Below are 57,671 nucleotides of genomic sequence, written 5' to 3'. Positions count from 1 at the left end.
CTGCGAGAGCGCAATTCAGCCAGTGCCGGCTTCTGCAAATCGATGGTGGCCTGCAGTTCGGCCAGTTGTGCCTCGTAGGCAATCTGCTCTTCCTCGGCGACAGCTCTGGCTGCGGCGAGCTCTTCCTCCAGTGCACTGTTGCGCTCGCGCAATTCGGCAATCACCGGCTTCTGTACATCGACGGTCGCCTGCAATTCGCCCACTTCGGCTTCCAGCGCAATCAAGGATTCGGCGGCTGTTGTCTGTTCGGCTTCCAGGCTGGCCTGCGCGGTGACCAGTGCCTCCTTGTCCGCTTGCAGCGCCGTCATCGCAGCCTGCATGCTGTCACGCTCGCTGGCCAGGGAGTCACGCTCGCCACGAAGTGCATCGACACTCGATTGAAGCTCTGCGACCTGATTTTCCAGGCTCTGCTCCTGTTCACTGACAGTGGCCTGCAAACTCTGGATTTCTGCGGTTCGGGTTTCGATTTCCGACTGACTTTGCGTGCGGACCTGCTCCAGCTCGTTCTGCAAACCACCCAGAGCGACCTGAAGCTCTCCCTTCTCGCTGCGCAGGGCCTGCCCCTGGGCAGTCAGATCCTCGACTTCAAGCTGCAAGGCCTGTTTCTGTGCTTCCAGCTCACCGATTTCGACATTGAGTGCCACGACCTCGGAATCGAACTGTCCCTGCAGTACCTGATAGCTCTCCTGTGAGGCTTCCAGCTCGGCGTCCAGATTACCGGATGACGAGAGCAGCGACTGCACCCGGTAATTGAGTTCGCCCACATTGGACTCACGCTCGGCGATGGCAGCTTGTGCCGTTTGAAAACGTTGCTCCAGCGCGGCGTACTCCTCTTGCAGATCACTCAACTGCGCCACCTTGTGATCGATCTCGGCCTGCAGATCACTTTCGCTGGCAGCCAGGTTCGCCTGAACAACCGACAACTCCTCGGTACGTGCACCCAGTTCCTGCTCTGCCGCGCTCAATGATTCACGCGCATCGGCCAATTGTGTTTCCGTATCCGACAATGCCGTCTGCGTTTCGCTCAGCGTGGATTCGGTCTGCGCAAGGCGGTCCTGCGTCACACTCAGTTCACCCTCGACACCGGCGAGATGACCCTGCAGGTTTTGCATGTCGACCTCGAGAGCAGCCTTGCGGGCCTCGAGATCACCGATTTCCGCGTTCAGCTCTGCAACGTCGGTATCGTAGACAGACAGCAGCGAGTTGTAGCTGGCCTCGGCATTGCGCAATTCGTTGCCGGAAAAGCTGGCCGCGGATTGCAGGGATTGCAGCTCTGACTGGGCAAAGCCGAGAATGGCTTCCTGCTCACCCACGGATGCCTGCTGCTGCAGGATCCGGACTTCCTGGTCGCGGATCAACGCCACCTGTTCTTCGATCTGCCCTTCGCGCTCGGCTATCTTCTGGTGCAGCGAGGCGATTTCCTCGTTGAGTTCGACCAGTCTGGCGTCACTGTCGGACGCATCCTGACCGGACGCCTCGAGCTGAGTCTGCAGGCTTGCGATGCGTTCGTTCAGTTCTGCTACCTGCGCGTCACGGACTTCGACCTGCTGCCCCGATTCCTCGATCAGAGTCTGGAGACGGGCAACTTCGTCATTCAGCTCACTGATCTGCCTGTCACGACCGTCCAGAGCATCGCTCGAGGCTGCCAGCTCGCTGCGCAGATCGACGATTCGTGAGTCGGCTTCGAGATCGATGGCGGCGACAACGCTTTCCAACTGGATGGCGGCCGCCTGACGCTCGGCATCGAGCTCGCTCATGCGCGCCTGGGCGGTCTCCAGCTCAGCGGTCAGCGCGGCGACCTGCTCTTCCAGCTCGCTCTTCGACTGCCCGGCATCAGCCAGCAATCCCTGTGTTTCATCGCGTTCGGCTCCCAATGTCTGCAACTGCTCGCGCAAACCGGCCAGTTCGCTCTCTCCACTGGCAATGGCCTCCTTCAGGGCGCTCTGTTCGTTTTCCAGATCCGCAATGGTCTGCTCGGCGCTTTCCAGCTCCGCACCACGCTCGTCGAGCAGCGCAGTGACCTGGTCGCGTTCCAATTGCGTGCTCTTGAGATCATGCACCGTATTGGAGCGCGACACCCATGCTGCCACCAACGCGATCAACGCCAGGGCTGCCAAGACGAATTTCAATTGATATGAAGACCTGCTGGGGGCTTTCTCAAACTCTCTGAACATGAAGTCGTTTCCGGTGACAGGGGTCAAACAGCATATGTGCCAAGCGCAGCAGACATCCTAGCGAAAACAGGTTGTCGCCACAATCTTGTCACGCAGTAAATCACGTATTTCGATATGTCTTTAAGTAAACTATACATTCCACCACAGACAGTGATTGCAAAGCATTACAGTGAGCGCCAGAGGCAATCACCGTAATCCTCGATCCTCATCACTGCCGAACGAATCGAGGCCCTCATACGTGCGTATTCATCTCAGTGCTCTCGGCTGCCGCCTGAACGAAGCGGAGCTGGAACAATGGGCCACGGCCTTCACCGGTGCCGGCGATCAGATCGCCAATGATCCTTCCGAAGCCGATGTCATGGTGCTCAACACCTGCGCGGTGACACGTGAGGCCGTGCGCAAGTCGCGGCAGAAGCTGCAGCGACTGCAACGTGCCAATCCGCGTGCGAAGCTGGTGGTCAGCGGCTGCTACAGCGAACTGGAGCCGGACAGTGCACTGGCCGAACTGGGGGTCGACCTGATCATCCCCAACACCCGCAAGGACGAACTGGTGCCGCTGACCCGTCGCGCCTTCACCGAAGTGGCGATGCCGCAAGCCGCCACGCTGCCTGCCAATGCTGCCTTGTTCACTCGCAATCGTCATCGGGCCTTCATCAAGATCCAGGATGGTTGCCGGTATCGTTGTACCTTCTGCATCGTGACCGTGGCGCGCGGTGCCGAACGCAGCCGTACCATCGACGATATCGTCGAAGAGGTTCGACAACTGCAGCAGGAAGACGTCAGAGAAGTCGTACTCACCGGGGTTCATGTCGGCGGTTACGGCTCCGATCTTGATACCGATCTGGAACACCTTGTTCAGGCTCTGCTCGACGATACCGATATTCCCCGCATTCGCTTCGCGTCGGTAGAACCATGGGATCTCTCACCGGGATTCCTGACACTGTTCGACAATGCCCGTGTGCAACCCCATATGCACCTGCCCCTGCAAAGCGGATCCGATACCGTGCTGCGACGCATGGCAAGGCGCTGCAAGACTGCAGACTTCAATGCGCTGACCAGTGAATTGCGCAAGGCTGTGCCCAACTTCAACATCACGACGGATATCATCGCCGGATTTCCGGGTGAGACCGAGCAGGAGTGGCAGGACTCACTCGACTTCATTGCCACTCAGGGCTTCGGACATATCCATGCCTTTACCTATTCCGAGCGTGACGGTACTCGGGCTGCCGGATTACCCGACTCGGTCCCCATGGAGATTCGTCAGCACCGCAGCCGTCAGTTGCACGAGCTGGGCGAACGCCTGAAGAGCGAGCAGCTGCAACGTTCGGTCGGTACGGTTGCCGAGGTACTCTGGGAGCGCGGTCGGGAATCTGTCGATGAGCACGGCCAGACGCTCTGGACCCATCAGGGCTATACACCCAACTATCAGCGGGTCAGAGTCAGCAGTGCGGAGAATCTCGCCAACTGCATATTACCGGTACAACTGACCGGCGTGGAAAACGGCAAACTGATCGGTACCCTGCAGGAATCCCCGGCTATCGCTGTCGGATGAAGAACACGTAACCGATTCCCGAAAATTTTTTTCCCGCCGAAAGCGCATCTTTCTGCTGCAGACCGGCAGCGAAAATGCCATCGCAATAGTCGTCTGCAGAGCACTCGCCTGCTGCGACGCAAGAATGCCCATGGTCAAGTCCGCGTGCTACTGCTGGCGTGGTGGCCTATGCCTCTGCCAGCGTAAGCCGCGCTGATACCGCTTCACGCCGGCTGGGTAATGCCGCACTGCGCCACGATCGGGACTGGCCGTGCAGGGCAATTCGAGACGAGGGAGAAAGCGCTGGCAAATGGCGCAGCATCAGCGTTGTGCCGGTTCGAGCGCCTGCCAGCCGTGGATTGAAACGCGTACTATAAGCCACTGCGAAGACAACCACGGGACACCAGACGCATACATGACCACCAACCCGATGCTTGACGCTGACGAAATCGAAACGCAGGAATGGCTGGATGCGCTCGACGCCGTCATTGAACACGAAGGACCCGAGCGCGCCCACTATCTGCTGGAAAGGCTCATCGACAAGGCTCGACGCTCGGGTGCCAATCTTCCCTACGATGCCAGTACGGCCTACGTCAATACCATCCCGGTTCACCTGGAACAGAAGAGTCCCGGTGATCATGAACTGGAACATCGCCTGCGCTCCATGATTCGCTGGAATGCCACGGTCATGGTACTGCGCGCCCAGAGAAACGATTCCGGCCTCGGCGGACACTTGTCCAGCTTTGCCTCCGCTGCCACCTTGTATGACGTGGGCTTCAACCACTTCTTTCATGCACCCACCCCTGAACACGGCGGAGACGTCGTGATGATGCAGGGGCATTCGGCACCCGGCATCTATGCTCGCTCGTTTCTGGAGGGCCGCCTGACGGTCGAGGAACTGGACAATTTTCGCCGAGAGGTCGATGGCAATGGCCTGTCATCCTACCCCCATCCCTGGCTGATGCCCGAATACTGGCAATTCCCGACCGTGTCGATGGGCTGGTGTTCGCTGACGTCGATCTACCAGGCGCGTTTCATGAAATACCTGCACGACCGCAGCCTGGCACGCACCGACAATCGGCAGATCTGGGCATTCCTGGGCGATGGTGAAATGGACGAACCGGAATCACTGGGTGCCATCTCGCTGGCCGGTCGTGAAAAGCTCGACAACCTGAACTTCGTCATCAACTGCAATCTGCAACGGCTCGATGGACCGGTACGTGGCAACAGCAAGATCATTCAGGAGCTGGAAGGTGTCTTCCGAGGCGCCGGCTGGAATGTCATCAAGGTGATCTGGGGCTCGTACTGGGATCCCCTGTTTGCCAAGGACAAGTCCGGCAAGCTGATGCAACTGATGATGGAAACCGTCGATGGCGAGTATCAGAATTGCAAGGCCAAGGGCGGTGCCTACACCCGAGAACATTTCTTCGGCAAGTATCCCGAGACACGAGCCCTGGTCGCCAACCTCACCGATGAAGACATCTGGCGGCTCAATCGAGGGGGCCACGATCCGCACAAGCTGTTTGCCGCCTACAAGCAGGCGGTTGATCACAAGGGGCAACCGACTGTCATTCTGGCCAAGACGGTCAAGGGTTACGGTCTCGGTGAATCCGGCGAAGGTACCAATGCCACTCACCAGCAGAAGAAAATGGATCTGGAATCGCTGCTGAAGATGCGTGATCGGTTCGGCCTGACACTCACCGACGAACAGGTCAAGAACTACGAGTACATTCTGCCGGATCCGGAGAGTGCCGAAATCAAGTATCTGCAGGAGCGACGCAAGGCGCTTGGCGGCTACCTGCCCCAGCGCAAGAAGTTTGCCGAACCGCTGGAAGTGCCGCCTCTGGAAGCCTTCAAACCACTGCTGGAAGGTTCCGGCGATCGCGAAATCTCCACCACCATGGCTTTCGTGCGATTGTTGACCATCCTCACCCGAGACAAGAAGATCGGCAAGAATATCGTGCCCATCGTACCGGATGAGGCTCGCACCTTCGGCATGGACGGCATGTTCCGGCAACTGGGTATCTATTCATCCGTCGGCCAGCTGTACGAGCCGCAGGATCGGGACCAGATCATGTACTACAAGGAGGACAAGACCGGCCAGATACTCGAAGAAGGCATCACCGAGGCCGGTGCCATGGCCAGCTGGCTGGCTGCCGCCACGTCCTACTCCACGCATGGCGTGAACATGCTGCCGTTCTACATCTACTATTCGATGTTCGGCTTTCAGCGCATTGGTGATCTGGCCTGGCTGGCCGGTGACATGCGTGCCTGCGGTTTCATGATCGGTGGTACGGCAGGTCGCACCACACTCAATGGCGAAGGTCTGCAGCATGAGGACGGCCATTCACTGGTACTGGCCAACACCATCCCCAACTGCATCAGCTACGACCCCTGCTTCAGCTACGAGATGTCCGTGATCATTCATCACGGCATGACCCGCATGCTGACCAATCGGGAAAGCGTGTACTTCTACATCACGGCGATGAACGAGAACTACCTGCACCCTGCCATGCCCGAAGGTGCCGAAGAAGGCATCATCAAGGGCATCTATCAGCTACGCGCAATTGCTGATGGTGACGAGAAGAAGGCCGCGAAGTTCGACACTCACGTGCGATTGCTGGGAAGCGGCACCATTCTGCGCGAGGTCATGGCCGCCGCCGACATGCTGGAAAACGAATGGAATATCGGTGCCGAAGTCTACAGCGTCACCAGTTTCAACGAGCTGGCTCGCGACGGTCTGGAGGTGGAACGCTGGAACATGCTGCATCCGAACGACGACCCACGTGTCCCCTACATCACCCAGATACTGGGCACGGGTGATGCACCCGTGGTGAGTTCCACCGACTACATGAAGACACACTCCGATCAGGTGCGTGAGTTCGTACCCGCCACCTTCACGACATTGGGCACCGATGGTTTCGGCCGTTCCGATACACGCGAGAAGTTGCGTGAATTCTTCGAGGTCGACAAGCGCTATGTGACGATAGCGGCACTGCACTCACTGGCAATGGATGGCAAGCTGGACAAGGTCACCGTTGCCAAGGCGGTACAACAGTACGGTATCGATCCTGACAAACCCAATCCGGCAACTGCTTGAGGGAGGCGATCATGAGTGAATCAGACAACGTGAAAGACATCGTCATCCCCGATATCGGTGATTCGGAAAACGTCGAGATCATCGAGATCCTGGTGTCGCCTGGCGACCAGATCAGTGTGGATGATTCTCTGCTGACTCTGGAGAGCGACAAGGCGAGCATGGAAGTGCCTGCCACGGAGGCAGGTGTCATCGAGTCACTGAGCATCTCGGTCGGAGATACGGTCAACGCCGGTGATGTGATCGGCACGATGAGCACGATGGATGGCGGCAGCGCCGACGAAAAAGCGTCCTCATCCAAAGACTCATCGAAAGACTCATCGTCGGAAGGCTCGACAGACTCGTCAAGGGAATCGTCGGAAGATGACGCCGCACCCACGGCGGCAGACGACGCGCCTCGAGAGAGCGACTCCTCTGCATCCGCTGCCGAGGAGTCGAAGGCGGCGGCAAGCAAGGCTGCCGACAAGAGCAGCAGTACCTCCAGCTCTCCGACGGCACACATCAGTGATGACAGGATACGCAAGGCCCATGCAAGCCCCGGCGTCCGCCGTTATGCACGAGAGCATGGAGCAGATCTGTCGCTGATCAGCGGCACCGGCCCCAAGGGCCGAATCAGCAAGGATGATGTGCGCGCCTTCATCAAACAGGCGATGGAAGGCGTCAGTGCCAACTACGGCAGCCATGCCGGCGGTGTGGCTGGCAGTGGCGCCGGCATTCCTGCCATACCGGAAGTCGACTTCACCAAATTCGGCGATGTCGAGCGCGTCCCATTGGGCCGTATCAACAAGCTCAGTGCTGCCAACCTGCACCGGGCCTGGCTCAATCTGCCCATGGTGACGCATCACGAGCTGGCCGACGTCACGGAAATGGAGTCGTTCAGAAAGCAATTGAAGAACGAGGCCCGTGAAGGCGATCCCAAGGTGACCGGTCTGGCCTTTCACATGAAGGCACTGGTGAAAACCCTGCAGGCCTTTCCCCGCCTGAACAGCTCCCTGTCGGCCGATGGCGAAGCCCTGTTCTACAAGAACTATTACCACATCGGCATCGCCGTCGATACACCCAACGGCCTGGTAGTGCCGGTGTTCCGGGATGTCGACAAGAAGAGCATCAACCAGCTTGCCGAAGAGATGTCCGACGTCAGTTCCAGGGCCCGCAACAAGAAGCTCAAACCGGACGAAATGCAGGGTGCCAGCATGACCATCTCCAGTCTTGGAGGGATTGGCGGTACCTCTTTCACCCCCATCGTCAACCCGCCCGAGGTTGCCATTCTGGGTATAACCCGGGCCACCATGCAACCGGTCTGGAATGGCAGTGAATTCGTGCCTCGTCTCATGTGTCCGCTGGATCTTACCTATGATCACCGAGTCGTCGATGGTGCGGATGCGGCTCGCTTCATGGCGCACTATGTCCGCCAGATCAGCGATATACGCAGACTCACGCTCTAGTCCGGATTGTCACCAACAAACCGGGCTCGCAGATTGATGCCGTATCGGAAAACCCTTCACAGGCAGCTGCACCCGAAAGCACTCTGCACAGTGCAGCTGCCGGCCCCGGAGAACAAGATCCAATGAGTGAGCTGGAAACAGTCAAGATTCCCGACATCGGTGACGCAAGCGATGTCGAAGTCATCGAAGTCCTGGTATCCGTCGGCGATACCATTGCGAAGGAGGACTCGCTGATTACCGTCGAGAGCGACAAGGCGAGTATGGAAATACCATCGCCGGCGGCCGGCGTCATCACATCGCTGCTGGTCAATACCGGTGACAGAGTCTCGGAAGGCAGCGATATCCTGGTGATGGATGTTGCTGCCGCCGGAGGTTCAGGGAACAGCGACAACGCGACCGAATCGGACAAGACAGCCACCCCGAACGACGGCGGCACAGAGAACGATACATCACCCTCCCCGGATGCTGACAAGGCTTCCGGAGAAACAGAAACACGGGACACACCGACCGACAGCCAGCGCCCCTCTCCCGGCTCGGCAGACAGCAACAGCGTGGCTTCCGAGCAGGACAGGCAGGCGGCTGAAGAACACTACGAACTGGTCGTGCTGGGAGCGGGCCCCGGTGGCTATACAGCCGCCTTCCGGGCTGCCGATCTCGGCCTCAAGGTACTGTTGATAGAGCGTTATCCGGACCTGGGCGGCGTGTGCCTGAACGTAGGCTGCATTCCTTCCAAGGCACTGCTGCACACTGCCGCGATCATCCAGGAAACCCGTGGCATGGCCGCTCATGGGGTCACTTTTGCCGAACCGGAGATCGACATCGACAAGCTGCGGGCGTTCAAGGAGGATGTCATCGGCAAGTTGACGGGCGGGCTCGCAGGGTTGGCCAAACAGCGCAAGGTCAGCGTCATGCAGGGCTTCGGTCGCTTCCAGAGCAGTCACGTGATGGCCGTCAGCGCCTCGATGCCGGACAATGAGAACGACGAGTCACCGCGCCTCGTCAGTTTCGACAAGGCCATCATCGCCGCCGGTTCGCGCAGTATCCGTATCCCCGACTTTCCGTATGACGACGAGCGCCTGATGGACTCCACCGGCGCACTGCAGCTGGCCGATATTCCCAAGCGTCTGCTGGTCATCGGCGGCGGCATCATCGGCCTGGAAATGGGTTGTGTGTACGCCGGTCTGGGCAGCCAGGTGACCGTGGTGGAACTCTCGGACGGTCTGATGCCCGGTTGCGATCGAGATCTGGTACGACCATTGGAAAAGCGGCTGAAAAAGGACTTCGAGAATATCCTGGTCGGATCCCGGGTCACCGGCATGGAATCCGGCGAGGCAGGTCTGACGGTGAGCTTCGAAGGCGGCAAGGCTCCGGCCAGCGATACCTTCGACCGCGTCCTGCTGGCAGTCGGACGCAGTCCCAATGGCCATGCTGTGGATGCCGACAAGGCCGGAGTCAAGGTGGATGATCGTGGTTTCATCAAGGTGGACTCCCAGCAGAGAACCAACGTCGATCACATCTTTGCCATCGGCGACCTCGTCGGGCAACCGATGCTGGCGCACAAGGCCACCCACGAAGGCAAGGTCGCCGCCGAAGTGGCCGCAGGTCAGAAGAGTCATTTCGATGCCAGGACCATACCTTCAGTCGCCTATACCGACCCGGAAGTCTCCTGGATGGGATTGACCGAGACGACGGCCAAGGAGCAGGGAATCGCCTTCGAAAAAGGTGTCTTCCCCTGGGCCGCCAGTGGTCGTGCACTGAGCATGGCACGCAGTGAAGGTCTGACAAAGGTTCTTTACGATCCGGAGAGCAAGCGCATTCTGGGTGCCGGCATGGTGGGACCCAATGCGGGCGAACTGATCGCCGAGGCCGTGCTGGCCTTGGAGATGGGCGCGGACATCGAGGATATCGCACTCACCGTACACCCTCACCCGACCCTGTCGGAAACCTTCAATTTTGCAGCTGAAGTTGCTGAAGGCACCGTCACCGATATCTACGTGCCGAAGCGCTGATGGATCCGAGCCGGCAGCTGCCTGTCTGACAGGCAGCTGCCGCAAGCCGATGCAGCAGCAGACTCCGGCCGGCTCTGGACCAGACAGTCATCATCGAGGCGAATGTTCTCAGCGAGTATCCGCCCTCTGTTGCATGCGGCGTACTACAGAGCGTCGATGTGCTTGCGAATGCTTTCGAACTTGGCAGCGATGGCCGCAGCTTCTGCATCCGACGCCTTGACCATGCTCTCCAGCTCGTTGAGCTCGGTCAGTACATCGGCTGCCAGTTCCGTATTGCTCGACTTGGAAGAATCATGCTTGTTGATATCAACCAGCTTGTCGAGTTCAGCCACAGCCTTGAGCAGGAAAGGGGATATCTCGTAGCTGTGCTCCATGCGTGCAGTTCCGCCATCGGCGACAACCGTTTTCAGAGAACGACCAAACTTGTACTTTCGGCTGTAAGGCAGAAACGACCCCTTGGCCCGCTTGTAGATGATTCGCAGTACGTCCTTGTCCAGGCCATCCTGACGCAGGCTGTAGTGTGAAATTTCATGGAATCGAACAATGCCCATTTCGGCAAGAGTCGGATAACTGGCATTTTCTGACATTAAGATCTCCGTGGTACGTAGTTTGCAAGATGCTGCAGTAACGGCGCCTGTTGGCGTTGCATGGCGCGAATATGGTTGCAGACCCCTACCCTACAACATCTTTCAAGGGAACAAGTCCTGACACCTGTGTGACGCAATGACTTGCCGCAAGCATTATCGGTACCGGCGGCAACCGCAACGGCAATCACCTTTCATGCCAGTCCTGCCGGACGACCCACGGCCACGGCGCTGATACGACTTTCCAGGAAGGTACGCTGACCATCCCTGGTAACCATGTTGTCATGGCGCTCTACCGTGATGATGAACTCGGCTCCACCAGCCTGCTGCAGTTTCTCGGCGGCCAGCTGACTGCAGATCCGCGCCGCCGCCACCGCAGCCTCTTCCAGCGTTTCATGCACTTCCGGCCCCGAAGACAGGAGTATCTGGACACGTTCACCGCCAGCCGGTGTCAAGAGAATATGCTGCTCCTGACGAACCGAGCCAACCACCGCCCCCAGCGCATTGGCCACCTGAGCGTGCTCGCACACTACAAGCCGAGTATCCAGTAACTCCGCTGTCGCCGGGTAGTAACTGCGGGCCGGCGCACCCAACGCAACCACAGGTAGATTCACGCTGGCACGAACACGCAGCAGTTGTCCATCGGATTCCGCGAAACCTGCCTGCAGCAATGTCTTCTGTGATTCCGACAGAGCCCTGCCACCCTTCTGGCTCGCTGCCGCAGCATCCAGCAGCATCAATGCCGTGGCACTCGACACCTTGCCGGCCAGAGCCGTGCAGAATGCGTCCTCATCACCGTAGATGGGGCCATGATTGTCTTTGGCATAGCGCATCAGCAATTGCGCACCCAGACAGGCAGCATGGCGGTTCCAATCTGTCTGGCGACCCAGCACATGCGCAGCGTCGCTGGGCGTGAAACCGGCGCGCAGCACCAGGCCACGCTGCTCCAGTCTGCTCAAGGCACGTTCCATTGTCTGATCACTGAAAAGGCTCTGTACGGCAATCGGTTTCTCGACGATCCGCTCATGCAACTCCCGTTGCTGCGCGGACAGCCCGGTCAGATTGACCTGCGGTCCATGGGCAAGAACAAACTGCGCGCTGTGCGTTGTACTGAAAGGCAATCGCAGCTGTGCTTCAAGCACTTCTTCCAGCTCGGGCCGCTGATGGACCAGCAGGCTCAGCGGCAGGACGCGTTGCGTCTGTAGGTCGAACTGCCGTTGTTCACGGTTGTACCATATGCCACTGTCCCCTCCCAGACCATGGGTCTGCACATCGATGGCCTGAACCATGGTTCGCCAGCCCCCCACGATGGCTCCCTCGGGGTTCAATCGCGGTCGCCCATCGCGGATCAGCGCGATATCGGTTGTGGTCCCCCCCATGTCCGATACCAGAAGATTCTCTTCACGGCAAAGAAAGCGAGCACCTACCACACTGGCAGCAGGCCCGCTGAGAATCGTTTCCACCGGTCGGCTCAATGCCATTGCATCACTGATCAGGGACCCGTCACCCTTTACCACCATCAACGGTGCCCGGATGCCACGTTGCTGCAGCATTGCCCGAGTCGCCTGCAGCAGCGCCTCGATCATGGGAATCAGCCGGGCATTGAGCAAGGCCGTCAATGCACGACGGGGCGCATCGAGCCCGGAAGTCAACTGGTGACCACAACTCAGCGGCTTGCCCGTCATCGAGGCTATCAGCGTCTGCACCTCATTCTCGTGAGACGGATTTCGCACGGCAAACATGGAGGACACAGCATAGGCTTCCACCCGATCATCGATCTCTTCCACGAAACTGCGCAAGCTGGTGGTATCCAGTGCGGCCACGGCATGCCCGCTCGCATCGTGCCCTCCCTGCAGAAAGATCACCGGGTCGCCCGCCAGGGCCTGCTGCAGATTGGCACGCTGCATCTGCCCGGGTGTGAATCCGACCAGAATCAGTGCCACGGGCCGACCACGCCCCTCCACCAGAGCGTTGGTCGCCAGTGTCGTGGACAAGGAGACCAGTTCGATCCCGGATGCGACATCGGCATCGACGATCCTGTCGACAGCCGATTGCAAGCCCTCTACCAGATTCGCATGGGTTGTCAGCGATTTGGCACTGGATACCACTCGTTGCTCATCGTCGACCAGAACCGCGTCCGTGTAGGTACCACCCGTATCCAGTCCCAGTTGAAATCCCACGTTACCTGCCTTCCACTCAACGTTGTCCCGACTATCAATCAAGGCCTGTCGCTTGTAAACCACTCACACTGCAAAAAACCGGAATGTTGCCGCTAGCAGTACACATCTGGGTGTCGAAGAAGAAACAATTGATGAAACAGAGTCCCGACAGTCACTCGGTTCGGGGGTTTACCTTGATGGAGTTGCTGATCACTCTGGCGGTGGCCGGCATTCTGCTGGGTATAGCCGTGCCAAGCTTCAAGGAGACCCTGCAGCAGTCCCGCCAGGACAGTCGCGTCATGGACCTCACCGGAGCACTGACTTTCGCCCGTTCGGAAGCCATCAAGCAGTCGTCCCGCGTCAGCGTATGCGCACGTAACAGTGATACGAGTTGCGGTACCAACTGGAACCAGGGCTGGATTGTCTTCGTGGACAATGCTGCAACCGCCGGCATCATCGATGCAAGCGAAACCGTCCTGAAGGTCGCCAGCCCTCTACCCACGGGTTTTACCCTGGCGAACAGTGCCATTACCCAGGGCGTGGCGGACGCCACTCAACGCTCGTATGTAAGGTTCGGCCCTCGTGGACTGAGCAACTGGCGCGGTTCTGGCACATTCACTTTCTGTGATGACAGAGGCAGTCGTGCGGCGCGCGCGGTCAATGTGTCCATGAGTGGTGATGTGCGACAGGCGCGCAGCACCGGTGACGGCACACTGTACGACACCTTCGGGCAGGCGATCACTTGCGATGACAGCCCATAGGTATCAGCAAGGAAAATGCATAGATCAGACATGCGATGAACAAGCGATCGAACGTCAGCGAGGCAATACCTGTACACGCAAACCGACGGCAATCGACTCCAGCGACGGCGCCACACCTTCGCCGGCAATCCGGCATCGGATTGCTCGAGGTTCTGGTGGCCGTGATTCTGCTATCCGTCGGCTTCCTGGCAGCCGCTCGAATGCAGGTTCAGGGCATGCGCTACAGCCAGGACGCCTATACGCTTTCACAGGCGAAATTCATGATTCTGGACATGACGGAGCGCATGCGGGTCAACCGTGAGGCTCTCAAGGGAGATGCCTACAAGTCCATGACGACCCACTCGGGTACATCCAACCCGGCTTGCATCACCAACGAAACTCCCTGCACACCGGCTGATATCGCAACCGCGGACCTGCACGCCTGGAGTCAGAACCTGCACGCACCTGATGATATTTCGGATTTCACGCCACTACTGCCCGGTTCGGCAACCGTCCCTGCCAGGGGAACGATCACCTTCGATGCGGCAGCAGGTGCCTATAGCGTCGGCGTTCAGTGGAGTGAGAATGTCGACGGCGTCGACACACCGAGAACCCTGTCAGTCAAGGTCTTCCCGTAATGGCTCTTCGTGTTCGACCGGCAACATTACCCGCGCTACCACCAGCACGGACACCGGCGAGGCGCGCCATTTCTCGACGGCAATCCGGCCTGTCGCTGGTGGAACTGATGATCGCCATGGTAGTCGGCCTGCTCCTGATCAGCGGCATGATCACCGTGTTTGCCGGAACCAAACGCAGTTCCCAGCTGAATTCCAATATGGCCATGTTGCAGGAGAACGGCCGATTCGCCCTGAACTCCATGGTCAGTGATGTTCGCATGGCAGGGTTCCAGGGCTGTGTGGACAGCCAGATCAAGGCAAGAATACGGGCGACGGACGCACCAACGGCAGACTATTCTCTGAGCACGGTTTCCAGCTCCCTGATCGAGAAAGACGGCAAGTGGAAACCTGCCGCGCCGCTGAACTTCACACCACCGGATGACGTTGGCAAACCACTGGCAGGCACCCATGCCCTGTCTGTCCAGTTCGGTAGTCCGGAGACTCGTGAAATTCTGCCGATGGCCAGCGTATCGAGCGATGTCGTGATTGCCGGCGACCTGCCATCGATCGTGACCAGCGGCGATCTGGCACTGATTTCCAACTGCCAGGTCGCTGACATCTTCAAGGTGACACAGGCAGCCAATGGCGTACTGCAGCACGCAGCCATCGGCAACAGCGGCGACAACCGCCTGTCTGCACCTTACGGTCGAGCAGCGAATGATCGTGCGCGCGTGATGCGCTTCGAAGCCAATATCTACTACGTGGGTGATACGCAGCGAACCAGTTCCGAAGGAGATCCCGTCTACGCCCTGTATCGACAGAGCTGGCCCTATGATCGCCCTCCCGTGGAAGTGGTCGAGGGCATATCCAACCTGAAGGTCCGACTGGGATACCGTGATGAACTGAGCAACAGCGACATCGAGTATGTCGATCCGCAGGACGGCAGTCCGGCCAGCGGCCGCATCGAAAGTGTCGAGATCGGACTGTTGATGCAATCGTTCGAGCAGGTTGCCAGCAACCCTGACGGCAGCACCTATCTGCTGGCCGGCAATCCTGTCCAGCCAGCGTCCGAACTCAACGAACACGCAACAAGCTATGTGGCTGATCGACGCCTGCGCCTCGCGTTCGGCTCCACGGTCAGTATCAGGAACCGACGATGAATCATCGCGCTGCGCGGCAACAGGGCTCTGTGCTCATGGTCACCATGATCATGATCTTCATGCTTTCCATTCTCGGGGTGTCGGCCATGCGCGGCGCATCGCTTGAAGGTCAATTGGCCAGCAATGCCATCCACAAGGAGGTCACCTTCCAGGCAGCCGAATCCGCCTCCGACGCCGTGCTGGCCATCAACGGCAAACTCGAATCCATCATCTGCAACGATACCGACGAGACCCTGTCGCAGAACAACCTGGGTCAGTCCGCACAGCAGGTCACGGAGGCAGTGCTGGAGTATGGCGGACGAGCTGCTGCCATGGGCTACTCACTGGGGGGACCGGTGAGTGCCAGACGCTTCGTGGTCACCGGCACCTCCTCTCTGCCTGATGTACACACATCGACGACCATAGCCCAGGGCATGCTGCTGATCGGCGCTGCCGACGATTCCGGAGATTGTTGATGAGCAAGTCCGCTACCTCCCTGCGCATCGGCTTGCTGCGCGGCCTGTTGCTGTCTGTATGTGTGCTCTCCCCATTGCATGCGGACGACACCGAAATCTTCTTCGGGCAGAGCGACGATGCATTCAACAACAATCCCAACATCCTGTTCGTGCTGGACAGTTCGGGGTCGATGTCCACACAGGATCCCGGCTTTGACGGTGTCAGCCGCATGGACAGGCTGAAAACCGCCATGGGACTGCTGCTCGATCAGTCCAGCAGCTACAACGTCGGGCTCATGGCCTTTCAGGGCTACGGTCAGGGTGGCGCCATCCGCTACCCCGTCGGCTACCTCGAATCGGAAAGTACGGAGCTGTGTGACGGCGCCTGCCCGGATGAAAAGGTCGTGGTGCGCCCGGATGGTGGCAACAACGATGGCACGCAACATGACACAAGCAAGCTGGTGAATCTCGCCGAGGATTCGCTGGTGATGGCCGAAATCGTCGCCGCCAATACCAGCGAGGAGACCAGCACCGATACGGTCATCACGAACTCGGCCGTTGCCGTGGCGGATGTGTCCGAATTCACCGAAGATGACGGCAGTACGCTGATCCACAGTAACAATCAGGCGATCAATCGCTGGTTTCACGATGGTACAGATAGCCATGGTGCCGGTTATTTCGCGTATCGATTCGACAACATCGAAATACCGCGAGGCGCCACGATCACCCATGCCAGCATAACCTTTGTCAAGACCGACGCAGCCAATCAGCACGGTGAAGTCTCTGCCTATATCAGTGCCGAAGCGACACCGGATCCGCAGGAATATCCGAACGGCAGCAATGCAACGCTGTCACTGGCAGAACGCAGCGACCCGTCAAGGCGAACCAGTGCACTGGTTCCCTGGGACCCCGTTCCACCGGACAATTCAGCCTCGGCGGAAGCGGAATCCGCAAGCCCGGAAACAGACGTGGAGACGCCGGATCTGAGCAGCATCGTATCCGAGCTCGTCAGCCAGCCAGGCTGGACACAAGGCAACAGAATGTCCTTTCTGCTCGCCCCGTTCGACTCCTATATCGCCACGGCATCCGATACACGAGAATTCCACGGCAGTGCGGCGGTTGCCAGCAAGCTGCCGGTGCTGAACTACACCTATACCGAAGCTGACGATCCCGATCTGACGACCACCGAAGCTGAGGCCAGTGCCCATGTCGATGAATTTTCAGACCAGAACACGGAAGTGGTTTATCGCCATACCGCCAACCCGGTGTCACAGCTGTTTCATGCCGGAGTGCAGAACAATGCTCGAGAGCTGGCCCTGCGTTTCGACAATCTGGACATACCTGCCGGTGCCACCATCAAGAACGCCTATCTGACATTGATGACCGCCGAGGCAGCGGCAAGCGCTTCACCCGACAACGAGTGGCAAGCCGTGGAAGGCACCGGCAATGGCCTGGAAAGCGAGACGGATGAAACGACAGACAGCGGTGATGACAGCGCTTCTCCCGTCCCGGATGACATCGGCTTCTCGATCAATATCAGCGCCGAACTCGAGAACACGCCCGAGGACTACTCGAACAGTACGCTGGGAGAGCGCACGTATTCGTCAACCTTCGTCAACTGGGCCGATGTCGCCAGTGATCCCGACACGGAACTCGTATCACCGAATCTGACCGCCCTTATCTCCGAGGTCACGTCACTGGACGACTGGACCTCGGGAAACGCCATTTCCCTGCGCCTGACGGCACCGGAGGACCACTACAATTCGTCGTCTAACCTGCGCGATATCCTGACCTCCAGTGCAAGCCACAAACCCGGCCTTCTGATCACCTGGGAACCGGCCGCAGAGGACGATGCCGATACGCAGACCACGCAGACCACGGCCATCCGCTTCTCCCATGTACACATTCCCCCGGGCGCTCAGATCAAGAGTGCCAGAATCGTGTTTCATTCGGCCGAAGCCACTGACGAGGAAACCAGTCTGGACATCGCCGGAGAGAAAAGTGCCAACTCCGCGCCCCTGACGACCGCACTCAATGACCTGGGAGACAGGGACCGGACCACAGCCCAGGAAACATGGATTGCCGATCCATGGCTGACCGTCGGTACGACCTACGACACTCCGGACCTGTCGCGCATCGTGCAGGAGATCACCGATCAACCTGACTGGTGTGGTGGCAACAACATGTCATTCTTCATTGCCGGAACCGGCAAGCGTGTCGCGGTCAGCGCCGACGCCAATCCGATCAAGGCACCGACACTCGAAATCAGTTATGCCCCGGATTCCGTACCCACCGGTTCCTATTGTTCCAACAGCTCGATTTCCGCACAGACCGGAGACAGTCGCAATGACGCCGTGCAGAATATCAGCAGCGGCATGGTCGTTCTGGACGGGCAGTCTCTTGATACCGACAGCTCGGCGGATGGCACCGGCCAGGGCCAGCTGATCGGCTTGCGCTTCAAGGATGTCAATGTGCCGAGCAACGCCAGAATTGTCAGTGCGACACTGAAACTGACCAGCAACGAGGAAACGCTGTCGAATTCGGAAATCGGCATCAGTGTCGAGCAGGCGGACAGCGCCCGGGACTTCTCGCCGCTCGACAATGATGTCAGTGGACGGAACTGGTCCAGTGAAATCAGCTGGACCAGCCCTGCCCACATCGGGGCCGGCGAAGCCACCTACTCGGCGGACCTGAAAACCCTGATAGAGCAGACCGTGAGTCGCAGCGGCTGGGCCCGTGGCAATGCCATGGCATTTCGGCTGACGCCAAGAGAGTTCAACCAGCATCGCTCATTCGCCTCATTCGATGCCAATGAAGCTCAGGCGGCCCAGTTGATCATCTATTTCGAGTCCGAACGCGAAAGCCCGGGAACGCGTTTTCGTGACAATCTGAAGCGCCATGTGGACGAACTGGTCGCCATGGGCGGTACTCCCATCACCTCCTCCCTGTATGAAGCAGCCTTGTATTTCCGCAGCGAGGCGGTCGACTACGGCACTCATCGCGGTGCGCAGGCCTGGCAAGATCGCTATCACCGAGTCAGCCACCCCTTCTCCTATGAAGGCGGTGAACTGTCGCGACCGGCAGGGTGCTCGGATGCCTATCTGGACTCCGAGAACTGCATCATGGAAACCATCAACAACCACAGTTCCACACCAACCTACATCTCCCCCATGGAGAGCCAATGCCAGACCAACCATATCGTTCTGCTCTCTGACGGTGTGGCAACATCCAATACGGCCGCTGAGCGCATCAGGAATCTGACTGGCCTGGACTGTGATGCCAGTACCGACCAGACCGAAGAATGCGGCCGTGAGCTCGTGCAGTGGCTGCATGACAGTGACCTGTCCGACTCACTGTCCGGCATGCAGAATGTCACCACCCATACCATCGCCTTCAACCTGGCAGAACAGGATCGAGGCTATCTGGCAGATCTTGCAGCGGCCGGCGGTGGTGGTGCCTATTCGGCGGATTCCGCCTCATCCTTGCTGACGGCCTTCCAGAGCATTTTCCTGAACGTCAGCAAAACCGACACAAGCTTCGTGGCTCCCAGCGTGACACTGGCTCAACAGAACCGCTTGAAGAACCGTGAAGATCTGTATTTTGCGATGTTCAAACCCGAGTCCACCGCACGCTGGGATGGCAATATCAAGAAGTTTCTGCTGCAGGGCAACGAAGACAACGAGGCGACTATCGTCGACCAGGATCTGCTGCCCGCGGTTGACGAGATCTCCGGCAACTTCAAGGCAGGTGCCAGAAGCTTCTGGTCGAATGCGACGGATGGTGGCAGTGTCCTGCTCGGTGGTGCCACCTCGAGAATGAAAGTCAGCGAGGAGTCTCACCTGAGTCGTCGAGTGTTCACCTACACGGGCACTACCAGTGACCTCACTCATGCCGACAATGCCGTATTGCCGACCAACAGCAAGCTTGACCCTGAATGGTTCGCCCTGCCCCCGAACCTGGCTTCGGATGCAGATTTCCATCAGGACCTGGTCAACTGGACGCACGGCAAGGACATCAGGGATATCGACGGCGATGGCAATACCGACGAGGCGCGTGGCCAGATGGGCGACCCGCTGCACTCTCAACCGATTCTGCTCAACTATGCCAGTGGCAGTGATGTGGACAGTGTTGTCTTTGTCGCCACCAACGAAGGCTTCCTGCACGCCCTTGACACCGATACCGGTGACGAGAGATACGCGTTCATTCCTCGTGAACTGTTGAAGAACATGTACAAGCTGCTGGCCAATGAACCGACATTGCGACGTCCCTATGGGCTTGATGGTGGCATGACAAGCTGGATTGATGACAGCAATGACAACGGCATCATCGATTCAGGTGAGAAGGCCTATCTGTACATCGCCATGCGCCGAGGGGGAAGCCAGTACTACGCACTGGATGTTTCGGATATCAACAACCCGAAGTTTCTGTGGAGCATACAGGGACGAACCAATACCCTGGACACGGATCTCACCACGGCCGACGGCGATTTCGTCGAATTGGGAGATACCTGGTCGAGGCCTGTTCGCACCAGAGTACGCGACGGCTCTTCCGTGGTTGATGTTCTGGTCTTCGGCGGAGGCTATGACCCCAATCAGGACCCCACTGCCAGCTCCGGAGACGAGGACTTCACCGAGAAGCGTACTACCGATGGCGTCGGGCGAGCGGTCTTCATCGTCGATGCGAAGACCGGCACCAAACTGTGGCAAACCAACCGCGCCGGTACGTTTTCCGGTATGGATTACAGTATTCCATCGGATATCCGTGTCATCGATATCGACTTTGACGGACTGGCCGATCAGCTCTATGCAGGAGACATGGGCGGTCAGATCTGGCGAATCGATATCAACAATGACGTCAGCCTGACCGATTCGCTGGAACAACGCATCGATGGTGGCCGTATCGCCGAGCTGGCCGGCGATGACCCCGAGGATGCACGACGCTTCTACTACCCACCGGATGTCTCGATCATGTCCATCGACGGTCAGCAACAGCTTGCCATATCCATCGGTTCCGGCTGGCGAGCCCATCCACTCGATGATGTCGTACAGGATCGCTTCTACAGCCTGCGCCTGCCGCATGTATATGGCAAGCCGATAGACAGCTTCGGGCTGACTGTCTACCCCAGTGTATCTCATACGTCCAGCGGACTCGTGGATGTCACCGACAAGATCGATGCCAGCCTGCCACTGGATGCCAAGGGCTGGTTCATGGATCTGGAAGAAGATGGTGAGAAGACATTGAGCTCAAGTGTCACCGCCGATCACAAGGTCCTGTTCACCACCTACCTGCCTGAGGCTCAATCCTCTACCTGTTCTGCTGCCGAAGGCTCGGGCAAGGTCTATGCAGTCAGTGTCTTCAATGGCGCCCCCGTACTTGATCTGGACAAGGAGAACAACAAGAACGATCTGACCAAGGAAGATCGAGCACGTACTCTTGATCATGCCGGCATACCGCCACCGACTTCACTGCTGTTCCCGGAGGTCGGTAATGCAACCGTGGTGGTCGGTACGGAAACCCTGCAGGAACTTGATCTGAATGACCTGCGTCGCAGAACTTTCTGGCAGGAAAAGATCGAGGAAGACAGCTGAGCCTTGCCTCATGCCGTCGGGCCTGTAAAGCCTGGCTCAAGTGACGAGGCTTGCGGGTCGATAACTGCTTCCATGGGTTCCCGTTGTGACGCCGTCCAACATCACTACCCGAGCCGGAGAGCTTGCATGTACTGTCCAACCACACCCCGACGTTCATTCCGTCCGCATCGCGTCCGGGGTTTCACCTTGATTGAATTGATGATCACGGTAGCCATCATCGGCATACTCGCCAGCATTGCCTATCCGCAGTATGGCAGCTATGTGCAGAAAACCCGCCGGGCCGATGGTCACCTGGCATTGATGGCAGAAGTACAGACACTGGAGCGGTGCAAGTCCACCCGCTATTCCTACGCCAATTGCACTCTGTCCAGAAGCACTTCGCCGGAGAGCAACTACGCCCTGACCCTGACCAGATCGGCCAGCGCCTTCACGATAACGGCCACCGGTCAGGGCAGTCAGCTGAACGATACGGACTGCAAGATCATGACCATCAATCAGCTGGGCGCTCGCACACCCGATCCTGATACCACGGATTGCTGGCCTGGCTGATCGTTGTTTGCGGTTTTAGGCCCGCGGTCCGCGGTCTGCAGGTCTGCGGTCTGCGGTCTGCGGTCTGCGGTCTGCGGATCGCATTTTGCCGGTCAGGTCTCGATCCGGGATCCGTCTCGGCCCGGGGCCTCAACCTGCAAGTAACCTGGCCGCTACTGAGCTCATGGAGAGAAAACTCAATCAGGGATTCACGCTGATCGAACTGCTGATCGCCGTTGCCGTAGCAGGCATCCTGCTGGGTATCGGGGTTCCCAGTTTTGCGGAAGCCATCAAGGAAAGCCGCATCAGCTCACAGTACAACTCACTCGTGGGTTCCCTCTACCTCGCCCGCTCCGAAGCTGTCAAGGGCTCCGCCGAAGTGACGGTATGCCCAAGAGATGCCGCCGGTTCTTCACAATGCGGAGGCAAACAGGACTGGAACAACGGCTGGCTGGTGTTCATCGATCGCTCAACCGTTCAGGGTGAAGCCACGGCCAGCGTGGATGCTGACGACGAAATCATCGCTGTCGAACCGGAACCGAAGGGCGACAATACCATCACGGCCATCGGCTCTCCCACCAACTCGGCAGCCGGCTCCAGCGAAGTCGGTTTCGTGCGCTACACCCAGAGTGGAGGAGCCCAGTGGTCCTCGGGTTCCATCATTGTCTGCGACACGCATCGAGGAGCCAGTCACTCCCGGGCCATCAATGTCGTATTGACCGGTGATATCCGTCGTGGGCTGCCGCAGGGCGATGAAGATGTCCCAAGAGACGTTTTCAACCAGCCCATCAGCAAATACTGCAGCGAACCATCATGAACGCAGCGCGCAGAGTCATGCCACTGACTCCACTGAACAGGCTGCCGGGCGTATCACCCGGGACAACAGTGCGCGGACCCGGCGGGCAACGTGGCGTCGGGCTGATCGAAATACTGGTAGCCGTCATCATCATGTCCCTGGGCTTTCTGGCCGCTGCACGCATGCAGGTGGAAGGCATGCGCTTCAGTCAGAGTGCCTACTATCAATCACAGGCGTATTTTCTGGCCAGCGACATGATTGACCGCATGCGCAGCAATATAGCCGGCGTGCAGGATGGACATTACTCCGGCCAGAGTACCAGCGCCAGTGCCAGCAACCCCAATTGCACGGTCATCGAGTGCAATCCGCTGGGTATCGCACGTCAGGATCTCTTTGACTGGAGCAGCAGCCTGCATGCCATGCAGGGCGGTAGTGGCTTCACCCCTGCCCTGCCCGGCTCGGACACCACGCCTGCCAAGGGTGAAATTCTGGACATCGGCGACGGCGTGTTTGCCGTTGTCATGCAATGGAGTGAAGTCATCAACGGCGAGAATGACCTGCAGACCCTGCGAGTCCAGTTTGCCCTGGAAGACCGCTGATGAGATTGCCATGTGCAGGGAGCCTGCTCCACAACAGCCACGAATGCCCATGCGTGCGTGAAGCGCGACCGAGCACACAGCAACGGGGCCTGTCCCTGATCGAACTGCTGATCGCCATGACACTGGGCCTGTTGCTCATCTCGGGCATGATTGCGGTATTCGCCGGCAACAAACAGAGCTCCGAGCTGAACTCGGCCATGGCGGACATACAGGAAAGTGCCAGATTTGCACTTGACAATATGGCCAGCGAGATCCGCATGTCCGGATTCCAGGGATGCCTGGATCTCAACTTCGTGTCGCCGAATCTGTTGGGCAATGACATGCCGACTGCTGACCTGCAGGCGACAGCCGCCATGGGATCCATCATCGGTGCCGGAAACCTCTGGTCACCGGCTCCACCACCCGGATTTCTCGCCGCCAATCACAATGCCATCCCCGGCACGCATGCCCTGACTCTGCAGTTCGGCTCACCGGCCACTTACCCGCTGGTGCAGTCGGTTGGTACGGGCAGCGTACCCGATACGATCGGTCCGGTCGTGGTCGATACCACGCCGGGTATCAGTCGCGAAGACTTCAATCTGTCAGCCGGTGATCTTGGCATCATTGCCGATTGCAACGGCGCCGATATCTTTCGCATCAGCTCGATCAGTACCGGAGCCAATACGGCAACCATCGGTCATTCGGCCAGCGCCAACTCCAGCGGTTCGTTCACTCGCATCTATGCCGGTGGAGCTGGAGCCGCAACGAAGTTCATGCGCTTTGTGTCCAGTGTCTACTACGTGGGAGACACCGGTCAGACCAATGACAACGGTGATGCCATCACCTCACTGTACCGACAGTCCCTCCCTTACGGAGACATGGCCCTGAACCCACCCACGGAACTGGTCAGCGGCGTGGAGGACATGCGCATTGCATTTGGCATCAGAACCGGTGACGAGAGCCTGACCTATGTACTGGCGTCCGACCCGCTCTACGACCCTCGCCGCATAGAAAGCATTCGTATCGGGCTGCTGCTCAACTCGCGTAACCGCATTGCTCAGGACGATGATACCAACACCTATTTTCTGGCTGGACAGATGATCGAACCCGATACCGCTGCCAGCACCCAGGCTGCGGGAACCCACAAGAGCGACAAACGCTATCGCCTTGCCTTCAACACTACCGTCAAGGTCAGAAATCGGCGAACACGACCATGAAACACGACTCACGATGCAATCTCGACCGGATGGCCGATGTGCATGCCAGCAAACCCAGGCAGCAAGGTGGCGCCTTGCTGGTGGCCATGGTCATGATCTTCATGCTCTCCATCATGGGAGCATCCGTCATGCGCAGCTCGACGCTCGAAAAACGCATGGCAACCAACGCCATACAGACCTCGGCCACCTTCCAGGCCGCCGAGTCCGCCTCCAACCTTGCATTGAATGATCCAGCCAACCTGACAAGAACCTACTCGGCCGGGTACCAGAAGTCCGTGGTCCTGCCTATCGATGAAGTGCGGGATGATATCGGGCTCGAGTCCCGATCCGTGCTGGAGTGGGTCGGTACAGGTGCAGCGCCCGGCTACTCCCTGGGTGAAGGCACATCCGGTTTTGAAGGGCTGTATTACGTCTCTACCGGCGTCAGCGCGATCGAAGCCGTACGCTCACAGGCGACCGTGGAACAAGGCGCCTATCGAATCGTTCCTGCCCGTTGATGCGTCGCCATGCATCAGCGAACCGTCTCTGCCCTTCCATTGCATTGGCTCTTGATTCTCTTGCTCGTCGAGGTAAACCTATGAATAGTGTGCAGGCCAGCCCTGAAGCCCGTCGGCAGCAGCGCAAGCGCCCCACGACAGCCCTGCTCGCAAGTTCGCTGATCTCGTCGATCATTGCGTTCTCGACGGCCACTGCCGATGACACGGAAGTGTTCTTCGGACAGGTGGATCCGGACACCAATGTGTTTCCGAATGTCATGTTCGTGCTGGATACGTCCGGCTCCATGAATTCAAGCGATTACGGCTATTCCGGCACGCGACTCGAGCGCATGAAATCAGCGCTCAACACCATTCTGGACAGCTCCGCCAATGTGAACGTCGGCCTGATGCGATTCAATGGCTATGACGGTGGTGGCGCGGTACTTTACCCGGTGAAAGGCATCGATCAGGAAATCTGTGCCAACAATGACTGCGGAACCATCGTCATTTCATCGCAGGTGCAGGCGCTCAATGATGATATGGAACAGTACATCCACAATGGCCAGATGACCCCCAGCGGCACCCGGCTGAGCATGGGGGCGTCCAATGGCTCGACACCCCAATTGGTCAGCTTCCGGTTTCAGGACCTGGACATTCCTTCCGGCGCAACCATCACCAGCGCCGAGCTCGAGTTCACGGCCGATGTCAATCGTTATTCAACAGCCTTCCTGAGCATCTACGGGCATGATGTGGGCGATGCTCCCACGATCGGTACCAACAACAACTACCTGAGTGACCAGCCACGTACCTCTGCCAAGGTCGACTGGTGGCCTACCGGCTGGAGTAGCGGCAATACCTATCAGTCGCCGGACATCAAGACAGTGGTCCAGGAGATCATCGATCGTGGTGACTGGTGTGGACAGCAGTCGATGGCCTTCATTGTCGAAGGTATCGGTGAACGTGCTGCCTACGCCTATACCACCAATAATGCCAGTCGAGCCCCCGTACTGAGAGTCAGCTATGACTCGGACAGCATCCCTGCCGACAAGGGTTGCACACGCAAATCGGCTCTCGCACAGATCAACAGCTCCGCTGACGACGCCTATGAGAAGGTCAGCGACAGCCAGATCGTCACCAACGACAAGCTCAAGATGCCACTGACCTATGGCAATCTGGGCAACAAGGTGGTTACACGCCTGCGCTTTCGCGACCTGGCCATCCCCACAGGGGCCACCATCGAGAGCGCATCAATCGAATTCGAGGTGGATAGTCAGAGAAGTGGCAGCCTGTCCCTGTCCTTGCAGGCTGAAGATGCAGACAGCGCTCCCGAGCTGAGCGCTACCAATGGCTGGATCACTGGTCGCCCCCTGGTTGCCAACCCGGTGATCTGGAACATTGCCAATTCCGACGACTGGTCAAGCAATACCAAGGTCAGTTCGCCCGATCTCAGCAATCACGTGCAGGCTGTTGTCAATCGATCGGGTTGGCAGTCTGAAAACGATATCGCCTTCGTGGTGTCCTACAACGGGTCAGGCACCAACAGGCGCCAGTTCGAGTCCTACGACAGCGAGGTACCGGCAGCGCCCAAGCTTCGTGTCGAGTACAAGGCCAATATCGGCGCTGCCAGTACGCAAGGTATCGCCTACAAGACCGCACGGGACGACATGAAGAGCATCGTCAACGGGTTGACCGCTACCGGCGGCACGCCGATCGTGGCCGCCTACTACGAGGCGGTTCAATACATGCTGGGAGGTCCGGTGGATTACGGTACACAGCGTGGCTATTATCGGCATCCCTATCACCGGGTCTCCCACCCGGACAGCTATACCGGTGGTTCGGTCTCTGTCAATGCAAACTGCACGGCGTCCAATCCGCAAAGCAGCAATTGCACTTTCGAGGAAATCACCGGAAATCCGCAGTACATTTCTCCTCTGGCCGACAGCTGTCAAACCAACCATATCGTGTTTCTGTCCGATGGAGACGCAACCAGCAATACCGCCATCAGCAAGGTCAAGAACCTCATTGGTGCGACATCCTGTGATCCCGGATCGGGCCATGAGGCCTGTGGCGTGGAACTGGCCACCTGGCTGGATGAAACCGATCACAACGAAAACATGTCGCGCAAGCAGAACATCAGCACATATACGATCGGGTTCAACATCAACAGCGATTTTCTGTCCGATATTGCAACCGCGGGTGGCGGTACGTATTACGATGCGGCCTCTGCGGAAGAACTGGTTGCCGTTTTCCAGAACATTCTGGGAGACGTGCTGGCCGTGGATACCAGTTTCGTGGCGCCCGGCAGCACAGTCAGTCAGTTCAATCGCCTGACCCATCGCAACGACATCTACTTTGCCCTGTTCAAGCCTGATGAACGACCGCACTGGGCAGGCAACCTCAAGCGCTACTACGTGGGTGCAGACAGCAAGGGCAACGTCCTGATCCAGGACGTCAACAAGACGGCTGCCGTGGACGAAGCATCCGGCTACTTCGTGGATACCGCCAAGAGCTGGTGGAGCGATACGGTGGACGGCGGTTCGGTCGAGATGGGTGGTGCTGCCAGCCAGGTCAGTCTGGATGGGCCCGACGGTGTCGGTGACAGGCGTGTCTACACCTACCTGGAAGACACGATTCCCGCCAACGGTGTCGATCTCACTGCCAATGCCCAGAAACTGCACGAACAGAATGCTGCCATCACCGTGGACGACCTCGGACTCGGCAGTAACAATGCCGACAACATTGCCCGAAGAACCGAGATTCTGAAGTGGGCACGTGGTGTCGACGTGAAGGATGAGGACCTGGACGGCCAGGAAACCGATGTGCGTCGACACATCGGTGACCCCATGCATTCCCAGCCTATCCTGCTCAACTACAAGAGCAACAGTCAGAACTACAGCACCATTTTCGTGGCGACCAATGAAGGCCTGCTGCACGCCATCGAGCATGAGAATGGTACCGAACTGTACGCCTTCATGCCCAAGGAGCTGCTGCCCAATATCAACGAGTTCTATGAAAACCAGCAGTCGACCAAGCATCCCTACGGCCTGGATGGTGATCTATCCATCCGACACATCGATATCAATGACAACGTCGTCGTGGATCCGGGAGAAAAAGCCATTCTGTATGTCGGGATGCGACGTGGAGGCAACAACTACTATGCCTTGGATGTCTCCGACCGGACGCAACCCAAACTGCTGTGGCAGATCCGTGGCGGCAGTGATGATTTCGAACACCTGGGGCAAACATGGTCCAAACCCATTCCGACAACCATCTTCTATCGAGGTGAGGCTCGGGACGTCGTGATCTTTGCCGGTGGCTATGACACCAATCAGGACCCGAATACGGCCAATCTGACAGCCTCGCAGACTCCGGATACAACGGGTAATGCCATCTATATCGTGGATGCCGATACTGGCACCCGACTCTGGGCCGGACAAGGCAACAATGGTGGTGATGAGCGCTTCGCCGACATGGACTACAGCATTCCGTCGGACATTCGCGTGATTGACGTCAACGGCGACGGGCTGTCGGACCAGATGTATGTTGGTGACATGGGCGGTCAGTTGTGGCGCTTCGATTTTCAGCCCTTTCACCAGAGCGGTCAGCTGGTGTACGGCGGCGTCATTGCCAAACTGAACGGCAACAATGCGACCGATGCGCGTCGCTTCTACAACGAGCCCGATGTCGCATTGGTGGCCAGCGGTGGCAAGCGCTTCCTGTCTGTCAGTATCGGATCCGGCTGGCGGGCACACCCACTCAACGAGCGGGTCAAGGACCGGTTCTACATGATTCGATCCAACAGTGTGTATTCCCGGCCGGAAGGTTACGGCAAGAATACCGGCTCGGCGACATCAGCTTCCTATTCGCCGATCACCGAATCGGACCTGGTCAATGTGACTGACGACCTGAACCCCGTCCTGAATGATTACGGCTGGATGCTCGAGCTGGAATCCAGCGGGGAGAAGGTCATGAGCCAGAGCGTGACCATCAACAATCAGGTCATCTTCACCAGCTACGAACCGGCCGCCAGTGGTGACAGCTGTTCACCGGCCATTGGCGGAGGTGCCGCCTATGTGCTGGATATCTTCACGGGAGCCCCCACGGTCGATCTGGATGACAGTGATTCTTCCGATCCCGACGATGAATCGGGCACCGACGAGAATTCGAACGACAATGAAAATCAGGTTACCTATCGCAACAGCAGTCTGACCAAATCGGATCGCAAGAAGACTCTGCAGCAGGATGGAATCCCCCCCGCCCCGACGGCCTTGATTACCGAAACCGACGGCAACATCGCCACAACCGTCCTGATCAGCACCGAGAAACTGGATATCGACTTCGATGACCTCACCCAACGCACCTACTGGCAGGACAACGGCCGCGGTAGTGCCACACCGGATGAAATAACCGCAGAAGCGGATGGAAGCTGACCCTGTAAACGCCTGATGAAAGACTGATCTGCCGCCGGATGCTCCCCTTCCGGCGGCTTATTCGAAAAGAGCATAAGAACATAGCGAAAAAGCCTTAAACATTCGGCGTCAGTCCTGCTCAAATAGCCTCATGAACCACAGGGCATACAGGCAGGGCATGACGATTGGTACCGAGTTGGCCATTCCAGGCACCGGGCCCTGCGGCCTGTTTCCGGTATTCAAGCTCCAGCGACTGCATGTCGATGGCCCCTGCGCCAACGAGGTCGCCTGAGCCATGTACAATTATACCGAATTCGATCGGGATTTCCTGAAGTCGCGAGTCGCTGAATTCCGCGACCAGACAGAGCGACGACTCAGCGGAGCACTGGACGAAGAGGAATACAAGCAACTGCGGCTTCGCAATGGCCTGTATCTGCAACGTCATGCCTATATGCTCCGTGTTGCCATTCCCTACGGCATGCTGTCCAGTGTCCAGATGAAGACGCTGGCCCATGTGGCCCGCGTGTACGACAAGGGGTATGGTCACATCACCACCCGCCAGAACATCCAGTTCAACTGGCCCGAGCTCGAGCAGGTTCCCGACATTCTGGCCGAGCTTGCAGAGGTCGACATGCACGCGATCCAGACCAGCGGCAACTGCATTCGCAATACAACTACCGACCCACTAGCCGGTGCCATCGGAGACGAGGTCGATGATCCGCGCCCCTGGTGCGAGCTGATTCGCCAGTGGTCCACACTGCACCCGGAATTCAACTGGCTTCCTCGCAAGTTCAAGATAGCGGTTACCGGAGCCTTGAGTGATCGTGCGGCAATCCAGGTGCACGATATCGGTCTGCGGCTACTGCGCAACGACGCCGGCGAGAGCGGTTTCGAAGTGCTGGTGGGCGGCGGCCTGGGTCGCACCCCTCATATCGGTCAGGTGATCCGCGAGTTTCTGCCGACACGACACCTGCTGACGTATCTGGCCGCCATTCTGCGCGTGTACAACCTCGAAGGTCGGCGCGACAATCTGTACAAGGCGCGCATCAAGATCCTGGTCAATGCCCTGGGCATCGACACTTTCAGAGACAAGGTTGAACAACAGTGGTCCCGCTCGAAGGACAGCGATGACAGCTTTACCGCAGAGCAGTTCGCTGCCCTCAGAGCACAGTTCCCGGCCGCACCGGTGCTGGGCACCGTGCGGACCACGATCGGAACGGACGACACCAGTCACAAGGGGCCGGAACAGACATCAAGCAATCCGCTGTTCAATCAGTGGTACCAGGCCAATACTCGGCCACATCGTGACAGCGGGCGTCGTATTGTCTATCTCTCACTGAAAGCGCCGGGTACGCCTGCCGGCGACATCACGGCTGACCAGATGGACAAGGTGGCAGAACTTGCCGAGCGATTCAGCGAAAGCGAGATCCGCAGCACCCACGAGCAGAACCTGGTATTGGCACATGTGCCGGTCGATGATCTGTTCGAGCTATGGTCGGAGCTCAAGGCCGTACGTCTGGCTACGCCCAATCTGGGCAAGCTGACGGACATGATCGTCTGCCCCGGCCTGGACTACTGCTCACTGGCCAATGCCGGCACCCTGGAGATTCACGATCAGATCTATCAGCGTTTCGATGATCTGGACTATCTGCACGAACTGGGTGATATCAGCATCAAGATTTCGGGCTGCATGAATGCCTGTGGACATCATCATGTCGGCGATATCGGCATTCTCGGCGTCGACAAGGGTGGCGTGGAATGGTACCAGCTGACCATCGGTGGCCACGCCGGCAACCAGGCGGCATTGGGCCAACGCCTTGGCAAGGCCATAGCCAAGTCCGAGGTTGCCGATGCCATCGGCCATCTGCTGGAAGCCTACGTCGCTGAACGACAACCCGAAGAATCCTTCCATGACGCGGTCAGGCGTCTTGGAGTATCCCCTTTCAAGGAGAAGGTCTATGCCTCTGCTGCGTAACGGTCACCTGATGACCGACAATCCCTGGATTCGTCTTGACGATGACGCGCCTCAGACGACGCAGGCCCTGAATGCCGAGCAGATCGATGCACCGGTGCTGGTCAGCCTGTCACGCTTTCTGGAGTTGCAGGCACATGCCAACAGTCGAGTATCAGGCGTGTTCCTGAGTCCGGAAGATGATGTACAACTGTTGGCCGAGCACCTGCACCGGATTCAGTTGATCGTCATCGATTTCCCGAAATACACCGATGGACGAGGTTACAGCCAGGCGCGCATGCTGCGGGAGCAGTTCCATTTCGCGGGTGAGTTGCGCGCCAGTGGGGATGTTCGACCTGACCAGCTGCTGTTCATGGCACGTGCCGGCATCGATGCCTTCGAATTCAGCGACACACCTGACGAGAAGCAGATCAGGCAGATCCTTTCACGCTTTCAGGTCAACTATCAGCCCAGCTACACATTGCCGGTCGCCGGCTGAGCGGACAATGCCTGTGATCTTGTCGGCTCATGCGCCAACATGTCACAGAGTGCGCTAGACTCGCGCCATGGACAAGAGACTGCTGGATATACTGGTTTGCCCGGTCACCAAGGGCAAACTCATCAAGCGTGATGACGAACTGTGGTCACGTCAGGCTGCGCTGGCCTTCCCCATTCGTGACGGTATTCCCGTCATGCTCGAAGAGGAAGCCCGTACCTTGAGTCAGGAAGAGATCGAATCGGTCAACAAGGACGTTCGCTGAGTCGTCCTTCTGCCATCTACGCTCAATGCGCACTCAACGGCAGCAGAACTTCAACGACTGACGAGCGTGCTTCCAGCCAGGAATCGGAGCTGCCTTCATAGCGCCTCATCTGCAGGAAGATCTGCCCCTGACGTGCCAGCGACAGCGGTAGCACGATACGGCTGTCATAGGGCTGCCAGCTGGCATCGTGGAAACCGGACTGATCACTCACCCGGTAATGACTCGGACGACCCGACACATCCAGTTGCAACTGTGTAGCACCGGCGGTTTCGATCACATCGACTCGATCCACCTTGATGCTGGAAGGTGCATCGGCAAAGGTACTGCCCGCGCGACAGCGAGGCCCCGGCACACCTTCACTCAAAACCACTTCCTTGATCATGGTGAAGCCACGCGCCGGTTCACTCATGCGCAAGCCGCTGAAACGGGTCTTCGACACCGTTACCACCAGAGGCACATTCGGCACGTCGATGATGGCAAGGCCTTCGCTGTCAGTGAAGCTGGAACCGAACTGCTTGTAATTGCCGGGCAGACCGACACAGACCGATGCGCCTGATACCGCCATACCGGACTGATCCAGAACGCGTAGTCCGAACTGACTCGCCTGTACCGACAGCGACCCGGCCAGACCCGCCAGGGTCAATACGGAAAGGACACAGCCAGTCAGCTGCTTGCGAACCGACCGGTTCAGGATTTTCTTGTTGTTTTTCACGGCAGTCTCCCAACTTGAGGCAGTCAACGTGAAGCGTCAGAGTACTGACCTTTCACGACATGCTGCCAATACTATGACAGTCGGGGAGCTACCGGCATCTGATTTGACTGTAGCTGCGTGGCAAATCACAGTCGACAGAATGGAAATGTCGGCTGCTACACACTGGATTGGCGCGCGCGCTCAGCTGCCCCAGTGGCGGACGCTTCCGGTGTCCACATGAACGAAGTTGGAATTGCTGTATAGACCGACACCGCCGGCCTGCATGTCCATTGCAGCCTGATGCAGCTTCTCGATGGGCACACCGGGAATGTAGATATCTGCTGCTCGTCCTTCCATATGCAGACTGAACTTTGCCACACCGGGGGAACGGCGACGCAGCTTGGCATTGGTTTCCGGGGTACGGTAGCCGGACAGGACGTGGACAGGCTCCTCGGTGCCCAGGGCCATCTGCACACGCAGCAGCTGATCGAACAGAGCCGTATCCATGTCGATCGAGGCATTGGCGCGACGGTCACGCATCAGATGATTGAGCTGCTGGATGTTCTCATCGATATAGATGCCATGCGTGAAGTACACGACATTGAGCTTTTCCCAGGTATGTGCATTGACCAAACGGATGCGACGGGATGCCATGGGGTCAAGCTCGGCTAACGGCGCGGCAAATGCCTGTCCCGTCAATGCCGTGCTCACGATCGTCCCTGTCAGGGCACTTGAGCCAGCTGCCAGCCCCATCGCACTCACGCTCTTGAGGAAGGATCGTCTGGGAGAGGCAAACTGGTTCTTTTTATCAGGCATCATAGGGCTCAACACACTTCACTGCCTACTACAGGGAACGACTTCGACCGATCTGCAATGGCGCAGATTGTCAAATACACGCTGTATTGTGACATAGATAATTCGGACAACAGCGCGACCTGTTACTCATGAACAAACGCTCACGTGTCGACAGGGCCGCACTTCCGGGTCAGCAATCAGATGTAGCTGACTTCGAGAATCTCGTATTCCCGGATCCCCTTCGGAGTTGTCACTGCAACCTCGTCGCCCTCTTCCTTGCCGATCAGTGCCTTGGCAACCGGCGAAGCCACGCTGATGCGACGTGCCTTCAGATCGGCTTCATCATCACCCACGATCTGATAGGTGATTTCCTCATCCGTATCCAGGTCCAGCAATTTCACGGTGGTACCGAACACCACCTTGCCGGACTTGGGCAATGTCGTGACATCGATGACTTGGGCAGTGGACAGCTTGGCTTCGATTTCCTTCACCCGGCCTTCGATGAAGCTCTGCTGTTCGCGTGCCGCGTGGTACTCGGCGTTCTCCTTCAGGTCACCGTGTTCACGTGCATCGGCAATGGCCTGAATGACGCGAGGTCGTTGCACACCTTTCAAATCAGCCAGTTCTTCGCGCAGCAGCGTTTCGCCGCGCTTGGTCATGGGTACCTTGTTCATGCTTGCTCCGAATGAATGTCGCTGAGCCGGTAGACAGGACCGCTGGCGCTGTGCGACAGAGCCGCGCAAATGGCAATGGCGCCGGACAATGTAGTCGTATACGGGATCTTGCGTGCCAGGGCCTGTTGGCGAATGTAGTAGGAATCGGTGATGGCCTGACGACCATCAGTGGTGTTGATGATCAGGCTGACGGCATCATTCTTGATCTCGTCGAGAATGTGCGGTTGCCCCTGCTGCAGCTTGTTGATGCGCACGCAGTCGATACCCGCTTCGCTGATCACCTTCTGGGTACCATCGGTGGCCATCAGTGTGAAACCGGCATCCGTCAGGCTGCGAGCAACCTCGATCACTCTCTGCTTGTCCTGATCGCGTACACTGATGAAGGCCAGACCTGACTGCGGCAGTTCGGACGAAGCGCCCAGAGATGCCTTGAAGAAAGCCTCGCCAAACGTACGTCCCGTCCCCATGACTTCACCGGTAGACTTCATTTCCGGTCCGAGCAAGGTGTCCACGCCAGGAAACTTGGCAAACGGAAACACCGATTCCTTCACACTGAAATGGCTGGGTACCGGCAGCTCGAGCATGCCCTGTGACGCCAGACTCATGCCAGCCATGCAACGAGCAGCCACCTTCGCCAGGGGCACTCCGGTTGCCTTCGAGACGAACGGCACGGTCCGCGAAGCCCGTGGATTGACCTCCAGCACATAGACCGTATCGCCCTGTATCGCGAACTGAGTATTCATCAGGCCGACAACACCCAGTGCCTTGGCCATCTGACTGACCTGTTCGGACAATTCGGCGCAACGCTCTTCCGAGAGTGTGAACGGTGGCAGGGAACAGGCCGAATCCCCGGAATGGATGCCTGCCTCTTCGATGTGCTCCATGATTCCACCGATAACCACGTTCTCGCCATCGCAGATCGCATCGACATCCACTTCGACGGCATCATTGAGGAAGCGATCCAGCAGCACGGGCGAATCGTTGGAGACATTGACCGCCTCGGTCATGTAGCGTGACAGCTCGGCCGATTCGCGCACGATTTCCATGGCACGTCCGCCCAGAACGTAGCTGGGCCTGACCACCAGAGGGTATCCGATTTCATCGGCCAGTCGCAGCGCATCTTCCTGCGTTCGCGCCGTGCGATTGGGAGGCTGCTTGAGCCCCAGGTTCTCGATCAATTGCTGGAAACGCTCCCGATCTTCGGCCAGATCGATGGAATCGGGTGACGTGCCGATGATTGGCGCGCCCGCCGCCAACAGATCACGTGCCAGCTTCAAGGGAGTCTGACCACCATACTGAACGATGACACCCAACGGCTTCTCGACGTCGATGACAGCCAGTACGTCTTCCAGTGTCAACGGCTCGAAGTACAAGCGGTCGGATGTATCGAAATCGGTCGACACCGTCTCCGGGTTGCAGTTGACCATGATGGTCTCGAACCCATCGTCTCGCAAGGCCAGAGCGGCATGTACACAGCAGTAATCGAATTCGATGCCCTGCCCGATCCGGTTCGGCCCACCACCAAGCACCATGATCTTCTTCTTGTCCGAAGGCTCGGATTCGCAGAATTGCTCGTAGGTGGAATACATGTAGGCGGTATTGCTGGCAAACTCCGCTGCACAGGAATCCACCCGCTTGTAGACCGGGTTGATGTTCAGCGACTTGCGATGCTCGCGAAACGCCTGCTCAGTGACATTCAGCAGCTTCGCCAGTCTGGCATCACTGAATCCGTCACGCTTGAGCTGACGCACATCGCCAGCGTCCAGACTTTGCAGATCGCTGCCTTGCAGGGCCAGCTCGGCATCGATGATTTCCTTGATCTGACACAGGAACCAGCGATCAATGGCCGTGGCATTGAAGACATCATCGATGCTCTGTCCATGACGAAAGGCTTCCCCGACAAACCACAGACGATGCTCACGAGTCTGGCGCATTTCGCCATCGATGGTGGCGGCGCGCTCGTCGGCGGACAGGTCCGCCGGAAGAATTTCATCAAGCCCGTTGACATCGATTTCCAGACCACGCAGCGCTTTCTGGAAGGACTCCTTGAAAGTTCGACCGATGGCCATGACCTCACCGACCGATTTCATCTGTGTGGTCAGACGATTGTCGGCCGTCGGGAATTTCTCGAAGGTGAACCGAGGAATCTTGGTGACAACGTAATCGATGCTGGGCTCAAACGATGCAGGCGTGGCCCCACCGGTGATTTCATTGCGCAGCTCGTTCAGGGTGAATCCCACGGCCAGCTTGGCAGCGACTCTGGCAATCGGAAAACCGGTCGCCTTGGAGGCCAGCGCCGAGGAGCGTGACACACGCGGATTCATCTCGATGATGATCATCGCCCCTGTATCGGGATTGATCGCGAACTGTACATTGGACCCACCCGTGTCCACGCCGATCTTGCGCAGCACTGCACAGGACGCGTCACGCATGATCTGGTATTCCTTGTCCGTCAACGTCTGTGCCGGCGCCACCGTGATCGAGTCGCCGGTGTGGATGCCCATGGGGTCCAGATTCTCGATGGAGCAGACAATGATGACGTTGTCGGCATTGTCACGCACCACTTCCATCTCGTATTCCTTCCAGCCCAGTACCGACTCTTCCAGCAGTACTTCGGTGGTACGGGACAGATCCAGACCGCGGGTGATGATGGCTTCGAATTCTTCACGGTTGTAGGCAATGCCACCGCCGCTGCCACCCATGGTGAATGACGGCCGTATGATGCAGGGGAAGCCGATCTCCGCCTGGCCTTCCCAGGCTTCTTCCAGGGTATGGGCAATGGCCGCCTTGGGCGTGCTCAAACCGATTTCCGTCATCGCCTGGCGGAACTTGTCGCGATCCTCGGCCATGTCGATGGCTTCGGGACGTGCACCGATCATCTCGACGCCGAATTCCTCCAGCACACCTTCTCGAGCCAGATCGAGCGCGCAGTTCAGAGCCGTCTGCCCACCCATGGTCGGCAGCAGCGCATCCGGCTTTTCGCGCTCGATGATGGTACGAACGACACGCCAGTCGATCGGCTCGATGTAGATGGCATCGGCCATCGACGGATCCGTCATGATGGTGGCCGGATTGGAGTTGACCAGGATGACCCGATATCCCTCCTCGCGCAGGGCCTTGCAGGCCTGTGCTCCGGAATAGTCGAATTCGCAGGCCTGTCCGATGACAATGGGACCTGCGCCGATGATCAGGACGCTTTTGATGTCCGTGCGTTTTGGCATGGTAGAGACCGTTAGTCGAAGAACCGCATTACGCGGCAGGTAGCAGCTTCAGGAATTCGTCGAAAAGCTCGACCACATCGTGTGGTCCGGGGCTCGCTTCAGGATGACCCTGAAAGCTCAGTGCAGGCACATCGAGCCGACGAATACCCTGCAGCGAGTTGTCGAACAGCGAGACGTGTGTAACGGCCAGCGTGTTGTTGAGTGAATCTGCATCGACGGCAAAGCCATGGTTCTGGCTGCTGATCATGACGCGACCACTGGCCTTGTCGAGCACCGGATGGTTGGCACCGTGGTGGCCGAATTTCATCTTGATCGAACGCGCGCCCGATGCCAGAGCCAGTAACTGGTGACCCAGGCAGATGCCGAAGGTCGGCAGCTTGTCCGCCAGCAGTTCTCTGATCGTGTTGATCGCGTAATCGCACGGCTCCGGATCGCCGGGTCCGTTGGACAGGAAGAGACCATCCGGGTTCAGCTCGCGAATCTGCGCCGCAGTCCAGGTAGCCGGCACTACCGTGACCGAGCAGCCCCGGTCGATGAACAGTCTCAAAATGTTGTGCTTGACGCCAAAGTCCATGGCGACGATGTGCCGTCCGGGCAAGGCCCTGGGCAGGTCTTCGGCAGCCACGGGTTCCAGCGACCAGGTGCCTTCCGTCCACTGATAGGGCTCCTTGCAACTGACTTCGCTGGCCAGGTCCATGCCGGCCAGGCCGGGAAATCCACGGGCAGCGGCCAGCGCCTTCTCGATCGCCTGCGCACGACCTTCTTCGCTGGCCAGCTCAGGACCTGCCAGGATGCAGCCATTCTGAGCGCCCTTGTCGCGCAGCAGTCGGGTCAGGGCACGTGTGTCCAGATCGCTGATGGCGACCACGCGGTGCTGCTCCAGAAAGGACTCCAGACTCTGATCCGCGCGGAAGTTGCTGTGCAATCGCGGCAGGTCACGGATGACCAGACCGGTGCAGAAGACCGAAGCCGATTCCATGTCCTGCGCATTGGTTCCGGTGCTGCCGATATGCGGGTAAGTCAGGGTGACAATCTGCTGCGCATAGGAGGGGTCGGTCAGGATTTCCTGATAGCCCGTCATGGCGGTATTGAAAACGACTTCACCCACTGACAGACCATCAATGCCGATGGCATTTCCGTCAAAACAGGTGCCGTCAGCAAGTACTAGGATGGCAGGTCGGGACACGGTGTATGAAGGTTCCAGCGTTGCGCACACAAAAACGGAGAAAGCTGCTTTCCAAGCCAGATTTCCCCGCTGCTAAATTTCTCTAATAATAAGTGCTATCGGCACTACTTGTCCAGTCACGTTTACCATGACGCACTGGAATGTCAGCAGGCTGCAAACCCTGCACACTGCATGGTTCAGCCGGACTGTCGAAAGCGTACCACACCATCGTCGAGTGATCGCTGCAGTCGCCCGGCATTCTCCAGATGATGCAGATGGGCCAGGCTTTCACCGAGAGCGAATGACATCTGCTGGGCATCCAGCTCGCGCCGGAACAGCACCCCGAACAGGTCGTGGGCAGAAGCCGGCTCGGCACAGGCCTGCCAGACCTCGTCCAGTCGGGCCTGGTGGTGGGCTTCGAGTGCAGCTATTCGAGCATGCAAGCCGCGAAACGGCAGTCCGTGAGACGGCAGCACCAGTGTATCTGCCGGTAACCGTTTCAGACTGTCCAGCGTCTGCAGGAAACTCTCCAGCGGGTTCGGATCCTGCAGGCGCGGCATGACACTGACATTGGGAGAGATGCTCGGCAGAATCTGGTCGGCAGCAATCAGCACATGATCCCGCTCGCGATACAGCATCAGCATGTCCGGCGCATGGCCCCGGCCGATCATCACCGCGTAGTGCTCGCCTCCCAGCTCCACGGATTGCGAGTCGCGCAGAAAGGTCCATGCGGCGTCTTCCGGTGGCTGATGCACGATCCGTCGATAGGTATTCGCATTGCGCCGAACAGCCTCCACCCGAGCAGCATCCAGACCATTGGACGCATACCAGTCAGCGTAGAAATCGCCATAGTGCTCATCATCGATGTTGCACAGCATGCGTGACAAGCCGACTTCCACGGCACTGCCATACAGACGGCTGCCAGCCTTGGCGAACCAGCCGGCCAGACCGCTGTGATCCGGATGGAAATGCGTCACAAGCAGGCTCTCGGGCGGACTCGCAATCGAATCACCCGCCTGGCCGAAGTGCAACTGCCACTGCTCGCGACTGCCGGGCAGGTCGACACCGGTGTCCACCAGCACCTGCTTGCCCGGCTCGCCAAGCAACCAGCAATTGACATGATCCAGCGCAAAGGGCAAAGGCAAACGCTGCCACCGGATGCTCTCGCAGATCAGACGACTTTCATGCGGTTCCGGCGAGCTGTCGAACGGAAATTCGAGACCATTGCGCACGATGGGGCTGGCACTCATATCTGCACATCGGCCAGATCACCCTTGTTTTCCAGCCAGCGCTTGCGATCACTTGCGCGCTTTTTCGCCAGCATCATGTCCATCGTCTTGTTGGTATCGTCACCGTCACTGATGGTCAGGCGAATCAGGCGACGGGTATCCGGTGCCACCGAGGTTTCACGCAGCTGCATCGGATTCATCTCGCCCAACCCCTTGAAGCGGGTAACGCTGACCTTGCCCTTGAGTTTTTCTGCCTCGATGCGTGCCATGACACCAATGCGCTCATCGTCATCAACGGCGTAGAACACGGCCTTGCCGACGTCGATACGAAACAGTGGCGGCATGGCCACGTAGACATGGCCCTGTTGCACCAGCGCGCGAAAGTGTCTGACGAACAAGGCACAGAGCAAGGTGGCAATGTGGGCACCATCACTGTCGGCATCGGCCAGGATGCAGATCTTGCCGTAACGCAGTTTCGACAGGTCATCGCTTCCCGGATCCATACCGATTGCCACGGAAATGTCATGCACTTCCTGCGATCCCAGAATCTGGTCGATGTCGGCTTCCCAGGTATTGAGGATCTTGCCCCGCAGCGGCATGATGGCCTGAAAGGTACGGTCACGGGCCTGCTTGGCGGAACCACCGGCAGAGTCTCCCTCAACCAGAAACAGTTCGGTCAGGGCGAGATCGGTCGACGAACAGTCGGCCAGCTTGCCCGGCAGCGCCGGCCCACTGGTGAGCTTCTTGCGCACCACCTTCTTGCCTGAACGGGCACGCGCCTGTGCACTGGCAATCGCCAGCTGGGCAATCTGATCACCGGTTTCGGCGTGCTGGTTCAACCATTGCGCCGTGTGATCCTTGACCACACCGGAAATGAAGACCACACATTCCCGGGAGGACAATCGTTCCTTGGTCTGACCGGAGAACTGCGGATCCTCGAGCTTGACCGACAGTACATAACTGACCTTGTCCCAGACATCCTCGGGGGCAATCTTCACACCGCGCGGCAGCAGATTGCGGATATCCGCAAATTCGCGGATCGCATCCGTCAGGCCGGTACGCAGCCCGTTCACATGGGTACCGCCCTGTGCCGTCGGCACCAGATTGACATAGCTTTCATGCACGCCTTCGCCACCTTCGGGCAACCAGACGACGGCCCAGTCGGCAGTTTCGGTACTCGAGCTCATGCTGGCCGACAGAGGCTGCTCGGGCAGCCGTTCGAATCCTTCGACGGCACTGTTCAGGTAGTCGACCAGACCGTCTTCATAGAACCATTCATCCTTCTCGCCACTGGCTTCATCGTGCAAGCGAACCCGCAATCGCGGACACAGCACTGCCTTGGCGCGCAGCAGATGGCGCAGCCGGCTGAGCGACATCTTCTCCGAATCGAAATACTTCTTGTCCGGCCAGAAGCGTATCCGTGTACCGGTATTGCGCTGACCTACCGTGCCGATCGTCTTGAGCTTGTCATCGACTTCACCGTCCTTGAAGGTCGCCAGGTACTCCTTGCCCGATCGACGGATCGAGATCTCGAGCTTCTTCGACAATGCATTGACCACTGACACCCCTACCCCGTGCAAACCACCGGAGAAGCGGTAATTGTCATTGGAAAACTTGCCGCCGGCATGCAAGGTTGTCAGGATGACTTCCACACCCGGTTTCTTGAGCTTCGGGTGCATGTCCACAGGCATGCCTCGGCCATCATCGATGACCTCCAGCGAACCATCCTTGAACAGGGTTACACGAATGTCGCTGGCGTGACCTGCCAGAGCTTCATCCACGCTGTTATCGATGACTTCCTGCGCCAGATGATTGGGGCGCTGCGTATCGGTATACATACCGGGACGTTTGCGGACCGGATCGAGTCCACTGAGCACCTCGATCGACGAGGCGTTGTATTGTTCACTCACGATTGAGAGGTTCTGTTGGCTGTAGGTTTCTGCATGTTCTGGTCAAATTCGTCGGGCAGCCGGCAGTCGGTCAGGCACCGTCCGGCAGAAGTGTAGCTTATGCCCATGCCGCTTGTGGAATCTGCAGGGTAGCGCGCTTTGGTCCATCACCGCTCGATAGCGTCGCCTCGACCTTGAATTAACGCGAGCTAGACGACACACTTGCACCCATCCAAAACGAGCGAATTGCAAAACCTCATGGCCGACTCTCCCCATATCGTCCAACTCGACGAACAGAATTTCATGCAAGTGGTGGTGGAAGGTTCCGACCACACCCCGGTGCTGGTCGATTTCTGGGCCGACTGGTGCGGTCCCTGCAAGTCGCTGATGCCGATCCTGGAAAAGCTGGCCATCGAATACAATGGCGCCTTCGTTCTGGCCAAGCTCGATACCGAAGCCCATCCGGGCATTGCCCAGCAGCTGGGCATCCGCAGTCTGCCTACCGTCAAACTGTTCAAGGATCGCCAGCTGGTCAATGAATTCATGGGCGCATTGCCCGAGAGTGAAGTCCGCGCATTTCTGGAGGCCAATGTCGGGCCGGCCCTGCCCGACGACGTGCCAGAGGAAGAAGCAGGTGATAACCGGGTGCAGAGCGCCATGGCCCTGTTCGAACAAGGTCAGACCGATGAAGCTCGCGCCCTGTTGCAGCAAGTGCAGGCTGAAGAGCCGGAAAACGCCGAAGTCCTGCTCGCACTGGGACAGATCTGTGTCAGCACCGGAGATCTCGAGACGGCAGAAAGTTGCCTGAAGGCTTTGCCGGAAGCCGACCGTGAAGGGCCACAGGGCCTGCGCCTTGCCGGTATTCTGGAATTGAGCCGCGAGAGCGATGCCGCTGAAAGCCCCGCTGCCTTGCAGGCTCGCCTGGAGAACGACCCCGGCAACAGCGAGGTCCGCTACAAGCTGGCCATCGCCGAATCGCTCTCGGGCAATGTCCAGATAGCCATGGACCATCTGCTCAAGCTGGTACAGACCGACCCCGGATACAACGACGGCGCTCCCCGGGAAAAACTGCTGGCTCTGTTCAAGGTGCTCGGCGATGACCCGCTGGTTGGCCAGTATCGTCGCAAGCTGTTTGCCTCCCTGCACTGACCAGTCGCCAGGCACAGTAGAACCGGCCCAGGCGTCGCGGTGGTTTCAACCATCGCGGCGTATCTCGATCAGAGGCGCCGGGCGCTGTCATCAGAAAGGGCGAGGCTGCCCGCATTTCCAGCAGGCGCCAAACTCACGTCCCGCCGATTCGCCACAGGTTGAGCAGCGCCAGTCCCGTTCCGGCTGCTGCCGAGAGGCTTCGAATGCCTCGATGATCATTCGAGCCCGTTCGTCATGCCGAGGTTCGTCCAGCCAGACACCGATGACCTCGGAAGGCGGCAGCTCACCAATGGCTCCGCTGAGATAGGAGCCGGTGATTCGCGTGCGAATGCCGCCAGCCAGCAGCTCGTCCACCACGAGCTGGGCCTCGACCAGATTGGCAGCACTATAGATCAATGGCATGGACGATCAACCTGCATCCTGCCGGACATCGGCCAGGGACGGCAATTCATAGGGCAACTCCCGTGCGCTCAAGGTCCGGCCCTGGAAGCTCAGACTGTCATCACTGCCTGATACCTTGACCACTGCCAGCAACTCGATCAGCCCATCCGGACCTGCCACCGCATCCACGACTCTGCCGGCATCCTCGTCGGTTGCAGTGACCAGTGCATCACCGGGTACCGGGATGACCTGATCCGCGGCATGCGGCATCGAGAATCGACGCATGTGGCGTTTCAATTTGCCGAGGTACTGCATGCGTGCCACGATTTCCTGTCCCGGATAGCAACCTTTGGTAAAGCTGAGCCCGTCCACCAGCTGCAGATTCAACATCTGCGGCACGAAGGCCTCCAGCACGCCGGCGGTAATCGACGGCTGCCCGGCCCTGATATCACCCAGTCGCCACAGCGCCTGTCCAGCCTTCGGCAGCTGTTCTCCTTCGCGCCACAGGGCCAGTTGCCGTGGTATTTCCGCCACATACAGATATCTGGCCCGCGAGCCAGATCCGTCGGTATCGTGCCAGCGAAGTAGCTGACCATGCGCGTCGCTTGCCACCTCCATCACGCTAGCCGGCAGATTACCGAGAAACCCTGCAAGAGACCCCAGCTCACCACCGCGGGCCGTCTGAATCCCGGTACAGGTCCAATCCTTGCGTTCGCTCACCTGCACCTTTGCGCGCATGATGAACATGGACAGTCTTTTCAGGAAGCCTTCGCGAATATCCGCCGGTATCAGCAAGCGGTATCCATCGTGCAGTCCGATGACGATCGGCAAGGCCAGCAGGCGTCCCTTGGGGGTGCAATAGCCGGTGATCTGGGCATGTTCGGTAGAAACCTTGCCCAGATCATTACTGAATTGCCCCTGCAGAAACGAGGTTGCATCGTCGCCAGTGATATCCACCACACACAGTGATGACAGATCCACCAATTGTGGCTGCGCTTCCGTATCGACCGACACGCTGGCACCCTGCTCACGCAAGGCTGCAATATCCTCCATGCCTGTCAGAGTCAGCGCTTCAGCCCATTCATTACTCATCGGAATAATTCCTAATCTATTTAGTCACAGATAAATCGGCACATTACTCGTATTGGGGAGAAATTAGCTGTATTCCCTTGCTACTATTGTGGCAATTGCCGAACGATAGACACTTTCACTGCGTGATCCTGCTATGACAACATCCGGAAAAGACCGTTCGACACCCGCAAACTGCGTGGAAAAACGCTCTGCAGCCGATAATGTCGTCGAGGTTGCCAGACCGGAAGACCATCAACATGTGGCACAGGATGCCACTGCCGCCGATCTACCTGCACAGCTTCCCCCGGAAACCGGTGGTCAAGCTGGCCTTGAACCCACCCGCTATGGTGACTGGGAAAAGAAAGGCCGCTGCACCGATTTCTGACTTCTTCGACCCTCGCTCTCATCACAGAAGCGAAAGTAACATTATTATCCGGCGATTTACCGCCTACGAGCAACATAACGGAACCCTGATATGGCCTGGAACGATACCCGACCTCTTTCCCCGCATCTGCAGCACTACAAACTGCCGTTGACCGCGTACCTGTCCATTGCTCACCGCGCAACCGGAATCGTCAACAGCCTGGCCATCGTGTTGCTGGTACTGCTCATTGCCAGTGCGGCAGGCACACCGGAAAGTCACGGGTTCATGTCCGGCATTGCCACTTCCTGGTTCGGCAAGCTGGTGTTGTTCGGCTTCACCGTGACACTGTACTACCACATGGCCAACGGCATTCGACACCTGTTCTGGGATGTCGGACGCGGCTTCGATCTCGATGTCGCGCAGAAATCCGGCAAGGTCTGCATGGCTACCGCCGGTGTTCTTTCCGTCATAACCTGGTTGGTGGCATTAGCAGCATGAGCAACTTCAGAACCCCATTGAAGAACGTCAAGGGACTCGGGTCTGCCAAGGAAGGTACGAGTCATTTCTGGGCACAGCGCGTGACCGCCATCGCTCTGGTGCCTCTGGTCCTGTGGCTCGGCTTTTCCGTCGCGGCCTTGCCGGGCATGGATTACGTCGCCATACGCGAGTGGTTGTCCCAACCCTTCAACGCCATCGTGATGATCCTGTTCATGATCACCGGCTTCTACCACGCTCGACTCGGCCTGCAGGTCGTCATCGAAGACTACATCGGCGCTCACGGGCCCCGTACCGTGGCCATCATCGCTGTGAACTTCGCCGCTGCGGCCCTCGGGGTAACCGGTGTCTTCTCGGTCCTGCGCATCGCACTGGCCTCTTGACTGGTATCACTGACAAGCAATTATGACCAACGCATACAAGATCATTGACCATACCTATGACGTCATCGTCGTAGGTGCCGGCGGCGCCGGCCTGCGCGCCACACTGGGCATGGCTGCACAAGGGCTATCGACAGCCTGTGTCACCAAGGTATTCCCGACGCGATCACACACCGTGGCCGCACAGGGCGGCATGAGCGCCTCGCTGGGCAACATGGGTGAAGACCACTGGACCTGGCACATGTACGACACCATCAAGGGCTCGGACTGGCTCGGCGACCAGGACGCCATCGAATACATGTGTCGCGAAGCGGTCCCTGCGGTCGTCGAGCTGGAGCACTTCGGCGTGCCTTTCTCACGCACCGAGGAAGGCAAGATCTACCAGCGCCCCTTCGGCGGCATGACCACTAAGTTCGGCGAAGGACCCGCAGCGCAGCGTACCTGTGCAGCCGCCGACCGTACCGGACATGCCATTCTGCACACGCTGTATCAGCAGTCCCTGAAACACGGCGCCGAGTTCTACATCGAACACTTTGCCACTGACCTCATCATGGATGACGGTGTCTGCCGTGGCGTGGTCTCGATCGACCTGGCAACGGGTGAACTGCATCGGTTCCGCGCTCATCAGGTCGTACTGGCCACCGGTGGCTGTGGTCGCACCTTCTTCTCTGCCACCTCGGCCCACACCTGCACCGGGGATGGCAACGCCATGGCACTGCGTGCCGGCCTGCCATTGCAGGATATGGAATTCGTCCAGTTTCACCCCACCGGTATCTACGGAGCCGGCGTACTGATCACCGAAGGCGTTCGAGGTGAAGGCGGCTATCTGACCAACAGCGAAGGTGAACGTTTCATGGAGCGCTACGCTCCCAATGCCAAGGATCTGGCTTCCCGTGATGTCGTGAGTCGTTCCATGACCATGGAAATCAATGCCGGCCGTGGCGTTGGCCCCGACAGCGACCATATCTTCCTGAACCTGCAGCATCTGGGCAGCGAGGTCATCGAGAAGCGCCTGCCGGGCATTTCCGAATCCGCTCGCATCTTCGCCGATGTCGACGTCACCAAGAACCCGATTCCCGTCATCCCCACCGTTCACTACAACATGGGCGGCATTCCAACCAACTATCACGGCGAAGTCGTCACCTTGAAGGACGGTGACCCCGACTCGGTGGTGCCGGGCCTGATGGCCATCGGTGAAGCTGCCTGCGTATCGGTCCACGGCGCCAACAGGCTGGGAAGCAACTCACTACTCGATATCGTGGTCTTCGGGCGGGCGGCGGCCATCCGTGCTGCGGAACTGGTCAAGCCCGGTACACCGCACAAACCACTGAAAGACAATGCGATGGACCCGATTCTCGGCCACCTTGACGGCATTCGCTTCAACAAGGGTGACACTGGTACCGCCGATATTCGCGACAACATGCAGCGCACCATGCAGAAGCACGCAGCAGTGTTCCGCACCGGGGACAGTCTTGCAGAAGGTATCGACAAGATGCGTGTCATCGTCGACTCCTTCGACGATGTGAAGGTCGATGACAAGAACATGATCTGGAACACCGATCTGATCGAGACGCTGGAACTGGAAAACCTGCTGATGCAGGCCCAGACCATCATTCATGGAGCGCACAATCGTCCCGAGAGTCGCGGTGCCCAGGCTCGTGACGATTACCCGGATCGCAACGACGAGGAATGGATGAAGCACACCCTGGCCTGGACCGATGAGAGGGCCAATGTGACCATCGATTACCGCCCGGTTCACATGTACACACTGTCGGACGAGTGCGAAGTCGTACCGCCCAAGCCACGCGTGTACTGATCCGCGGGTCGTCCATCAAGCACACTACGGAATACAACTCATGGCTGAATTCAAGCTACCGGCAAATTCGATAGTCAAACAGAACGGCAAGCAGTTTGCCGCGCCCGCCGGGGCAAGCAATACCCGGCGATTCAAGGTGTATCGTTACGACCCCGACAGTGGTGAGAACCCGCGTGTCGACAGCTACGATGTCGACATGGACAACTGCGGTCCGATGGTGCTTGACGCCATCATCAAGATAAAGAGCGAAATGGATTCCACGCTGACTTTCCGACGTTCCTGTCGTGAAGGCATCTGTGGTTCCTGTGCCATGAACATCGATGGCACCAATGGCCTCGCCTGCACGACGGCCATCGCGGATATCGAGGGCGATATCTCCATCTACCCGCTTCCGCATCAGCCCATCATCAAGGATCTGGTTTCCGATCTGACCAATTTCTACGCCCAGTACGCCTCCATCGAGCCATGGCTGAAATCGGATACTCCGGCCCCACCTGACAGAGAGCGACTGCAGTCGCCGGAAGATCGGGAGAAGATCGACGGTGCCTACGAGTGCATCCTGTGTGCCTGTTGCTCTACCAGCTGCCCGAGTTACTGGTGGAATCCTGATCGCTACCTGGGGCCGGCCGCCTTGCTGGCTTCCTATCGCTGGTTGGTGGACAGTCGTGATGATGCCACCGGAGAACGTCTGGATGATCTGGAAGATCCCTTCAAGCTGTACCGTTGTCATACCATCATGAACTGTGCGCAGGTATGCCCCAAGGGTCTCAACCCTGCCAAGGCCATCGCCGAAACCAAGAAAATGCTGGTCAAGCGTCGCCTGTAGGAAACAGACCATGAACCCAGCCGCAGTACCAGCCAGTTCGAGTCGGGACTTCCAGCAAAGCGGAATGCAAGCATGAGCGTTGATGCGGAAACCCTGTCGAAACTGCGCTGGCGCTGCCGGCGAGGCATGCGTGAGCTGGACGCTGCCATGCGCGCCTATCTGGACAATCATTACCAGGGAGCCTCCACCGAGGAACAAGCCCTGTTCGTGGAATTACAGGACATGCAGGACCCGGAACTGTTCCTGCTCATCAGTGGCAAGGCCAGGGAGGCCCGCTATCAACACATCATCGACAAGATGTCGGACGCCATGGCAGGCAGAAGCTGAACCAGGGCGCCTCCACTGTTACCTGATTGCAGGCATCGGCCTGACAGCTGCAACCGCACTGCTGATTCATACCCCGTTCGACATCTGGATCAGGTTGGCACTGGCACTCTGTGTCCTGTTGCCCGTCAGACGTCAATGTCTCCAGACAAGACGCCGTCGTCTGAAGCTCTTGCACGAGCCTGACGGGTCCTGGAAAATCGAGTCGGCCGATCAGCGCCAACTGTCGGGCCAGCTGGTCAAGGCCGGTTATCGCAGCGCGCGGCTGTTGATATTGACCATCCAGACGGAGGATGACCGCCTGCATCGTTACCCGATCTGGTGCGATCAGCTGACCGGCCGGGAATTCAGCTATCTGCAACAACAACTGGCCTATGCCTGCGAAACTCCGATCAGGCATGCAGGCAGAGCGACTCCGGCAGAACCAGGTCGTCGGGTGGACTGATGTCGATGTCGATGTGACAGCACCGCGTTTCCAGACAAGGCAGAGGTACTGCCTTGCGTTAGAATCGAGCTCTGTCTGAACCATGAGCATTTGCCAGTGAAGCAACCGATCCAACTTTGCGTGAACGTGAATCACGTGGCCACTGTTCGGCAATCGCGGCAATCCACTTCCCCGGACCCTGTTCATGCGGCATTGCAGGCCGAACTGGCCGGAGCGGACGGCATCACCATGCAGCTGCGGGAAGATCGTCGGCATATCCAGGATCACGATATCGAACGGTTCGCCCACAGCTGTCAGACAAAACTCGGATTGCAGATCGAGGCAACGGATGCCATGCGGGAAGTGGCTCTTCGCATCATGCCACGGGATGTCACACTGGTGCCGGAAAATCGCGAAGAACTGACAACCGATGGTGGACTCGATATAGCAGGCCGCTTGTCCATGTACACCGATTACGTCGCCAGCCTGCAGCAGGCAGGCATTCACACCGCCTTGTTCATCAATCCCGAAGAAGCGCAGATCGAAGCCGCAGCTCGCGTCGGCGCACCCGTTGTCGAGCTGCATACAGGCCGTTACGCCAGCGCCGAAAGCGCCGCGGAACGCTCCGCCGAACTATCACGCATCGTATCCTGTTGCGACTATGCCTTCAGCCTCGGGCTGATCGTCAATGCCGGACACGGACTGCACTATGACAACGTCCAGTCCATTGCCGAAATCGAATCAATCACCGAACTGACCATCGGCCACAGCCTGATCGCCCGTGCACTCTACTGGGGGCTGCCCACAGCTGTCAGCAAGATGAAACGGATGATGGTGGAAGCACGTCATCGCTGAAAGTCTCTGACTCCATGAACATGATTCCATGATTGCCGGTATCGGTGTCGACCTGGCGACTGTCAGTCGCATTGCCAAAGTACATTCACGTTTTGGTGTACGCTTCGCTCGCCGTTTTCTGCATGAGTCCGAGCTGGCGGCTTATCACCAGCATGATCAGCCGGAGCGTTTTCTGGCAAAGCGATTTGCCGTCAAGGAAGCCGCCGTCAAGGCCATGGGAACCGGAGAACGTCAAGGCGTCCTGCTGAAGGACTTCTATCTGCAACACGATGAACTGGGCAAGCCGCTATTGCGAGCATGCGGCAAGGCTCAGCAACTGTGTGCCTCTCGTGGCATCACTGGATTCTGGGTCAGCTTGAGTGACGAAGGCGACACCGTTGCCGCCTTTGTCATATTCGAGCACTCCTGACGCCACTCGGGCCATCTGCCGTCAGGGCTTGAGCTGGAATGCCCTGACGTAATCCACCACCATGGACACTTGCGAACCACTGGTTGCATCCGGGGCTCCCGGCCACACACCCCCCATGGCAAGATTCAGAATCAGATACATCTTCTGGCTGGCAACGGCATCGCCCACGATGCGATAGCGCGGTACTCTGTCCACGTAGAACAGCAGCTCTTGCGGACTCCAGGCAAGCCCGTATTGGTGAAAACCGTCAGCAAGCTCTGCACTCACCAGTTCGCGGCGCGTGCCCTGCTCTTCGAGATAGTTGTAGTTGAAGAAGACACTGTTCGGGTAGGCGCCGTCCTGTTCCATGATGTACACCTCCGGCTTCAACCCGATGAAGTCCGATGAGAGCATCCAGAACGATGGCCATGCACCGCGAGCGTCGGGCAGATCGATGCGAGCCTCCACATAACCATAGGAAAAATCGAATTTTTCAGCGGTGGTCAGAACCCCTGACAGCCAGGACTGTTCATTGGCATCGGCACGCAGGTTTTCGGGGGTCTGCGACGCGGTGATGACAAGCTCCTCGCCATTGAGCGTGAACGGGTCATGCCCGAAATCCGGCTCGTTCAGCACATCCACATAGTATTGCATCTGATCATGAATGCTCAAGTCTGGCCCCCAGTCGAGTGCTGTATTCCACTTGACCGGATCAATCCGGCTGCCACGGAAATCATCGGCGAACACCAGATCGTATTGCGTCAGATCGATTCTGCCGCTGCTCGGATCATCAATGCCCTGCTCCGGATTGGCAGCTTCCGCATCGGGTTCCTGCTGTGCCGCTTCGCGAGCATCATCCAGTTCACGCTCCTGAAGCTCGATCAGATCACTTTCCCCACATGCTGACAGGAACAGCAGGGACAGACAGACGACGGTTGACCTGGATAGCATCTTGAGTTGATTTTTCATGTGAATTGCCGTTCTTCAGTAGTAGTAACGAACACCGATGCCGAGCAGATCGTTGTCTCCCAGCTCGAAGCGGGTAACCAGATCCAGCTTTCTCGTCAGATGCAGATAACCACCGCCAAAGAACATGGCATCACCTTCGAATATGCTGCTGTAGCCGATGCCAGCCTTCAGTTCGAAGCGATTGCTGACCACCATGCGCGACGAGGCACCCAGATAGACCCCGGAATCGTCGTAATCGACGCTGATCTCGGGTGATTGCCCATCAACCAGTTCGAAGTTGCCGTACTCGATACCGGCAAGCAGAACGAAGGTCAGTCGACTCGCACTCTCGGGTGTCAGATAATATCCCGCGCCTGCCATGACCTCGTTGTACCGGCGCGTGACACCCAATCGACCGAAATACTGGAGCCGCGAATGACTGGAGGTACTGCCCTCCAGCATGACTCCATCACCACCCACGTCATAGCTCACCGGCAAGGCTTCCAGGTATCTGAAGTTGCGGGAGCTGGCCCGCACGGCAGCCGGCAGACGCAAGGCTGACGATACCGAAGCATGTACTGGCTCGGAACCTTGCGTACTGACAGACACCTCGTCGGCATCTGCCGGCACCAGTACCTGACTACCGGCTTCGCGCACGGCTTCCTCGCGTGTATCCAACTCGCTTGCCGGTGCAGCAGCGGCAACAGGCGGCTCGGCTACCGACTTGCCTTCACTCAGCGGGTAAGCGCTGCCCGAAATGGATTGTTTCGGCGATTCAGCCAACCCTGCACTTGCCGGCTCGATGGACTGTGCTTCAGCATGAGCCTGAAGCGCTGCCTGAGCGCGACTGGCCGACTCGGCCTCAAGCCGTTGCTTGGATCGTTGCAACTCCTGCAGGTCCAGCTTCTGCCGGGTCATGAGTGCCATCTGTTGCTCCTGCCGCAACCGCCGACGCTGCGCTTCGATCTGACGTGCTGTCGCTCTGGCATCATCCCGCAGCTGGCGTGCCGCCGCCTGACGCTCCTTCAGCCGCCGGGCTTCAGCAAGCTTTTCGTCGTCTTTCCGAACCACAGGTTCAGCAGCAACACGACTCTGGCTGGATAGGTCCGGACCGCTGTCGGCAGAGACGTCCTCGGATGTCTCGTAAAACAGGTCGTCGGGATTCAAGCTGCCGTCATCTCGCAAATACACGAATCCATCCAGAATGATCCGCTGCCCCGGCTCACCGCCTGCAGCCGGAATGCCTTCACGAGACCGGATATAGCGATTCCCCTCGATGATCACCCACTGGCTGGATTCTGGTGGAGCCGTTATCCTCGATACCTGTTGCACGCTCACCGGCCTTTCCCTGACCGTTGTAACCGTTTTTCCGATGAAGCCTGCCGAAGACGATACATAGACCGGAACAGCCGATGCCACCTGAATGCCGGTGTTCACGTATGCCGGAGCACGCTCCCGATCCAGCGCTCCCTGAATGTCCCAACGTGGTCCCGGGTGAATGCAGCTGTCAGTGCCGTCGCTGCCCGCTTCAAGCGATCCACTGCACCCGCCCTTGTCATCCCTGCTTGTTGCCAGACCCGGGCCGTTTCCGCACTGCGCATCTGTATACACGGGATGATTGAACAGGCCATTTTCCCTTACCAGACCCGGTCCCTCTCCCAGACGCTGACAAACCTGGGCGACGGTCTGCCCTCCAATGGGAGTCGGGACGATGCTCATTCTGGTACTGGCGGGCAACTCACCAACGCAGAAGCATTGCCCGGACGCCGAATAGCTGCCATTCCAATCGGCTGACTGAGCCACGGACAGCCCCACGGACGAACCGATGAGCAAGGCGATTGCCGTTTTCACGAAACATGGACGCATGGATGCGTTTCCGGAAATTGATTACAGCCAAAGCCGAATCAGAATCCATGCCAGCCTCCTGACCGGAACCATGTCCAATTCTGATACTTGAGAATCAAGCACTTCGCAGCCTATCCGATAGTACGTGAAGGATATTGATTCCCGCATCTGCCGTGCCGGGCGTGGTTGACATGAACCCTGCCTGTCTCGCAAGCCGATCAACGCTGTCGAAGGCACTCTGGTAAACACTATGAACAAATCGGAACGGACACCTGGCTTGACTGCCCTGCGACGGGTTTCAGTCCTTTCAATGCAAGTCATTCTGATGGCTACATTGGCTGCCTGTGCCGAGTCGCAACCCGTGGACGATGATACGGTTACCCCCGAGGCAGCAGCGCCAGCCGGACGACCCGACTTCGGAACGCAATCGAACGACGGCAGCAACTCCGTGAGTTATGCACAGGCAGTGGCCGCGGGGGAGATCAGCGACCCTGATGGACCGGTGATCATCTCTGGTGGGGTAGATATCGATTCATCGGACTCGGATACGGCTCCCGAGACTGGTGCCGCGCTACCCGATACCGATAGTGCTTCGGAGCCTGATACGGTTGACAATACGCCGCAGAACCCTTTCGAAGCTGTACCGGACGCGGAAACGGACAGCTCTGTCGGAGACGACATTGACACCGACACGGATGGTCCGGCTGAAGAGGACAGTGAAGACGATGTTGGCTATCAGACTGGTGACGCCTCGAACCAGGGGGGCAACGATGCTGACAACTCATCACCGGATGACGAATCGACGGTGGATACCGGTACGCCAGATGCTTCGGAATCCGACCCGGGCTCGACAGATGGAATGGACACTGCAGAGGAGACTCCAGCTACCGCAGAGCCCGCGGAAGAAACTTCCGGTGGGGAATCCACTCCACCGGAAGCGTCTGGTAACGACACCGGCGAGAATACGTCCGCCGAGAACATGGGCAGCAGCGACACAGAAGAGGAAGGCAACTCTGGCAAGGCCAAGTCGCACACAACGCCCGGATTCGAGGGTGAGGTGATTGATGGTGCCATTCATGTTACCTGGAATGCGGATCCACTGGCGCGCGGTTACAACGTCTATCGACAGGCCAAGTACGTGACTACGGTCATGACCAATGAGTACATTGATACCGATGTATTCGATCGGGACTACTATTACGAAATCCAGGCCTTCGACTACGATGACGTGCTGTACTACATCGCAACAGGCCTGACGGTGTCACCGAGGACCCTGGGCAAGAACGACCCCGACGAACCTGTCGCCAACCCCAATCGACTGGACGATTACGAACTGGTCTTCGCCGAAGAATTCACCGGTCTGACACTGGATGGCAGCAAATGGAATACCGCCTACCTGTGGGGTTCCAATCTGGTCATCAACAGCGAAGAGCAATACTACGTCGACATACTTCGTGATCCGGACTTCGGCTTCAACCCCTTCACATTCGATGGGGAACACATGACGATCAATTCGATCCGAACGCCACCGGAGCTGGCCCACAAGGCCATGAATCAACCGTATCTGTCAGGTGTCATCACCAGCTACGATGCCTTCAAGTTCACTTACGGGTATGCAGAAGCGCGAGCAAAGATGACATTCGGCAGAGGGTACTGGCCGGCATTCTGGTTGCTCAATGCCTACTATGGCGGCGATGATCCGGAAATCGACATCATGGAATTCATTGGTCAGGATCAGGATGTCGTCTATCACACCTATCACTACTATGATGCCGAGGGGAATCTGCGCTCTACCAAATCGAAACCGACTCCGGGAATCGATTACACGGCCGATTTCCACACCTTCGCGGTTGAATGGATGCCGGGACTCATCATCTACCTGGTGGATGGCATCGAAGTGCACCGAGTTGCGGACTCCAGGGTGTCTTCCGAAGAAATGTATGTCATCGCCAACACGGCCCTGGGTGGCTGGTGGGCTGGTTCGCCGGACGAGACGACACCCTTTCCCGGCGAGTACATCATCGACTACATCAGGGTCTACCAGCGAATCACGCCATTCGATGACGTACTGCTGGACGACGGCGTGACGAACGTACCCTTCGCCGATGACATTCCCGGCCAATCATCACCCAGCCATCGCCCCAGCCCTGAACAATGGCCTGAAGGCTACCCCTATAGACAGCGCTGAGAATCAGCTGACAGTAAACGGATCTCGAATGATCCTGAATGTCCGCAGCATGATTTCAAAGGCCATCGCAAGGAGCTGCTCACGGACGGGCTCTCCGATGGCATACAGTCCCACGGTGTATCCCACACCCGATACTTCGGCCTGGTAGACCACCAGGTCGACATCGATCAAGCCACTGCTGGCCTGATCGATTTCTATTCGGTCGAACCAGGTCTGCCGTCCATCGATGGTGACGGGCCGCCGTTGTGAACGGTCGGCATCAAACGTACCGGATTCTCCACCGGGCAAAACCTCGATCAGGATGTAATCGGCGAATCGATCATCCGGATTCTCCTGTACCGATTCAAATCCGACGGCATAACCAGGTTCCAGTGATAGTGGCACTGTCGAGGATACCGCCTCCTGCCCTCCCCCCGGAGTCGAGTCAGCACCGGAAACCGGAGCGCTGATCGAATCCGCCGTGACGATCTTTCTCCAACCTACCGGAATGGCGACCTTGAAACCGTAGTCGAGATCCTCATACGGCTCGATCGCAAGCAAACGCTCTCGGCTCGAATTGCCAGTCACACCTGACAGTGCGCCATTCAGTGTTTCGTATGCTGGATCGTCGCGCTCTCCCCATGACTCACTGAGCCAATGAGTGCCTTTCGCCGGATTCTGTACGGCAATCAGCCAGACGGCTGTCGCGCAGGTGACAATGAGTGCTAAGGGCAGAAGAGGTCGCATGCGACTAGCATGACAATTTACCTTCTGCCTTTCCGAGAGCAAGAGCCCAGAAACCGTTTTCGGCCAGTGAGCTGCTGAAAAGCCGATGAGTCAAAAAGAGTCAGACGACAGTCAAGAGGCTGTCTGAATGTTTTTGACTACCGTCTTTCAGGCACCATCCGTGATTCCGGCATCCGCAGCACCCGCGGTTTCTGTTCCGGTTGTCGTTCCTGCATCGTCACTACCGGCGGTCGCGGTCTCCGTACCAGTCGTTGTACCTGCATCGTCACTACCAGCGGTCGCGGTCTCCGTACCAGTCGTTGTACCTGCATCGTCACTGCCGGCCGTTGCGGTTTCGGTTCCCGTCGTCGTTCCTGCATCGTCACTACCAGCGGTCGCGGTCTCCGTGCCGGTCGTTGTACCTGCATCGTCACTACCAGCAGTCGCGGTCTCCGTGCCGGTCGTTGTACCAGCATCATCACTGCCGGCAGTTGCGGTCTCCGTTCCGGTGGTCGTGCCCGAATCGTCACTACCAGCGGTCGCGGTTTCGGTGCCGGTGGTCGTGCCTGCATCGTCACTACCGGCGGTGGCGGTTTCGGTTCCCGTCGTCGTTCCTGCATCGTCACTACCGGCGGTCGCGGTTTCGGTGCCGGTGGTCGTGCCTGCATCATCACTACCGGCGGCCGTTGCGGTTTCGGTGCCGGTGGTCGTGCCTGCATCGTCACTGCCGGCGGTCGCGGTTTCGGTGCCGGTAGTCGTGCCTGCATCATCACTACCGGCCGTTGCGGTTTCGGTGCCGGTGGTTGTACCTGCATCATCACTACCGGCCGTTGCGGTTTCGGTGCCGGTGGTCGTGCCTGCATCGTCACTACCGGCGGTGGCGGTTTCGGTGCCGGTGGTTGTACCTGCATCGTCACTGCCGGCGGTGGCTGTTTCGGTACCGGTCGTTGTGCCTGCATCATCACTACCGGCAGTCGCAGTTTCCGTTCCGGTGGTTGTGCCCGAATCGTCACTACCGGCCGTTGCGGTTTCGGTGCCGCTCGTCGTGCCCGAATCGTCGCTGCCGGCGGTCGCGGTCTCCGTGCCGCTCGTTGTGCCCGAATCGTCACCACTTGTAGCTGTTTCGGATCCCGTATCCGTAGTGCCTGGATCGGATCCTGTATCAGTGCCGGTATCAGTACCCGTATCGGTGCCTATATCAGTGCCGGTATCAGTACCTGTATCGGTGCCTGTATCAGTGCCTGTATCAGTGCCTGTATCAGTGCCTGTATCAGTGCCTGTATCAGTGCCTGTATCAGTGCCTGTATCAGTGCCTGTATCAGTACCCGTATCGGTGCCGGTATCAGTACCTGTATCGGTGCCTGTATCGGTGCCTGTATCGGTGCCTGTATCGGTGCCTGTATCGGTGCCTGTGTCGGTGCCTGTATCGGTGCCTGTGTCGGTGCCGGTATCAGTACCCGTATCAGTACCCGTATCGGTGCCTGTATCAGTACCTGTATCAGTACCTGTATCGGTGCCTGTATCGGTGCCTGTATCGGTGCCTGTATCGGTGCCTGTATCGGTGCCTGTATCGGTGCCTGTATCGGTGCCTGTA

The 57,671-nt window shown here is 58.3% G+C and carries 46 protein-coding genes (1 of these 46 only partly in view); 30 read left to right on the top strand and 16 right to left on the bottom strand.

What is annotated here, in order from left to right; translation table 11 throughout:
- Positions 1 to 2,117 carry the start of an OmpA family protein gene (locus ACUNV4_RS06585; RefSeq protein ID WP_430877710.1) on the bottom strand. Its footprint begins 2,833 nt before the window's first position, so only the first 2,117 of its 4,950 coding nucleotides appear in the window; it begins with the start codon at positions 2,115 to 2,117; the stop codon falls past the left edge of the window.
- Positions 2,118 to 2,412: 295 nt separating this feature from the next.
- Between ACUNV4_RS06585 and mtaB the strand changes: the two genes are divergently transcribed.
- The 4 genes from mtaB (at position 2,413) to lpdA (ending at position 10,256) form a co-directional block, all read left to right on the top strand.
- A complete protein-coding gene (gene mtaB, locus ACUNV4_RS06580) occupies positions 2,413 to 3,726 on the top strand; it encodes a tRNA (N(6)-L-threonylcarbamoyladenosine(37)-C(2))-methylthiotransferase MtaB (protein ID WP_430877709.1) in 1,314 nt (437 codons plus the stop codon).
- 394 nt (positions 3,727 to 4,120) lie between these two features.
- The gene (gene aceE / locus ACUNV4_RS06575) at positions 4,121 to 6,805 is read left to right on the top strand and encodes a pyruvate dehydrogenase (acetyl-transferring), homodimeric type (RefSeq protein ID WP_430877708.1); all 2,685 of its coding nucleotides are present in this window, start codon (positions 4,121 to 4,123) and stop codon (positions 6,803 to 6,805) included.
- 11 nt (positions 6,806 to 6,816) lie between these two features.
- Positions 6,817 to 8,247 (top strand): 2-oxo acid dehydrogenase subunit E2, encoded by a 1,431-nt coding sequence (locus ACUNV4_RS06570; RefSeq protein WP_430877707.1) that lies wholly within the window; start codon positions 6,817 to 6,819, stop codon positions 8,245 to 8,247.
- A 122-nt stretch (positions 8,248 to 8,369) separates the two neighbouring features.
- Complete coding sequence (lpdA, locus tag ACUNV4_RS06565; RefSeq protein ID WP_430877706.1) at positions 8,370 to 10,256, top strand: dihydrolipoyl dehydrogenase; 1,887 nt, start codon at positions 8,370 to 8,372, stop codon at positions 10,254 to 10,256.
- Positions 10,257 to 10,399: 143 nt separating this feature from the next.
- On the opposite strand, the gene ACUNV4_RS06560 is transcribed toward lpdA, so the two are convergent.
- Positions 10,400 to 10,843 carry a DUF3461 family protein gene (locus ACUNV4_RS06560; RefSeq protein ID WP_430877705.1) on the bottom strand — a complete coding sequence of 148 codons (444 nt, stop codon included), beginning with the start codon at positions 10,841 to 10,843 and terminating at the stop codon, positions 10,400 to 10,402.
- 191 nt (positions 10,844 to 11,034) lie between these two features.
- Positions 11,035 to 13,020 carry a hydantoinase/oxoprolinase N-terminal domain-containing protein gene (locus ACUNV4_RS06555; RefSeq protein WP_430877704.1) on the bottom strand — a complete coding sequence of 662 codons (1,986 nt, stop codon included), beginning with the start codon at positions 13,018 to 13,020 and terminating at the stop codon, positions 11,035 to 11,037.
- A gap of 131 nt (positions 13,021 to 13,151) precedes the next feature.
- Between ACUNV4_RS06555 and ACUNV4_RS06550 the strand changes: the two genes are divergently transcribed.
- The 15 genes from ACUNV4_RS06550 (at position 13,152) to ACUNV4_RS06480 (ending at position 32,254) form a co-directional block, all read left to right on the top strand.
- The gene (locus ACUNV4_RS06550) at positions 13,152 to 13,760 is read left to right on the top strand and encodes a GspH/FimT family pseudopilin (protein ID WP_430877703.1); all 609 of its coding nucleotides are present in this window, start codon (positions 13,152 to 13,154) and stop codon (positions 13,758 to 13,760) included.
- Between the two features lie 35 nt (positions 13,761 to 13,795).
- Positions 13,796 to 14,377 carry a type IV pilus modification protein PilV gene (gene pilV / locus ACUNV4_RS06545; protein ID WP_430877702.1) on the top strand — a complete coding sequence of 194 codons (582 nt, stop codon included), beginning with the start codon at positions 13,796 to 13,798 and terminating at the stop codon, positions 14,375 to 14,377.
- On the top strand, positions 14,377 to 15,516 hold the full coding sequence (locus ACUNV4_RS06540; protein WP_430877701.1) for a PilW family protein: 1,140 nt from the start codon (positions 14,377 to 14,379) through the stop codon (positions 15,514 to 15,516). The genes pilV (ACUNV4_RS06545) and ACUNV4_RS06540 overlap by 1 nt, the downstream gene beginning before the upstream one ends.
- Positions 15,513 to 15,971 (top strand): pilus assembly PilX family protein, encoded by a 459-nt coding sequence (locus ACUNV4_RS06535; RefSeq protein WP_430877700.1) that lies wholly within the window; start codon positions 15,513 to 15,515, stop codon positions 15,969 to 15,971. Before ACUNV4_RS06540 ends, ACUNV4_RS06535 begins: the two co-directional genes overlap by 4 nt.
- Positions 15,971 to 21,538 carry a pilus assembly protein gene (locus tag ACUNV4_RS06530; protein ID WP_430877699.1) on the top strand — a complete coding sequence of 1,856 codons (5,568 nt, stop codon included), beginning with the start codon at positions 15,971 to 15,973 and terminating at the stop codon, positions 21,536 to 21,538. The genes ACUNV4_RS06535 and ACUNV4_RS06530 overlap by 1 nt, the downstream gene beginning before the upstream one ends.
- A 126-nt stretch (positions 21,539 to 21,664) precedes the next feature.
- Positions 21,665 to 22,087, top strand: coding sequence for a type IV pilin protein (locus tag ACUNV4_RS06525; protein WP_430877698.1), 423 nt, complete (start codon positions 21,665 to 21,667; stop codon positions 22,085 to 22,087).
- Positions 22,088 to 22,250: 163 nt separating this feature from the next.
- Positions 22,251 to 22,883, top strand: coding sequence for a GspH/FimT family pseudopilin (locus ACUNV4_RS06520; RefSeq protein ID WP_430877697.1), 633 nt, complete (start codon positions 22,251 to 22,253; stop codon positions 22,881 to 22,883).
- Entirely contained in the window at positions 22,880 to 23,461 is a 582-nt protein-coding gene (gene pilV / locus ACUNV4_RS06515; protein ID WP_430877696.1) for a type IV pilus modification protein PilV, read from the top strand. Before ACUNV4_RS06520 ends, pilV (ACUNV4_RS06515) begins: the two co-directional genes overlap by 4 nt.
- Before the next feature lie 53 nt (positions 23,462 to 23,514).
- On the top strand, positions 23,515 to 24,657 hold the full coding sequence (locus ACUNV4_RS06510) for a PilW family protein (protein WP_430877695.1): 1,143 nt from the start codon (positions 23,515 to 23,517) through the stop codon (positions 24,655 to 24,657).
- Positions 24,654 to 25,154, top strand: coding sequence for a pilus assembly PilX family protein (locus ACUNV4_RS06505; RefSeq protein WP_430877694.1), 501 nt, complete (start codon positions 24,654 to 24,656; stop codon positions 25,152 to 25,154). The genes ACUNV4_RS06510 and ACUNV4_RS06505 overlap by 4 nt, the downstream gene beginning before the upstream one ends.
- 80 nt (positions 25,155 to 25,234) lie before the next feature.
- Positions 25,235 to 29,563, top strand: a complete 4,329-nt coding sequence (locus tag ACUNV4_RS06500; RefSeq protein WP_430877693.1) for a PilC/PilY family type IV pilus protein — start codon at positions 25,235 to 25,237, stop codon at positions 29,561 to 29,563.
- A 130-nt stretch (positions 29,564 to 29,693) separates the two neighbouring features.
- Positions 29,694 to 29,834 carry a hypothetical protein gene (locus tag ACUNV4_RS06495; protein WP_430877692.1) on the top strand — a complete coding sequence of 47 codons (141 nt, stop codon included), beginning with the start codon at positions 29,694 to 29,696 and terminating at the stop codon, positions 29,832 to 29,834.
- A 3-nt stretch (positions 29,835 to 29,837) separates the two neighbouring features.
- Positions 29,838 to 31,517: a nitrite/sulfite reductase gene (locus ACUNV4_RS06490; RefSeq protein ID WP_430877691.1), complete on the top strand. Its 1,680-nt coding sequence runs from the start codon at positions 29,838 to 29,840 to the stop codon at positions 31,515 to 31,517.
- A complete protein-coding gene (locus ACUNV4_RS06485; RefSeq protein ID WP_430877690.1) occupies positions 31,501 to 31,992 on the top strand; it encodes a DUF934 domain-containing protein in 492 nt (163 codons plus the stop codon). Before ACUNV4_RS06490 ends, ACUNV4_RS06485 begins: the two co-directional genes overlap by 17 nt.
- A gap of 67 nt (positions 31,993 to 32,059) precedes the next feature.
- Positions 32,060 to 32,254 carry a Trm112 family protein gene (locus ACUNV4_RS06480; protein ID WP_430877689.1) on the top strand — a complete coding sequence of 65 codons (195 nt, stop codon included), beginning with the start codon at positions 32,060 to 32,062 and terminating at the stop codon, positions 32,252 to 32,254.
- Between the two features lie 22 nt (positions 32,255 to 32,276).
- Here ACUNV4_RS06480 and ACUNV4_RS06475 read toward each other — a convergent pair whose 3' ends face one another.
- From ACUNV4_RS06475 to parE, 7 genes are all read right to left on the bottom strand, one after another.
- Positions 32,277 to 32,966, bottom strand: coding sequence for a hypothetical protein (locus tag ACUNV4_RS06475; protein ID WP_430877688.1), 690 nt, complete (start codon positions 32,964 to 32,966; stop codon positions 32,277 to 32,279).
- A 180-nt stretch (positions 32,967 to 33,146) separates the two neighbouring features.
- The gene (locus tag ACUNV4_RS06470) at positions 33,147 to 33,761 is read right to left on the bottom strand and encodes a YcbK family protein (RefSeq protein ID WP_430877687.1); all 615 of its coding nucleotides are present in this window, start codon (positions 33,759 to 33,761) and stop codon (positions 33,147 to 33,149) included.
- Between the two features lie 176 nt (positions 33,762 to 33,937).
- Positions 33,938 to 34,414 (bottom strand): transcription elongation factor GreA, encoded by a 477-nt coding sequence (gene greA / locus ACUNV4_RS06465; protein WP_430877686.1) that lies wholly within the window; start codon positions 34,412 to 34,414, stop codon positions 33,938 to 33,940.
- The gene (gene carB / locus ACUNV4_RS06460; RefSeq protein ID WP_430877685.1) at positions 34,411 to 37,635 is read right to left on the bottom strand and encodes a carbamoyl-phosphate synthase large subunit; all 3,225 of its coding nucleotides are present in this window, start codon (positions 37,633 to 37,635) and stop codon (positions 34,411 to 34,413) included. The genes greA and carB overlap by 4 nt, the downstream gene beginning before the upstream one ends.
- A 28-nt stretch (positions 37,636 to 37,663) precedes the next feature.
- Complete coding sequence (gene carA / locus ACUNV4_RS06455) at positions 37,664 to 38,821, bottom strand: glutamine-hydrolyzing carbamoyl-phosphate synthase small subunit (protein WP_430877684.1); 1,158 nt, start codon at positions 38,819 to 38,821, stop codon at positions 37,664 to 37,666.
- A gap of 176 nt (positions 38,822 to 38,997) precedes the next feature.
- Positions 38,998 to 40,050, bottom strand: a complete 1,053-nt coding sequence (locus tag ACUNV4_RS06450) for an MBL fold metallo-hydrolase (protein WP_430877683.1) — start codon at positions 40,048 to 40,050, stop codon at positions 38,998 to 39,000.
- On the bottom strand, positions 40,047 to 41,939 hold the full coding sequence (gene parE, locus ACUNV4_RS06445) for a DNA topoisomerase IV subunit B (protein ID WP_430877682.1): 1,893 nt from the start codon (positions 41,937 to 41,939) through the stop codon (positions 40,047 to 40,049). Before parE ends, ACUNV4_RS06450 begins: the two co-directional genes overlap by 4 nt.
- A gap of 237 nt (positions 41,940 to 42,176) precedes the next feature.
- On the opposite strand from parE, the gene trxA reads away from it, so the two are divergent.
- Positions 42,177 to 43,067 (top strand): thioredoxin, encoded by an 891-nt coding sequence (gene trxA, locus ACUNV4_RS06440; protein WP_430877681.1) that lies wholly within the window; start codon positions 42,177 to 42,179, stop codon positions 43,065 to 43,067.
- Between the two features lie 90 nt (positions 43,068 to 43,157).
- On the opposite strand, the gene ACUNV4_RS06435 is transcribed toward trxA, so the two are convergent.
- Positions 43,158 to 43,469 carry a putative signal transducing protein gene (locus ACUNV4_RS06435; protein ID WP_430877680.1) on the bottom strand — a complete coding sequence of 104 codons (312 nt, stop codon included), beginning with the start codon at positions 43,467 to 43,469 and terminating at the stop codon, positions 43,158 to 43,160.
- 6 nt (positions 43,470 to 43,475) lie between these two features.
- Entirely contained in the window at positions 43,476 to 44,540 is a 1,065-nt protein-coding gene (gene ygfZ / locus ACUNV4_RS06430) for a CAF17-like 4Fe-4S cluster assembly/insertion protein YgfZ (protein WP_430877679.1), read from the bottom strand.
- Between the two features lie 175 nt (positions 44,541 to 44,715).
- Here ygfZ and ACUNV4_RS06425 point away from each other — a divergent pair, with 175 nt between their 5' ends.
- The 9 genes from ACUNV4_RS06425 (at position 44,716) to acpS (ending at position 50,412) form a co-directional block, all read left to right on the top strand.
- Positions 44,716 to 44,904, top strand: a complete 189-nt coding sequence (locus ACUNV4_RS06425) for a DUF1674 domain-containing protein (RefSeq protein WP_430877678.1) — start codon at positions 44,716 to 44,718, stop codon at positions 44,902 to 44,904.
- Positions 44,905 to 44,994: 90 nt separating this feature from the next.
- Complete coding sequence (gene sdhC, locus ACUNV4_RS06420; protein WP_430877677.1) at positions 44,995 to 45,381, top strand: succinate dehydrogenase, cytochrome b556 subunit; 387 nt, start codon at positions 44,995 to 44,997, stop codon at positions 45,379 to 45,381.
- Positions 45,378 to 45,761, top strand: coding sequence for a succinate dehydrogenase, hydrophobic membrane anchor protein (sdhD, locus tag ACUNV4_RS06415; RefSeq protein WP_430877676.1), 384 nt, complete (start codon positions 45,378 to 45,380; stop codon positions 45,759 to 45,761). The genes sdhC and sdhD overlap by 4 nt, the downstream gene beginning before the upstream one ends.
- Positions 45,762 to 45,783: 22 nt before the next feature.
- On the top strand, positions 45,784 to 47,574 hold the full coding sequence (gene sdhA, locus ACUNV4_RS06410; RefSeq protein WP_430877675.1) for a succinate dehydrogenase flavoprotein subunit: 1,791 nt from the start codon (positions 45,784 to 45,786) through the stop codon (positions 47,572 to 47,574).
- A 40-nt stretch (positions 47,575 to 47,614) separates the two neighbouring features.
- Entirely contained in the window at positions 47,615 to 48,400 is a 786-nt protein-coding gene (locus ACUNV4_RS06405; RefSeq protein WP_430877674.1) for a succinate dehydrogenase iron-sulfur subunit, read from the top strand.
- 72 nt (positions 48,401 to 48,472) lie between these two features.
- The gene (locus ACUNV4_RS06400) at positions 48,473 to 48,727 is read left to right on the top strand and encodes an FAD assembly factor SdhE (protein WP_430877673.1); all 255 of its coding nucleotides are present in this window, start codon (positions 48,473 to 48,475) and stop codon (positions 48,725 to 48,727) included.
- The gene (locus ACUNV4_RS06395; RefSeq protein ID WP_430877672.1) at positions 48,654 to 49,169 is read left to right on the top strand and encodes a protein YgfX; all 516 of its coding nucleotides are present in this window, start codon (positions 48,654 to 48,656) and stop codon (positions 49,167 to 49,169) included. The genes ACUNV4_RS06400 and ACUNV4_RS06395 overlap by 74 nt, the downstream gene beginning before the upstream one ends.
- A 120-nt stretch (positions 49,170 to 49,289) precedes the next feature.
- On the top strand, positions 49,290 to 50,003 hold the full coding sequence (locus ACUNV4_RS06390) for a pyridoxine 5'-phosphate synthase (RefSeq protein ID WP_430877671.1): 714 nt from the start codon (positions 49,290 to 49,292) through the stop codon (positions 50,001 to 50,003).
- 28 nt (positions 50,004 to 50,031) lie between these two features.
- The gene (gene acpS, locus ACUNV4_RS06385; protein WP_430877670.1) at positions 50,032 to 50,412 is read left to right on the top strand and encodes a holo-ACP synthase; all 381 of its coding nucleotides are present in this window, start codon (positions 50,032 to 50,034) and stop codon (positions 50,410 to 50,412) included.
- Positions 50,413 to 50,433: 21 nt separating this feature from the next.
- Here acpS and ACUNV4_RS06380 read toward each other — a convergent pair whose 3' ends face one another.
- Together ACUNV4_RS06380 and ACUNV4_RS06375 are read right to left on the bottom strand one after the other, a co-directional pair.
- Positions 50,434 to 51,360 (bottom strand): glycoside hydrolase family 16 protein, encoded by a 927-nt coding sequence (locus ACUNV4_RS06380; protein ID WP_430877669.1) that lies wholly within the window; start codon positions 51,358 to 51,360, stop codon positions 50,434 to 50,436.
- A 15-nt stretch (positions 51,361 to 51,375) separates the two neighbouring features.
- Positions 51,376 to 53,205, bottom strand: a complete 1,830-nt coding sequence (locus ACUNV4_RS06375; RefSeq protein WP_430877668.1) for a hypothetical protein — start codon at positions 53,203 to 53,205, stop codon at positions 51,376 to 51,378.
- Positions 53,206 to 53,509: 304 nt separating this feature from the next.
- Between ACUNV4_RS06375 and ACUNV4_RS06370 the strand changes: the two genes are divergently transcribed.
- Entirely contained in the window at positions 53,510 to 55,372 is a 1,863-nt protein-coding gene (locus tag ACUNV4_RS06370) for a glycoside hydrolase family 16 protein (protein ID WP_430877667.1), read from the top strand.
- A 3-nt stretch (positions 55,373 to 55,375) separates the two neighbouring features.
- On the opposite strand, the gene ACUNV4_RS06365 is transcribed toward ACUNV4_RS06370, so the two are convergent.
- Positions 55,376 to 56,098, bottom strand: coding sequence for a hypothetical protein (locus ACUNV4_RS06365; protein WP_430877666.1), 723 nt, complete (start codon positions 56,096 to 56,098; stop codon positions 55,376 to 55,378).
- 147 nt (positions 56,099 to 56,245) lie between these two features.
- On the bottom strand, positions 56,246 to 57,671 hold a 1,426-nt coding region (locus ACUNV4_RS06360; RefSeq protein WP_430877665.1), incomplete at its 5' end, for a hypothetical protein.

The sequence above is a fragment of the Granulosicoccus sp. 3-233 genome, assembly GCF_052681095.1.
Note: the sequence above shows the minus strand (reverse complement) of the source record. Positions and strands in the feature narration are given on the sequence as shown.

Excerpts from the sequence above, each read along its gene's own strand:
- ACUNV4_RS06520 (WP_430877697.1), top strand. The coding sequence starts at position 22,251 with ATGGAGAGAAAACTCAATCAGGGATTCACGCTGATCGAACTGCTGATC.
- ACUNV4_RS06370 (WP_430877667.1), top strand. The coding sequence starts at position 53,510 with ATGGCTACATTGGCTGCCTGTGCCGAGTCGCAACCCGTGGACGATGAT.
- carB (WP_430877685.1), bottom strand. The coding sequence starts at position 37,635 with ATGCCAAAACGCACGGACATCAAAAGCGTCCTGATCATCGGCGCAGGT.
- ACUNV4_RS06375 (WP_430877668.1), bottom strand. The coding sequence starts at position 53,205 with ATGCGTCCATGTTTCGTGAAAACGGCAATCGCCTTGCTCATCGGTTCG.
- ACUNV4_RS06505 (WP_430877694.1), top strand. The coding sequence starts at position 24,654 with ATGAAACACGACTCACGATGCAATCTCGACCGGATGGCCGATGTGCAT.
- pilV (WP_430877702.1), top strand. The coding sequence starts at position 13,796 with ATGAACAAGCGATCGAACGTCAGCGAGGCAATACCTGTACACGCAAAC.
- trxA (WP_430877681.1), top strand. The coding sequence starts at position 42,177 with ATGGCCGACTCTCCCCATATCGTCCAACTCGACGAACAGAATTTCATG.
- ACUNV4_RS06405 (WP_430877674.1), top strand. The coding sequence starts at position 47,615 with ATGGCTGAATTCAAGCTACCGGCAAATTCGATAGTCAAACAGAACGGC.
- ACUNV4_RS06485 (WP_430877690.1), top strand. The coding sequence starts at position 31,501 with ATGCCTCTGCTGCGTAACGGTCACCTGATGACCGACAATCCCTGGATT.
- pilV (WP_430877696.1), top strand. The coding sequence starts at position 22,880 with ATGAACGCAGCGCGCAGAGTCATGCCACTGACTCCACTGAACAGGCTG.
- ACUNV4_RS06525 (WP_430877698.1), top strand. The coding sequence starts at position 21,665 with ATGTACTGTCCAACCACACCCCGACGTTCATTCCGTCCGCATCGCGTC.
- ACUNV4_RS06540 (WP_430877701.1), top strand. The coding sequence starts at position 14,377 with ATGGCTCTTCGTGTTCGACCGGCAACATTACCCGCGCTACCACCAGCA.
- sdhC (WP_430877677.1), top strand. The coding sequence starts at position 44,995 with ATGGCCTGGAACGATACCCGACCTCTTTCCCCGCATCTGCAGCACTAC.
- sdhD (WP_430877676.1), top strand. The coding sequence starts at position 45,378 with ATGAGCAACTTCAGAACCCCATTGAAGAACGTCAAGGGACTCGGGTCT.
- acpS (WP_430877670.1), top strand. The coding sequence starts at position 50,032 with ATGATTGCCGGTATCGGTGTCGACCTGGCGACTGTCAGTCGCATTGCC.
- ACUNV4_RS06535 (WP_430877700.1), top strand. The coding sequence starts at position 15,513 with ATGAATCATCGCGCTGCGCGGCAACAGGGCTCTGTGCTCATGGTCACC.
- ACUNV4_RS06500 (WP_430877693.1), top strand. The coding sequence starts at position 25,235 with ATGAATAGTGTGCAGGCCAGCCCTGAAGCCCGTCGGCAGCAGCGCAAG.
- ACUNV4_RS06380 (WP_430877669.1), bottom strand. The coding sequence starts at position 51,360 with ATGAAAAATCAACTCAAGATGCTATCCAGGTCAACCGTCGTCTGTCTG.
- ACUNV4_RS06530 (WP_430877699.1), top strand. The coding sequence starts at position 15,971 with ATGAGCAAGTCCGCTACCTCCCTGCGCATCGGCTTGCTGCGCGGCCTG.
- greA (WP_430877686.1), bottom strand. The coding sequence starts at position 34,414 with ATGAACAAGGTACCCATGACCAAGCGCGGCGAAACGCTGCTGCGCGAA.
- aceE (WP_430877708.1), top strand. The coding sequence starts at position 4,121 with ATGACCACCAACCCGATGCTTGACGCTGACGAAATCGAAACGCAGGAA.
- ACUNV4_RS06570 (WP_430877707.1), top strand. The coding sequence starts at position 6,817 with ATGAGTGAATCAGACAACGTGAAAGACATCGTCATCCCCGATATCGGT.
- ACUNV4_RS06400 (WP_430877673.1), top strand. The coding sequence starts at position 48,473 with ATGAGCGTTGATGCGGAAACCCTGTCGAAACTGCGCTGGCGCTGCCGG.
- ACUNV4_RS06470 (WP_430877687.1), bottom strand. The coding sequence starts at position 33,761 with ATGCCTGATAAAAAGAACCAGTTTGCCTCTCCCAGACGATCCTTCCTC.
- ACUNV4_RS06495 (WP_430877692.1), top strand. The coding sequence starts at position 29,694 with ATGAACCACAGGGCATACAGGCAGGGCATGACGATTGGTACCGAGTTG.
- ACUNV4_RS06450 (WP_430877683.1), bottom strand. The coding sequence starts at position 40,050 with ATGAGTGCCAGCCCCATCGTGCGCAATGGTCTCGAATTTCCGTTCGAC.
- ACUNV4_RS06365 (WP_430877666.1), bottom strand. The coding sequence starts at position 56,098 with ATGCGACCTCTTCTGCCCTTAGCACTCATTGTCACCTGCGCGACAGCC.
- ACUNV4_RS06480 (WP_430877689.1), top strand. The coding sequence starts at position 32,060 with ATGGACAAGAGACTGCTGGATATACTGGTTTGCCCGGTCACCAAGGGC.
- ygfZ (WP_430877679.1), bottom strand. The coding sequence starts at position 44,540 with ATGAGTAATGAATGGGCTGAAGCGCTGACTCTGACAGGCATGGAGGAT.
- sdhA (WP_430877675.1), top strand. The coding sequence starts at position 45,784 with ATGACCAACGCATACAAGATCATTGACCATACCTATGACGTCATCGTC.
- lpdA (WP_430877706.1), top strand. The coding sequence starts at position 8,370 with ATGAGTGAGCTGGAAACAGTCAAGATTCCCGACATCGGTGACGCAAGC.
- ACUNV4_RS06560 (WP_430877705.1), bottom strand. The coding sequence starts at position 10,843 with ATGTCAGAAAATGCCAGTTATCCGACTCTTGCCGAAATGGGCATTGTT.
- ACUNV4_RS06435 (WP_430877680.1), bottom strand. The coding sequence starts at position 43,469 with ATGCCATTGATCTATAGTGCTGCCAATCTGGTCGAGGCCCAGCTCGTG.
- ACUNV4_RS06550 (WP_430877703.1), top strand. The coding sequence starts at position 13,152 with ATGAAACAGAGTCCCGACAGTCACTCGGTTCGGGGGTTTACCTTGATG.
- ACUNV4_RS06490 (WP_430877691.1), top strand. The coding sequence starts at position 29,838 with ATGTACAATTATACCGAATTCGATCGGGATTTCCTGAAGTCGCGAGTC.